The organism is Geodermatophilus sp. SYSU D00703 (assembly GCF_054050155.1).
This window is the reverse complement of the sequence record NZ_JBJGYU010000016.1, coordinates 57,672-108,370: the sequence shown is the minus strand read 5'-3', so window position 1 is coordinate 108,370 and position 50,699 is coordinate 57,672. Positions and strand designations below refer to the sequence as shown.

The following is a 50,699-nucleotide window of genomic DNA, read 5'->3' as shown; positions in this document are numbered from 1 at the left end:
CGGGTGGCGCCCCAGGGACGGCCACTGGGGCGCCACCGCGCGTCACCGCTGGTCGGCCGCCCGGTACAGCTCCTCCGGGACCGGCTCCAGCCAGGTGGTGGGGGCCCCGCCGCCGGGCAGGTCCTCCAGCATGGCCAGGTGGCTCATGAAGGTGTCGGCGGCCGCACCGTGCCAGTGCTCCCCATCCGGCGGGCAGGCGACGGTGTTGCCGGCCCGGATGCGCAGCACCGAGCCGTCGCGGGTGCCGACCAGGCCGACGCCCCCGGTGACGTGCAGGGTCTGGCCGACGGCGTGCCGGTGCCAGTGGGTGCGGGTCCCGGGGGCGAACCGGACGAGCGCGACGGTCATCCGCGACGGCTCGGTGCCGCCGTGGATCGGGGTCGTGTGGACGTCGCCGGTGGAGTTCGTCGCCGGCCTCGTGACCGTCGGGCGGACGGGCTGCAGTGCCATCGCGGGTCCTCCGGCGGGTCGGACGGTGAGCAGCGTCTTGATCGCGCGCCGCTCGTCCATCGCCTGGTACCCCTCGGCCGCCCGGTCCAGCGGCAGGGTGAGGTCGAAGACCTTGCCCGGGTCGATCTCGCGACTGCAGATCAGCTCGATCAGCTCGGGCAGGAAGCGGCGCACCGGGGCGGGGCCGCCGTGCAGGTGGACGCCGGAGAAGAACAGCTCGTCGCCGGGCAGCGCGACGTCGTGGGAGACGCCGACGTAACCGACGTGCCCGCCGGGGCGGGTGGCGCGGATGGCCTGCACCATCGACTCCTGGGTGCCCACGGCCTCGATCACCGAGTGCGCGCCCAGCCCGTTGGTCAGCTCCTTGACGGCGGCGACGCCGGCGTGGCCGCGCTCGGCGACGACGTCGGTCGCGCCGAACTCCCGCGCCAGCCGCTGCCGGGACTCGTGCCGGCTCATCGCGATGATCCGCTCCGCACCCAGCTGTCCGGCGGCCAGCACGCCGAGCAGGCCGACCGCGCCGTCGCCGACGACGGCCACGGTCTTGCCGGGGCCGGCCTCGGCGGCGACGGCGCCGAACCAGCCGGTGCCGAGCACGTCCGAGGCGGCCAGCAGGCTGGGCACCAGGTCGTCGTCCGGCAGACCGGGGGTGGCGACGAGAGTGCCGTCGGCCAGCGGGATCCGGGCGTACTCGGCCTGGGTGCCGAGCGCGCCGACCAGCTCGGCGTGCACGCAGCGGGACTGGTAACCGGCCTGGCAGATCTCGCAGGTGTTGTCGGAGGCGAAGAACGAGCCGACGACGAACTGGCCCGGCTCGACGGTGCGCACGTCGCTGCCGACCTCTTCCACGATGCCGACGTACTCGTGCCCCATCGGCGCCGGGCCGTTCACCGCCTCGATGCCGCGGTAAAGCCACAGGTCCGAGCCGCACACACAGGTGGCGGCCAGCCGGATGAGCGCATCGGTCGGCTGCTCGATCGTCGGGTCCGGCCGGTCCCGAGCGGGTGTTCCGCGGCGACTGACCCCCGAACACCCGACCCCCATGAACTCCCGGTCCAAGCGCCAACGGCCCGCTGGACGTCGTCGCCGCCAACACCCTGGCCCGGGCGCTGTACTCACCGGTGCTCGACGAGCCGCGGTGGCGGGCGAACATCGCCCGCTTCCAGTTCCTCGACCGGCGGGCGCGGGACTACCACGTGGACTGGGACGCCGCGGCCAACGTCACGGTCGCGCTGCTGCGCACCGAGGCCGGCCGCGACCCGTACGACAAGGACCTGCGTGAGCTGGTGGGGGAGCTGTCGACCGTCAGCGAGGAGTTCCGCACCCGCTGGGCGACGCACGACGTGCGGCTGCACCAGGCCGGGGTGAAGCAGTTCCGGCACCCCGCCGTCGGCACCCTCGAGCTGGTGTACCACAGCTTCGACCTGGCGACCGCGGAGCAGGGCGAGCTCGCCCTGACCGTCTACACGGCCGAGCCCGGGACGCCGAGCGAGGACGGGCTCAAGCTGCTGGCCAGCTGGGCGGCGACCCACGTGACCACCGCCGCACCCGCCACCTCAGCAGCAGACAAGACCTGACCGGGCACCGGGACGGCCGGGCGCCTGGACCGTCACCCGACCAGCGATCAGGTCGCGAGGCAGCGGACGCGGCCGGAGGGCCTCCGGGGCCCAGGGCGTGAGTGTGTGCGCTGAGCTAGGGGCGCGACGGTGCGGTGGGCGGCGTCCGGCGGGCGCGGCGAACGGTCTTCACGCCGTACATCGCGAGGTCGGCCTCGGCCATGAGCGCATCCGGGTCGTTGCCGGGCCGCCCGATCGCCGAACCGATGCTGGCGCCGATCCGGACCAGGGTGCCGGCGATCCCGAACGGCTCGTCCATCCGGGCCTCGAGGGCCCGGACGCGCTCGGCGAGGGAGCCGGCATCGGTTCCCCGGAAGAGCACGACGAACTCGTCGCCGCCGAGCCGCGCCACGACGTCCTCGGGACCGGCGACCTCGCGCAGCCGCTCGGCGACGCCGGTCAGCAGGCGGTCGCCGGCCGCGTGGCCGTACCGGTCGTTGACCGCCTTGAAGTCGTCGAGGTCGCAGAAGAGCAGCCCGCACCCACCGCCGGTCGCGGCGTCCAGGTGGCCGCCGAGGACGGCGAACAGCGCGCTGCGGTTGGCGACGCCGGTGAGCGGGTCGGTCATCGCCAGCCGGTGGGTGTGCGCCTCGCGCTCGCGGTGCACGGTGACGTCGATGCCGATGAAGGCGACCGCACAGGGCGCGCCGTCGTCGCGGGCGAGGACGCTGGTCTGCAGCTCGACCCTCCGCCGCTCGCCGTCCCCGGCGAGCCAGTCGACCTCGCCGGGGATGGCCGGTCTGCCCGCCAGCACGTGGGCGACGCCGGCGCGGGCGAGCTCGACCTCCTCGGGCTGGACGACGACGTCGTAGAAGAGCGCCCCGACCAGCTCCTCCCGGGTCCGGCCGGTGAAGCGCTGCAGGGCGGGGTTGGCCAGCATGACGCGGCCGCCGGCGTCGCACACGAGGACGATCGCGGCGGTCGCCTCGAGCGTCGCCCGGGCGAGCCCGTCGAGAACGTTGCCGGGCACGCTGACGGTCGCCACGCGGCCGCCGGTGGGCGGCTCCGGTGAGGGTCGGTGTGCGTGCACGGTGGACGGCTCCTCTGGTGGTGGTCCTGCCCCACCACCATCGGCCGCGCGGCGAGGGAGGTTGAGGCCTTCCCCCCTCGGAGGGAGGCCGCGCTCGTCGTCGATCCGGTCGGCCGGCTCCGGCGCGGCCCCGGCCGGTGTGGACCCGGGCCGGCCGCAGGGCGGCCGCGGTGGCCGGCCGGACAGCTGCATCCACGAGGCGTCGCGCAGGCGAAGACACCGGTGCAGCGGCGGACAGGCCGGCGGGCGCCCGCCGCCAGGAGGACCGCCGGAGAGGAGCGTTGCCGTGACCACGGCTGACCGGCCCGCCGAGCCGAGTGTGGACGGCGTGTTCGACGACCTGCTGGCGCTGTCGACCAGGACGGGAGAGGACGGCACGGTCACCGTGACGGCCGCCGGGGAGGTGGACACCTTCACCGCTCCGCTGTTGCGTTCGGTGCTGGACCCCCAACTGCAGCGGCAGCCGACGGAGCTGGTGATCGACCTCTCCGGGGTCCAGTTCCTGGGCTCGGCCGGCCTGGCGGTGCTGGTGGAGACCCAGAAGTCGGCGCTCGACCGCGACGTGGCGCTCCGGCTGATCACCACCACCGGCGCGGTGACCCGCGCCCTGACGGTCACTGGCCTGATCGACCTGTTCACCGTCACCGACGACGCGCATCGCCGGCAGAGGGAAGCCGGGTGATCCGCCGGTTGGCCGCGGCCCCCAGGGCTCGACCTGCCGCGTCGTGACCCGCCCCAGCGGGGAGGTCGGCCCGGCGGACACCGGGCCGATCCGGTCGGTGAGGGGCAGAGCGAGGACCGCACGCAGGACCCGCAGGATCGTCACCGCACGGTCACAGCGCACGCACAGTCTGTTCGCGGACGGTGAGCGGACGGCCGGAGACACCGGCCCATGACAAGGAGCACACGTGCGCAAGAAGTTCGTCATCGCCGCCACCGCCGGCGCGCTGACCCTCACCGGCCTGGCCGTGGCCGCACCGGCGCTGGCCGCCACAGACACCACCGAGGATGCGACGTCGTCCCCGATCGACCACATCAGGGACGCGCTGGCCGGCCTGGTCGGCGACGGCTCGATCACCCAGGAGCAGGCCGACGAGGTCGCCACCACCCTCGACGAGGCCGGTCTGGGCGGCGGTGGGGGACACCACGGCCGGGGCCCGGACCTGGCCGCCGCCGCCGAGGCGCTCGGCATGAGCGAGGACGACCTGCACACCGCCCTCGAGGCCGACGGCGCCACGCTGGCCCAGGTCGCCGAGGACAACGGGGTCGCGGTCGACACCCTCGTCCAGGCACTCGTCACGGCCGAGCAGGAGCGGATCGCCCAGGCCGTCACTGACGGCCGGATCACGCAGGAACAGGCCGACGAGCGGCTGGCCGACCTGGAGCAGCGCGTCACCGACCGCGTCGACGCCGCCGTCGACGACCGTGGGCCGGCCGACCGGGACGGGACCGACAGCTCGCCGGACCAGTCCGCTGACGACTGACCTGCGCCTGCACCGATGAGCGGCGCCGTCCTCCCGCAGGACGGCGCCGCTCCGCCGTCCTCTCTCGCGGTCGGTGCGGACAGCCCCGACCGAGCGGGTCGCGAGCGCAGGTCCCGAGCGGTCCGTCGGGAGCAGTGCGCACCTCGGGCCGACCGGGCGACCGTTGGCCAGGGGTGAGCAACGCTCGTCGCCCGACGCGATGTCGGACGGGTGAGGCGGAGCGACACAGATCGTCTGGTGACTGTGGGGGAGGTGTCCGCAGACTCAGGTCATGTCGACGACCGGTACGAGCGCGACGGCGCCCTCCGGTGCACGCGTCCTGGTCGCTGATGGGGCGTCGATCCGGAAGGAGAGAGGCCCGCGTTCCGAGGGGACGAACCGGGCGATGGCGCGGGACGCTGCTGCCCGGGCGCTCTCCCCGAACGTCTGACGTCCCTCCGACCCGAAGCCACGAGGAGCCTGGGATGACCACCTCGATCGAGCAGCCTCCGGCCGGCGTGCCGGACGTGACGGCGGCGCGTGCCGCGGACCACCTGTGGATGCACTTCGCCCGCCAGGGCCTCCACCCGGAGCGGCCCATCCCGGTGGTCACGCGCGGGGAGGGTGCCCACATCTGGGACAACCGGGGCCGGAAGATCCTCGACGGCCTGTCCGGGCTGTTCGTCGTCCAGGTCGGGCACGGGCGGCGGGAGCTGGCGGAGGTGGCCGCGAAGCAGGCCGCCGAGCTGGCGTACTTCCCGGTGTGGGGCTACACCACGCCGGTGCAGGCCGAGCTGGCCGAGCGGATCGCCGACCTGGCGCCCGCCGATCTGAACCGCGTCTTCTTCACCACCGGCGGCGGCGAGGCGGTGGAGTCGGCGTGGAAGGCCGCCAAGCAGTACTTCAAGCTGATCGGCAAGCCGGGCAAGCACAAGGTGATCAGCCGCGCGGTGGCCTACCACGGCACCCCGCACGGGGCCCTGGCCATCACCGGGCTGCCCGCCATGAAGAGGGACTTCGAGCCCCTCGCCCCGGGCGGCTTCCGGGTGCCCAACACCAACCTGTACCGGCACCCGGAGTTCGCCGACGACCCGAAGGCCTTCGGCCGCTGGGCCGCCGACCGGATCGAGGAGGCGATCCTGTTCGAGGGCCCCGACACGGTCGCCGCGGTGTTCCTCGAGCCGGTGCAGAACTCCGGCGGCTGCCTCACCCCGCCGCCTGGGTACTTCGACCGGGTCCGCGAGATCTGCGACCGGCACGACGTGCTGCTGGTCTCCGACGAGGTCATCTGCGCCTTCGGCCGGCACGGGGCGACGTTCGCCTGCGCGAAGTTCGGCTACACCCCCGACCTGATCACCTGCGCCAAGGGGATGAGCTCCGGCTACGGCCCGATCGGCGCGATGATCGCCTCGGAGCGGGTGATGGAGCCGTTCCTGCGCCCGAACGTGGCCTTTCCGCACGGCTACACCTTCGGCGGCCACCCCGTGGCGGCGGCGGTCTCGCTGGCCAACCTCGACCTCATGGAGGACGAGGGGCTCAACCAGCGCGTGCTGGACCACGAGGCCGCGCTGGGCGCCACCCTGGGCAAGCTGCTCGACCTGCCGATCGTCGGCGACGTCCGCGGCGACGGCTACTTCTGGGCCGTCGAGCTGGTCAAGGACAAGACGACCCGGCAGACCTTCGACGCCGCCGAACGGGAGCGGCTGGTCCGCGGCTTCCTGCCCGGCGCGCTGTTCGAGGCCGGCCTGTACTGCCGCCCCGACGACCGCGGCGACGTCGTGGTCCAGGTGGCTCCGCCGCTCATCTGCGGTCAGGCGGAGTTCGACGAGATGGAGCAGGTCCTGCGGCACACCCTGACCGAGGCCCAGACGCTGGTCTGACGCGGGAGCCCGCCCGTTCCACCGGGTCCCGACCGCATCCGGCGGCGTGACCCTCGACGACCGCACCGGTGCCACCGCACCGGGCCCCGACCGGAGGAGATCCGCCATGAGCACGCTCGTCGTCGGCGTACCGAAGGAGATCAAGGACAACGAGAACCGGGTGGCGCTCACGCCCGACGGCGTCGTGGAGCTGGTGCACGACGGTTCCCGGGTGGTCGTGCAGGCCGGCGCCGGCGCCGGGTCCCGGTTCTCCGACGAGGAGTACGCCGCCGCCGGCGCCGAGGTCGTGCCGAGCGCCGACGAGGTGTTCGCCGCGGCCGAGCTGATCGTCAAGGTCAAGGAGCCGGTGCCCGCCGAGTACGACCGGTTCCGCGACGGCCAGCAGCTGTTCACCTACCTGCACCTGGCCGCCGACCGTGGCCTGACCGAGTTCCTCCTCGCCCGGCGGATCGACGCCATCGCCTACGAGACCGTGCAGACCGCCGACGGCAGGCTGCCGCTGCTGACCCCCATGAGCGAGGTCGCCGGACGGATGGCCGTGCAGGCCGCCGCGCACCACCTGGAGAACCCGGCCGGGGGAGCGGGGATCCTGCTCGGCGGCGTGCCCGGCACGCCGGCGGCGAAGGTCCTCATCATCGGCGGCGGGGTGGCCGGCACCGAGGCGGCGAAGATCGCACTCGGGATGCGGGCCATCGTCCGGGTGCTGGACACCAACCCCAGCCGGCTGGCCTACCTGTCCGACATCTTCGGCGGGCGGCTGGACCTGGTGACGCCCAACCGGGCCCGCACGGCGGCCTACGTCGCCGAGGCCGACGTCGTGATCGGCGCGGTCCTCGTGCCCGGCGCCAAGGCGCCCAAGCTGGTCAGCCGGGAGATGATCGCCGCGATGCGCCCGGGCAGCGTGGTCGTCGACATCGCCATCGACCAGGGCGGCTGCTTCGAGACCAGCCGGGCGACCACCCACTCGCACCCGACCTACGTCGAGGAGGGCGTCACCCACTACTGCGTGGCCAACATCCCCGGGGCGGTCGCCCGCACCTCGACACAGGCGCTGACCTCGGCCACGCTGCCGTACCTGGTCCGGGTCGCCCGGCACGGCGTGGCCGGCGCCGCCCGGACAGACCCCGCCCTGCGCCTCGGCCTGAGCACCCTCGCCGGGAACCTGGTCAGCCGGCCGGTCGCCGAGGCCCACGACCTGGCCCACACCGACCCCGCCGAGCTCCTCGTGGCACGGTGAGGCGTCGGGCGGGCGAGCGCATCCCGGCCACAGGTGTGGGGACGCCGGCGTCGCCCCCGAGGACGTCGCCGACGGTCGCGCTGGGGGAGGAACGGGCGACGGCGCACCGGGCGACGGCAGCGTGCGGGTCATCACGCCTGCGACGCGCGACCGGAGCCCGGCGCGGTCATACGGTGGGGGAGGAGCTGGGACGCCGAGCCGTGTCTCCGGCGTCCCGTCCGATCGACGAGAAGCAGAAGAAGAACAGTGTCCCCAGAACGCGAAGACCCCCGCACGCCCCGCCACGGATCCCTCGGCGCACAGCCGGGCGGAGGACCGCTACCGAATCGGACGTCCGGATCGGCAGCCGCAGGGAGTTGGACCTGGCGCCTGGTGCGCAGCCTGGTGCTCCTCGACTCCTGGACCCCGGCCACCCATCGCATGAGCTCTCCGCAGGCTGCACGGAGACACCTGCGAGCCGAGTGGACCCGCTCCGGCGACCTCACCGACCCGCAGGCCGCTGCGCTCCTGGCCCTCGACGAGACGACTCCCTGGGAGGTCTGACCGGCGCCTCGGGGGCATGACCTCGGGACGCGCTGCCGACGGTGGGGGAGAGCCCTCAGCGGTCGGTCCGGGAGGCGAGCGGCCGGCCCCGGCGGCCGCCGATGCGGACTCGGACCGGCGTGTCCGACAGCCCGCCCGCGCGCCGGACGGCGCACGCGCACGTGACGTCACAGAGGGGAGTCGTTGCGCTGGCGCGGCCCCGGCGGTCCGGACCATCATTCTCGTGAGCTCGCCTGACCCCACCGACTCGTAGCAGGACGAGGGGAGCGGACATGGCGCACGGTCCAGCTGCCGGCGACGGCAACCTCCACAAGGGGCTCAAGCACCGTCACCTCACGATGATCGCGATCGGCGGTGTGATCGGCGCAGGCCTCTTCGTCGGCTCGGGCGCGATCATCGGCGAGGTCGGCCCCGCAGCGTTCCTCACCTATGCCCTCACCGGCGTCCTGATCGTGATGGTCATGCGGATGCTCGGCGAGATGGCGGTCGCCAACCCCTCCACGGGGTCCTTCGCCGACTACGCCCGGCAGTCGCTCGGGGGGTGGGCGGGCTTCAGCGTGGGCTGGCTGTACTGGTACTTCTGGGTCATCGTGGTCGGCTTCGAGGCCGTGGCGGGGGCGGGCATCCTGCAGCGCTGGTTGCCCGGCGTCCCGCTGTGGGTCATGGCGCTCGGCCTCATGCTGCTCATGACGGCGACGAACCTGTTCTCCGTGGCCTCCTACGGGGAGTTCGAGTACTGGTTCGCCGGGGTCAAGGTCGCCACGATCGCGGTCTTCATCGCTCTGGGCACGTTCTTCGTGCTGGGCCTGTGGCCGGGTCGCGACCTCGACTTCTCCAACCTCACCGAGCACGGCGGCCTGTTCCCCAACGGCGTCGGCGCACTCTTCTCGGGCATCGTCATCGTGATCTTCTCGATGGTGGGCGCGGAGATCGCCACGATCGCCGCCGCCGAGTCCGCAGAGCCGGAGCGCGGCATCGTCAAGGCGACCAACTCCGTGGTCCTCCGGATCTCGATCTTCTTCGTGGGTTCCATCTTCCTGCTGGCCACGATCCTCCCGTGGAACTCCACGGAGCTCGGAGGTTCGCCGTACGTGGCCGCGATGGAGGAGATGGGGATCCCGGCGGCGGCAGAGATCATGAACTTCGTCGTGCTGACCGCGGTGCTGTCCTGCCTGAACTCGGGCCTCTACACCGCGTCGCGCATGCTCTTCGTGCTGGCCGCCCGGCACGAGGCGCCGGCTCGGATGCTGGCGGTCAGCAGGCGCGGGGTGCCCGCCTGGGCGATCCTGTCGTCCTCCGTCATCGGGTTCCTCTGCGTGGTCGCCGCGTACGTCTCGCCGGACCAGGTCTTCCTGTTCCTGCTCAACTCCTCCGGCGCGATCATCCTGTTCGTCTACCTGCTGATCAGCCTCTCCCAGCTGCGGATGCGGCCGACGATCCCGCCGGAGCGGCTCCGGGTGAAGATGTGGTTCTACCCCGTCCTGACCCTGCTCACAGCGGTGGCCATCGTCGCGATCCTCGTGCAGATGTTCATCCGGGAGAGCACGCGGTCGCAGATCCTGCTCAGCCTGCTCGCCTGGGCGCTCGTGCTCGTGGCCTACGCCGTCCGGCGCCGGGCCATCGGTGACGCCCACACGACCGAGCAGGGGGCGGCCGCGGAGTCCCGCGCCGACCGGTGGATGCACGAGCACGGCGCACCCGCGGACGTCGAGGTCGACGCCGCCGTGGGGGAGGGGCGGCTCGACCCCGCCGTCATCCGCCGGATGGACGAGGAGGGCTATCCCACCGAGGCGCCGTGACCCTCCCGCGGGCGCAGGGCGCCTCGAGCAGGGACGGCGTCAGCCCATGTGCGGGTAGCGGTAGTCGGTGGGGGGCACGAACGTCTCCTTGATCGAGCGCGGCGACACCCACCGCAGGAGGTTCAGGATCGACCCGGCCTTGTCGTTGGTGCCGCTGGCCCGGGCACCGCCGAAGGGCTGCTGTCCGACGACCGCCCCGGTCGGCTTGTCGTTGACGTAGAAGTTGCCGGCCGAGAACCGCAGCACCTCCATGGCCTCGACGATCGCGGCACGGTCCTGCGCGATGACCGATCCGGTCAGCCCGTACGGCGCGGCGTCGGCCGCCTCGCGGACCACCCGGTCGTAGTCGGCGTCGTCGTAGACGAACACCCCGAGGATGGGGCCGAAGTACTCGGTGGTGAAGACCTCGTGCTCGGGGTTGTCGGCCTGCACCAGCGTGGGGCGGACGAAGAAGCCCTCGCTGTCGTCGGCGGTGCCGCCGGCCAGGACCTCCACCCCCTCCTCGCCGCGGACCCGGTCCAGGACGCCGGTGAGGCGGTCGAAGGAGCGCTGGTCGATGACCGCGCCGAGGAACACCGTGAAGTCGGTGACGTCCCCCATCGGCAGGTTCTCGACCTCGTCCAGGAACGGGTCGCGCAACCGGTTCCACACCGAGCGGGGGATGTAGGCGCGGGACGCCGCGGAGCACTTCTGCCCCTGGAACTCGAACGCGCCCCGCACGAGTGCGGTGCGCAGGACGTCGACGTCGGCGGAGGGGTGCGCGATGACGAAGTCCTTGCCGCCGGTCTCCCCGACCAGGCGCGGATAGGCCCGGTAGGTCCGCAGGTTCTCGGTCACCGTCCGCCAGAGGTGCCCGAAGGTCGCCGTCGAGCCGGTGAAGTGGATGCCGGCCAGGTCGGGGTGGACCAGCGCGACCTCACTGACCGCGCGTCCGTCGCCGGTCACCATGTTGATGACCCCGGGCGGGAGGCCGGCCTCCTCCAGCACCCGCATCGTGTGGTGCGCGGCGAGCTGCTGGGTGGGGGAGGGCTTCCAGACCACCGTGTTGCCCATCAGCGCGGGCGCGGTGGGGAGGTTGCCGGCGATGGCGGTGAAGTTGAAGGGGGTGATCGCGAGCACGAAGCCCTCGAGGGGTCGGTGGTCGAAGCGGTTCCAGACACCGGGTGAGCTCATCGGCTGCTCGTCGAGGATCTGCCGGCCGTAGTGGACGTTGAACCGCCAGAAGTCGACCAGTTCGCAGGGTGTGTCGATCTCGGCCTGGTAGCAGGTCTTGCTCTGCCCGAGCATGGTCGCCGCGGCGAGCGTGTGCCGCCACGGCCCGGCGAGCAGCTCGGCCGCCTTGAGGAAGACCGCCGCCCGGTCGTCGTACGACATGCGCTGCCACGCCGGAGCGGCGGCGCGGGCCGCCGCCACGGCATCGGCGACGTCGTCCGGCGTCGCGTTGTGGAGCGTGCCGAGCACGGCGTCCTTCCGATGCGGCTGGACCACGTCGATGGGCTCACCGCCGCCGCGGCGCTGTTCGCCCCCGATCGTCATGGGGAGTTCCGCCCGCTCGGCGGCGACCTGCTTCAACCGCTCCTCGAGCGCGGCCCGCTCGGGGCTCCCGGGCGCGAAGTCGTGCACCGGCTCGTTGACGGGCGGGGGGACCTGGGTGACGGCGTCGAACACGACGATCACGCTCCGGGTGTCGAGGACTTCACCTACCCGCGAGGGCGCGTAGGAAGAACAGCAGGTTGGCCGGGCGCTCCGCCATCCGGCGGGTCAGGTACGGGTACCAGGCGGAACCGAACGGGATGTACACGCGGACCCGGTGACCTGCCTCCACGAGTTCCCGCTGGAGATCGCGGCGGATGCCGTACAGGAACTGGAACTCGTACTCCTGCGGGTCCTTGCCGGCCCTGACGGCGGCCTTCCGGGCGTAGCTGACGAGCTCGTCGTCGTGCGTCCCGAACGCGGGATCGGAGCCGTGCCGGAACAGCCAGTCGGTGAGGAACACGAACTGCGCCCGGATCTCGGCCTTGCCCCGGTGCGCGACCTCGACCGGCTCCGCGTACGCGCCCTTCACCAGTCGGACGCGTGGCTTCAACGGCGCCAGGCCCTCCAGGTCCACGGGGGTGCGGCGGAGCGCGGCCTGGATGGCGAGTCTCGTCTGCGGGTGCGCGGTCGCGGCCTCCCGGAACAGCGCCAGCGTGTCCGACACCAGGCTGCTGTCCTCCATGTCGATCTCGACCGGGACGCCCACCGCCTTGGCCTGGCCGAGGATCTCGTTCAGGTTCGCCGCGCAGGCACCCCGGTCCACGGTCTGGCCCAGCTGGGAGAGCTTGATGGAGATGCCGGCGTCCAGGCCGCGCGCAGCGATCGCCTTCGCAGCTGCCTCGTACTCCGCGACGGCGGCGCTCGCGCCGGGCAGGTCGGTGACCCCCTCCCCGAGGAGGTCGAGGATCCCGCCGATCCGCTGCGAGTTCAGCGTCGCGGCCACCTCGAGCGCCTCGTCGAGCCGCTCCCCGGCGACGAAACGGTGTGCGGCCCGCCGGGCGATCGGGTTCCCCGTGACCTGCCGCTGGAGCTTGGGGCTGGCGGCCGCCCACATCAGCACTCGGTTGACCATCACGCCTCCCGTTCCGGGTCTGACGGGCGTTCCGGGGCTGCGACGGAGCGCCTCCAGTGAAGCGCGACCGGGCGCAGACCGGAAGCGGCCACGGGCCTCCGGTGCGGGCATCGGCAGACCGGGGCCTGGCCCTCAGTCCACGGTCCTGGCCCGGCGGCGGACCCGCCGGTCGTAGCGGTCACGTCCGCCTCGCAACGGCCGGCCGAGGTACTCGCCCAGCGTGACGCCGGCGGCGAGGGCGAGCCCGACGGCCGCGGCTCCGACCAGGTCGGCGAGTCCACCCGGGATGTCGGCCTCCACGACGATCGCGAAGAGGCCCCGGTAGATCGCCAGCCCGGGCAGCAGCGGGACGATGCCGCAGACCGCGACGAGCAGCGGCGGCATCCGGAGCCGCTCGGTCAGCAGCTCTCCGCAGAACCCGACGGCGGCGGCCGCGACCCCGCTGGCGACCGCGGGGCCGCTGCCCAGCGCGCTGGCCGCCCAGAACGCCGTCCAGGCCAGTCCTCCGGCCAGTGCGGCGAGGGCGATGGCGCGCGGCCGGGCATGGGAGGCCAGTGCCCAGGACCCGGCGATCCCGGCCGACGCCGCCAGCCCGACGGCGAACGGCGCTGCCGAGGACGAGGTGGGGGCGACGTCCAGCAGGAGCCGGGCCCGCTGGGCGAGGTCGAGCACGCCGGCGATGCCCACGACGATGCCGGCGGTCAGCGTCATCACCTCGAAGGCCCGCGCGGCCGCGGTGACCGGGAAACCGCTGATCGCATCCTCGGCGGCACTGACCAGCGACAGCCCGGCGAGGAGGACGACGATGCCGGCGGCGACGACCAGCGAACTGCGCACGTCGACGTCCCACGCGACCAGGAGGACGGCGACGCCGGTGGCGAGCGCGGCACCGGCCACCTGCTGGAAGAACAGCGGCAGCCCCCTCCGGTCGAGCACCCGCATCGTCTGCGCGACCACGGCAGTGGTGAGCGCCGCGATGAGGGCCACCAGCCATCCGCCCCCGAGGAGGAACCCCAGGGACCCCGCGACGCCGGCCCAGCCCAGTGCGTGGACGGTGCGGCGATAGGTGGCGGGTGCCGACACCACCCGGTCCAGCCGGCGGTGTGCCGCCTCGATGTCGAGTCCACCCGCGCCGACCGCGCGGGCCAGGTCCGTGACGCCCTGCAGGCGCGTGTAGTCCATCCCGCGCATGCGGACGGTGCGCATCGCGGTGAGGGGCACCGCGTTCTCGCGGTCGTAGCTGACCACCAGTGACGTGAACGTGACGTCGACCTGGCAGCTGGTCAGCCCGTAGGCGGCGGCCACCCGGAGCACCGTGGCCGTCACGTCGGCCGCAGAGGCCCCGATGGCCAGCATCGACTCCCCGATGCGCAGGGCGAGGCCCAGCGCGGCGTGCGCGGTGAGGTCGTCCATCGAGCTGGGTTGAGCCCGCAGGCCGATGGGCGCGGTCGGCGGCCCGTTCCCCCCGATGGCCCGCCATGCCCGGTCGGGTATGCGCGCGAAGGTCCTGCGGCGATACCGGGACCGAGACACGCCGCCAGGCTAGATCTGCGCGACGCGGGACGGAGCGGCCGGCGATCGCTGGGGCTGCACGCGCCTCGGCTCCCCAGGCATCGCCGGGGAGCGGGGAGCTCAGGCCGCCTGGAAGGAACGCCGGGACAGCCCGACGCCGTAGCCCTCCAGCGTGGTGACCACCGGAGCGGTGGGGGCGGTGGCCGCGCCGAGGGTGACGAACAGAGGGGTGAAGTGCTCCACCGTGGGGTGGGCGTAGGGCATCCCGGGTGCGGCGGTGCGGAACCGCGCGAGCTCGGCGACGTCACCGCGGGCCAGGGCGTCAGCGGCCCAGGCGTCGAAGTCGGCCGACCAGCCGGGCACCTGGGTGCCCCGCCAGTTCTCCCGGGTGAGGAACGGCAGGCCGTGGGTCATGTGGCCCGAGCCGACCACGAGCACGCCGGACTCGCGCAGCGGGCGCAGCCGCTCGCCGAGGGCCAGGAGCTGGTCGGGGTCCTCGGTGGGCAGGGACAGCTGCAGCACCGGGACGTCGGCGGCTGGGTACATGATCTTCAAGGGCACCCAGGCCCCGTGGTCGAGGCCGCGCCGCGCGTGCTGGTGCACCTGCTCGGTGTCCGGCACCAGGCCCACCACCTGCCGGGCGAGCTCGTCGGCGGCAGGGGTGTCGTAGCGGAACGTGTGGTACAGCGGGTCGAAGCCGCCGAAGTCGTAGACCAGCTCGGCCGGCCGGGGAGCGCTGACCGACAGCGGTGCCGACTCCCAGTGCGCCGAGACGACGAGGATCGCCTTCGGCTTGGGCAGGGTGCGGGCCCAGTCGTGCAGCGGGTCCAGCCACTCGGGGTCGGCGAACGGCATCGGCCCGCCGCCGTGGGACAGGTAGAGGCTGGGCAGCGGCCCGTCTGCCGGCGTCCAGACGCGGTGCGGCTGCTCGGCCTCGAGGGCGGCGACGCGGCGCAGGTGGGCGGCGAACGGGTGCGCACCGGGGATGCGGGCGTCGGCGACGGCGGTCGGGCTGGACGCGGGCGTGGTCATGCGGACTCCTCGAGGGTGGCGGCGGGCGCGGTGGGGATCGGGACCGGGGTGCCGGCGGTGCGGACCCAGGTCACGGTGAGGGATTCGCGCTGGGCGAAGCGCTCCAGGTGGCTGCCCAGCACCTGCTCGGCCCGCGTGACGGACGCCTCGTCGTCGCCGACGACCCACAGGGTGAGCACGTCCTCGCCGACGACGATCCCCGCCGTGGCCGCGCCGATCACCGTGGTCGCCGGCGCGGTCGTCGCGTCGCCGGTGCAGGCGAGCTCGCGGCCCCGGTGCGAGATGAGCTGCTCGGCGCAGCGGGCGGGGGCGCCGGTGACCACGTCGGCCCGGGAGCCGATGGTGCGGTCGGGTTCGGCGGCAGGCATCGGCAGGGAGGTGGGGGCCGGAGGTGGCGACGCGGACGGGGTGCCGGACACGGGTCCTCCAGGGACGGCGAGCGTGGGCGGGAACGGTGTCGGCGGTCCACCTCCGCCACCGGCTGGGCCGTGCTGCGGGCAGGGTGGGCCCTGGCGAGGCCGGCCGGCCCGCAGCACGGCGCTGGGTCAGGCGCTGACGGGGTGGGCGGCGCGCCGCCGCCCGGCGAGCAGGTGGTCGACGCTGAAGCGCCCGGCGCCGACGGCGGCCAGCACCAGGGCGGCCGCACCGAGGACGAGGACGAGCTCGTAGCCGCCCTGGTCGACGAAGAGGCCGGCGCCGGCGTGGACGAGGACGAAGGCGCCGATCATGTCGACCAGCAGCAGCAGTCCGGCGACGGGGACGGCCAGGCCGAGGACCAGGGCGGCGCCGCCGGCGAGCTCGACGACGGCGGCGAACCACGCGGCGGCCGAGGCGGCGGGTACGCCGACCGAGTCGAAGAAGGCGGCGGTGCCGTCGATGCCGTTGGTGAACAGCTTCTGCCAGCCGTGGGCGAAGAAGACGAGGCCGACGGCGATGCGGGTCAGCAGGACGGCGAGGTCACGGGCGGGGGCGGGGAAGGTCACGGCGGATCCTGTCGGTGCTGGGGTACGGGGGGCCGGGCCGGTCTGCGGCGGCGCCGGTGGGGGAAGGGCGTGGGCGTGGGGGCGGCAGAGGAGCGCCGCCCCTACGCCGGCCGGCGTGGTGCGGGGTCGTCAGGCGATGACGGCGAAACCGGAGGTCCAGGCGATCTTCTCGCCGGCGGCCAGGCCGATCTGGAGGAAGCCGAGCGCCTCCAGCTCGCGGGCGCGGCGCAGCGGGCCGGTGTCGACGGCGCGCAGGCCGGCGCCGGTGACGATGCCGGCCAGCAACGACTTGGCGTCGGCGTCGTCGCCGGCGATCAGGACCGTGGTGGGCTGGTCGCCGACGGTGCCGGAGGCCAGGGTGGCGGCGAAGTTCGTGTTGAACGCCTTGACGACGCAGGACCGAGGCAGCGCCGCGGCGATCTCGGCGGCGGCGGAGCCGTCGGCCGGAACGACGAGGGAGTCGAACGTCTCGACGTCCAGCGGGTTGGTGATGTCGACGACGACCTTCCCGGCCAGCTGCTCGCCGCGCTGGGCGACGAGGTCGGCGACGGCGCTGTAGTAGACGGCGAGGACGACGACGTCGCCGGTGACCGGCTTGTCGGTGTCGCGGGGGCCGATCAGCTCGACGGTGTTGCCGCTCCTGCTGACGACGCCGGCGATGGCCTGACCCATGTTCCCGGTGCCGATGACGCTCACGTGTGCCATGTCGCTACTCCTGTCGAGGGATTAGTTGTTGCGACAACCACCATCATGCACCAGCGAACTTGTCGCGACAACCATTCAGGGTGAGGATGTGACCGTGGACACCCCCTGGCTCGACCGCCGCCAGCTGCGCGCGTGGGTCCGCCTGCGCGGCGTCCTCGAGCTGCTGCCGGGCGTCCTGGACGCGCAGCTGCGCCGGGACGCCGACGTGACCGAGTTCGAGTACTACGTGCTGGCGATGCTGTCCGAGGCACCCGGCCGCACGCTGCGCATGACCGAGCTCGCCCGGCAGACCAACGCCACGCTGCCCCGCCTGTCGCACGTCGTCAGCCGCCTCGAGGTCCGTGGCGTGGTGGAGCGCTTCCCGTGTCCGGAGGACCGCCGGGCGACCAACGCCCGGCTCACCGAGGCCGGGTGGGCGAAGGTGCAGGACGCCGCCCCGGGCCACGTGGCCAACGTCCGCCGGCACGTCATGGACGCGCTCACCGACGAACAGATCGACCAGCTCGCCGCCATCGGCGACGCGCTCCTCGCCCGACTCGACCCGACCGGGTCGATGGCCGCGACCTACACCCGCTACGACGAGCCCCGACCCGAGGGGCGAGCCGCCGCTGGCTGACCGCAGGAGGGTGAGCCCGGCGCTGATCGCCGGTGACCACGGGCTCGTCCGCGACGTCGCCGCAGCGGTGGAACGAAGCCGGCCTGACGTGGTCCTGACGGACCTCGACATGCCGCACGTGGACGGCCTGGCCGCGGCACGCGCTCGCGGGATGCAGGCCGATGGCTCGGGCGGGCCACGGGTTGGCCTGGCCGGGCCACACTGGGCGGGCACCGGCGCAGCAGCAACCCGTTCCCACCCGCTCCGGGAGGACCTCGCCATGCGCGCACCGTCGACCGCTCAGATCGCCCGCACCGCCTTCACCCTGACCTACCTGGTCGCCCTGGCCGCCTCGGGCGCGCCGGTGCCGGCCGCTGTGGTCCTGGGACTGGTGCTGGTGGTGGCGTGGGGCGCTCCGCTGCTGCTGTGGGAGCGCGCCGCCGGGCACCGCCGGCAGATCGCTGGCGGGTCGCCGGCGGCCGAGGGCGGGGTGCGGGCGGTCTGAGCGGTCCGCACCCCGCCCGGCCGGTCAGGCCAGCTCGGCGACGGCCTCGACGCCCAGCCAGATGCCGAAGACGAAGAACAGCACGGCGGCGCCGATGCGGATGACGTTCTCCGGTAGCCGCTTGCCCAGGGCCATGCCGACGACGATGGCCAGCGCGTCGGCGGCGACCATGCCCAGGGTGGAGCCGATCCAGGTGCCCAGCCAGCCGTGGTCGGTGGCCAGGGTGATGGTGGCGAGCATGGTCTTGTCGCCGAGCTCGGCGAGGAAGAACGCGGTGCCCACGGCGATGATCGCGCGCTTGCCGGCGCGGTTGACCTTGTCCTGCTCGTCCTCGGTGAGGGTGTCCCCGCGCAGGGTCCACAGGCCGAAGACGATGAACGCGATGGCGGCGGCCAGGTTGATCCAGCCGGTGGGCAGGGTGGCGCCCAGGCCGTAGCCGATGGCGACCGACACCAGGTGGACGATCGCGGTGGCGATCGTGATGCCGACGAGGACCGGCCAGATCGTGAAGCGGGTGGCGAAGGTCAGCGCCATGAGCTGGGACTTGTCGCCCAGTTCGGCGACGAAGATGACGCCGAAGGAGACGAGGGTGCTGAGGAGGACGGCGTCCACGGGGGAGGGGCCTTTCGGGTCCGGCCGGGCCGGGGCGCGAGACCTCGACCCGGCAGTGCTCTGCCTGGGTCGAAGGTCTCGCCCGCCTCGCCGGAGCCAGGCCGCGCGGCCGGACGGGCGCTGAGGCCCGTCAGTGTGTCGACCGCGTCGTTGGGGGCTACTCCCCTTCGCTGTCCCGACCGTAGCAGCGGGCGGCGGCAGGCTGACCGGGAGTGACCGGTGATCGTGGTCACCGGCCGGTCGGACCGGTGCGTGCCGGTCGTCACGTTCCGGGTCGGAATGGTTGAAGCATCAAGTTGCTTGTGCGCAGCGGTCCTCGCACAGCGGCGACCCACCGCTCGCCCCGATCCGCCGCTCGTCGGCTGCTCCCCGAAACGGACGCCATGACCGCCACGACTGCCTCCGCGACGACCTCCGCCTCCTCGAAGGCCGCGACCACCGACGCGCCGCTGCACCCGCTGCTCGCCCAGCGGTGGAGCCCCCGCGCCCTCGACCCCCGGCACGACCTCTCGGCCAGTCAGCTCACCGCGCTGCTCGAGGCCGCCCGCTGGGCGCCCAGCGCGTCGAACACCCAGCCGTGGCGGTTCGCCGTCGCACTGCGGGGAGACGCCGAGTACGCCGCCCTGCTCGACGCGCTGGCCTCCGGTAACCGAGCCTGGGCGCACGCGGCCTCCGCGCTCGTCGTCGCCGCGGCCGAGACGACCGGCCCGGACGGCGCGGCCCGGCCGTGGGCGATCTACGACACCGGGCAGGCGGTGGCGCACCTGTCGGTGCAGGCCCAGCACGAGGGCTTGGCCGTGCACCAGCTCGGCGGCTTCGACCGCGACAGGGTCGCCGCACTCCTGGCAGCACCCGGAGAGGTCACGCCACTGGTGGTGCTGGCCATCGGCCGCCGCGACGACGCGCTGCAGTTGCCCGAGCCGTTCGCCAGCCGAGAGACCGCTGTCCGCGACCGGATGCCGTTGGACCAGCTGCTGCTGCCCCTGCAGCCCGCCTCCGCCGGCTGACCCACGGCCGCCCGCCGCGGTCGAGGCGAGGCTCAGGAGACAGGCTCGTGGCTGCCCGAGGACGAGTGCTGGGCGAGGCCAGCGTTGGACCACTCGTGGCCGCCGGTCAGGCACTCGGCGCGGCTGGGTCGGACCCGCATCAGTTCTCGCTCGCGCGGGACCTGCGGTACGCCCTCTCCGACATGCGCAGGCACGGGGTGGACCCGGCTGACCGCTGCGCCGAAGCGCTCGACGCTCGCCGCGCCGACGCCGCCTCTCCCCACCGAGGTCGTGGGGGGATGCGCAGGTCGTCGTCGCGACGGCTCTTGACGGCCGAGCCGCGTTCGTCGACGCTTACCGTTCGTGAGCGCTTACCGAGCCGCCGAGGCGTGGAACGCGCTGGGTGACCCCACTCGACGGGCGATCGTCGAGTGCCTCGCCGAGCGGCCACGAGCAGTCGGCGAGCTCGCCGGGGATCTACCGATCAGCCGGCCCGCCGTGAGCCAGCACCTGCGCGTGCTGAAGGAGGCGGGCCTCGTCACCGACCGGGTGGCGGGGACCCGCCGCATCTACCGGCTCGACCCGGCCGGGGTGGCCGCGCTGCGGGACCAGCTGGACACCTACTGGAACCGGGCGCTGGCCGGCTACCAGGACGTCGTCGCTTCCCCCGACGTCGCCGACCCCGCCGACGCACCGGACGTCTGCGGGGAGCAGGACGTCACCGGAGGACCAGGACAGGAGAGGCCATGACCCAGGCAGCCACCGCCGCCGTGCGCAAGCAGATCGTCGTCCCCGTGCCGCAGCGGCGGGCGTTCGAGGTGTTCACCGCCGGCTTCGGGGACTTCAAGCCGCGCGAGCACAACATCATGGCCTCGCCGATCGCGAGGACGGTGTTCGAGCCGCGGGTCGGCGGCCACATCGTCGACGTCGCCGAGGACGGCAGCGAGTGCCGCTGGGCGCGGATCCTGGCCTACGAGCCGCACGACCGGGTGGTGTTCAGCTGGGACATCGGGCCGGACTGGCAGCTGGTCGCCGACCCGGACAACGCCAGCGAGGTCGAGGTGCGGTTCGTCGCCGAGTCCCCGGAGCGCACCCGGGTGGAGCTCGAGCACCGCCACCTCGACCGGCACGGTCCCGGCTGGGAGGCCGTCCGCGACGGCGTCGCCGACGACGCCGGCTGGCCGCTGTACCTGGACCGCTACGCCACCCTGCTCGCCGAGGGCGGCTGAGGTGCCGCCGATCGTGGCCACCTACGGTCACGCCGAGGCCCGGACGACGGGCAGGCCGGCGGCGGCCCACTCGGGCAGCCCGTCGACCAGCCGCAGCGCGGGCCGCCCGGTGGCGGTGAGCGCGCGGACGGCGGTGTCGGCGTAGGCGCACAGCGGGCCGCGGCAGTAGGCGACGACCGGCTGGCCGGCGGGCAGGTCGGCCAGCCGGTTCTCCAGCTCGTCGGGTGGGACGTTGACCGCGTCGGGCAGGTGGCCGGCGGCGTACTCGGCCGGCGGGCGGACGTCGAGCACGACGACCTCCCCGTCGCGCATGCGCGCCAGCAGCTCCTCGCGGCTGATCTCGGCCAGCTGGGAGCGGTCGCCGAGGTAGGCGGTGGCGAGCTCGTCGATCCGGGCGACGTGCGCGCCGGCGACCTCGCGCGTGGCTCGCCACAGGACGCCGACGGCCTCACCGGCCAACGAGTAGTACACCCTGGGCCCGTCGCGGCGGGTGCGGACCAGCCCGGAGCGCAGCAGGACCTGTAGGTGCTGGCTGGTGTTGGCGACCGTCTGCCCGATCTCGCCGGCGAGCTCCTCGACGCTGCGCTCGCCCTGGGCGAGCACGTCCACCAGCTCGGCCCGGCGACCGCTGCCCAGCGCCTTCGCCACCGACGCCAGCGCGTCGTACAGCGCGTCCTTCGCCGGCCGACTGCCCATGCTGCCTCTCGTCCACGGGTCGCTTGACACTGTACGGACGTCGGGACATCGTTCAAGAGATCCCTTGAACAGGGAGGGGGCATGGCGCCGGAACCGGTTCCGCTCGTGGACGAAGGCCTGGGCAACACCACCTGGCTCGTCGACCTCGGCGACGGCCGCGCGTTGGTCGTCGACGCGCCCCGCGACCTCCGCGCGGTACACACCGCCGCACGGCAGCGCGGCCTCACCGTCGCCTACGCCGGCGACAGCCACCTGCACGCCGACTTCCTCACCGGCGCGGTCCAGCTGGCCCACGACGAGGGCGCGCAGGTCCTCGCCTCGGCCGCCGGCCACCGCGAGTTCCCGCACCGGGGGCTGGCCGACGGCGACGTGATCGACCTCGGCGGGCTGACACTGCGGGCGCTGGGCACTCCGGGGCACACCGACGAGCACCTGGCCTACCTGCTGGCCGACGGCGACCGCCCGGTCGGGGTGTTCACCGGTGGGTCGCTGATCGTCGGCGCGGCCGCCCGCACCGACCTGGTCGACCCCGAGCGCACCGAGGAGCTGGCCCGTGCCCAGTACGCCTCGCTGCGCCGGCTGGCCACGCTGCCCCACGACGTGGCGGTGTGGCCCACGCACGGCGCGGGCTCGTTCTGCTCCGCCCCACCCGGCGCGGCGCGCAGCAGCACCATCGGCCGGGAGCTGGCGACGAACCCGCTGCTGGCCACGGCCGACGAGGACTCCTTCGTCGCCCGGCTGACCGGCAGCCTCGGCTCCTACCCGGCGTACTTCCGGCGGCTCGGCGAGGTCAACCGCCGAGGGCCGGCGATCCTGGACACCGCATCGGTCGGATGGCTGCCCTCGTTGCCGGTCGCCGACGTCGAGCGGTTGTGCGCCGACGGGGCGCTCGTCGTCGACGTCCGGCCGGTGCCCGACTACGCCCGGGCGCACGTGCCCGGCGCGCTGTCGATCCCGCTGCGTGCCCAGTTCGCCACCTGGCTGGGCTGGCTGGTCGACCCGGACCGGCCGGTGGTGCTCGTCGCCAACCCCGACCAGGACCTGGCCGACGCCGTGTGGCAGGCGGTGAAGATCGGCTACGAGCAGCTGGTCGGCGTGCTCGAGGGCGGGATGGTCGCCTGGCTCGCCACCGGGCGGCCTGTCGCCAGCACCGAGCTGGCAGCACCGGGTCAGCTGGGCGGGTGCCGGATCCTCGACGTCCGGCAGGACGCGGAGTTCGCCGCCGGTCACGTCCCCGGCGCCGAGCACGTCGAGCTCGGCCGGCTGGCCACCGTCGCCGGACACCTGCCGACCGAGCCCACCGTCGTGATGTGTGGCCACGGTGAGCGCGCGGCGGGCGCCGCCAGCCTGCTGGAGCGCGCCGGGCACCGCGACCTGGCCGTGCTCGTCGGGGGCCCCGACGACTGGGCCCGCGGCAGCGGCCGGACGCTGGCGTCCGGGTCGTGACCGCCGGTACGTCGGCGCCGATCCGGCTGGGGCTGCGCGCCAACGCTGCCCAGTTCACGCTGCTGGTCGCGGTCAACGCCCTGGTCGGCGGCATGGTCGGCCAGCAGCAGACGGTGCTGCCGCTGCTCGCGGAGGACGAGTTCGGGCTGACCGGCTACACGTTCGTCTTCACCTACGTGGCCGCGTTCGGGATCACGAAGGCGGCCGCCAACTGGTTCGCCGGCACGTTCTCCGACCGCTACGGCCGCAAGCCCGTGCTGCTGGCGGGGTGGCTGTTCGCCGTCCCCGTGCCCCTGATGCTGATCGCCGCCCCGAACTGGGGCTGGGTCGTGGCCGCGAACGTGCTGCTGGGTGTCAACCAGGGGCTGACCTGGTCGACCACCGTGGTGATGAAGATCGACCTGGTGGGCCCGCGGCAGCGCGGCCTGGCGATGGGGCTCAACGAGGCGGCCGGCTACGGCGCGGTCGCCGTCACCTCCCTGGTCGCCGGCTACCTGGCCGAGCACTTCGGGCTGCGGCCGGCGCCGTTCCTGCTGGGCATCGCCTACACCGCTCTGGCCCTGCTGCTGTCCGGCGTGTTCGTCCAGGAGACCAGCGGTCACGCCCACCTGGAGGCCGGGCAGCACACGCCCCGCGCCGACGGCATCCACGACCACCTGCACGCCGACCTCACCGACCGGCAGATCCTCGCCCAGACCAGCCTCAAGGAGCCCGCGCTGTCCTCGGCCAGCCAGGCCGGGCTGGTCAACAACCTCAACTTCGGCCTGTCGTGGGGGCTGTTCCCGCTGCTGTTCGCCACCGCCGATCTGCCCGTGGGCCAGATCGGCCTGCTGTTCGCCCTCTACCCGGGAGTGTGGGGCGCCGGTCAGCTGATCACCGGCGCCCTGTCCGACCGCTTCGGGCGCAAGCGCCTGATCACCGCGGGCATGACCACCCAGGCCGCCGCCCTGGCGGTCATCGCCGCCTCGCACGGGTTCTCCGGCTGGGCCACCGGCACCGTGCTGCTCGGGGCCGGCACCGCGATGGTCTATCCCACCCTGCTCGCCGTCGTCGGTGACGTGGCCCACCCGGCCTGGCGGGGCCGCGCCGTGGGCGTCTACCGGGTCTGGCGCGACCTCGGCTACGCCGTCGGCGCGGTCCTCGGGGGCGTCGTGGCCGACTTCACGGGTCTGCACGCTGCCGTCTGGGTCGCCGCGGCCGTCAGCGCCGGCTCGGCTCTCGTCGTCGCGGTGCGGATGTACGAGACACACCGGCGGTGAGCGGGCACCTGCGATTCGACGGGCGGTGGCCGTCGAAGCCCCGGGCGACGGGCCGACACGCTGGGCGCGTCGGTCAGGTCGCTCACCAGCGGATGCCGGGGAACCGCAAGCGCGGTGGGCCCACGAGGGTCGGCACGTCCACCGGCGGTGGCGCCGGCCCGTCGTCGCCCAGCATCCGCTGCGGCTGGAGCGGCACGAGCGCACGCAGGCGCCGGGTGCGCTCGGCCGTCGGCGGATGAGTGCGCAGCAACAGCGGATCCGGCACCCGGCCGCGCCGCACCATGAGTCGTTCCCAGATCCGGCCGGCGCGGCGCTCCAGGCTCTCCAGGGCGGAGGCGAGGGCCTCCGGATCCCCGATCAGCGTCGCCCCTTCGAGGTCGGCGTCGTACTCCCGGGTCCGGGACAGCGCCAGCTGCAGCAGGGTCACGACGCTCGGCAGGGCGATCAGGACCAGGGAGAGCAGGAGCAGCCCCGGGTCGCCGCCGAGCGTCATCGGCAGCGTGACGAAGATCGACAGGACGCCGACATACGCGAGTCCCTGGACGAAGCGGCCCACTGTGTCCGACAGGCTCATGACCGTGGTGTCCCCGGACCGCACGTGGCTCACCTCGTGCGCCAGGACGGCGGCCACCTCGCGCGCGGTCAGGATGCGCAGCAGCCCGTCGCTGACCGCGATCGCCGCGTCGTCCCTGCGCCCGGCCGCGAAGGCGTTGGGGATCGTGCTCGGCACGTAGTAGAGAGTCGGCGTCCTCGCCAGCCCGCCCCGCCTCGACAGTTCCTGCACCACCCGAACCAGCCCTGGGGCCGTGCCGAGGTCCAGCGGCTGCGCGCCGTACATCGACAGCAGGGTCCGCGTCGGCACCCTGGGCCGCAGTGCGCCGAGCACGGCGCCGATGACGAGCGCCCACAGCAGGCCGGTCGGTCCGAAGAGCAGCCAGGCGAGCACACCGGCGGTCAGGACCAGCCCGCCGAGCAGGAGGATGGCCTGGGCGACGTTGCGCAGTCGTTGCCGGCGGAGCGTCCCGGGATCGAGCACCGACCGACGCTATTCCTGGCGGGGGCCGCCGCGGCAGGTCTGGCAGGAGCACGAAGGCCTGGGAGCGCTTCGGCGGCCCCCGGACATGGGGCCTGGCACCTCGACCGCGGGCGAACGCGAGAGAGGCGCCGGGGCGCCATCGCTGGCGCCATGCGCGACCGACCGGCTGACGCTCGCCCCGGACCGCCGCTCGGGAGGTCCGGGGCGAGCGGCGCATCGCCGTCTGGACGGAGCTCGTCGGTCAGCGGGCCGCCCATTCCCGGTGCGGTCCGCGATGGACGGCGGCGTAGACCTCGTCGCGGAGTTCGTTGGTCCGCTGGTCGGTCAGGGTGCCCGACAGCGGGCGCAGCACCAGGCGCAGCAGCACGTTGACCTGGTCCGGGCGCAGGCCGAGTCGGTCACGGGCGGCGGCCGGCAGGTCGGCGTGGCCGGTGCTGGTCACGACGGTCACCGATTCCAGATCGTCGGCGGCGGACCCCAGTGTCGCGCGGACCGTGTCGCCGAGCAGTTCGGCGTCGACCGGGGCGTCGACGACGATCGACAGGTCCCGGCGCACCGGCGGTAGGGACGACACCGGCCGCCAGGGGTCCAGGTCGAGCAGTTGCGCGGCGATGCGCGGCTCGGTCGAGCGGAGCAGGCGGATGTCGTCGATGCCCTTGCGCAGCATCACTGCCCGGTCCAGGCCCATGCCCAGGGCCAGCCCGCTCCAGTGATCGGGGTCCAGGCCGGCGCCGGCGAGGACGTGCGAGGCGGCCAGGCCGCACTCGGCGAGTTCCACCCAGCCGGTGGGCGTGTGGACGTCGAGCTGCCGGCCGCTGCTGGTGTAGGGGTGCCGGGCGGGTTGGGTGCGCCAGCGTGCCCCGGGGAGGACGGCGTCGACGAGCAGCTCGATCATCTGCTGCAGGTCGTCCTCGTCCAGCCGCCCTCCGTCGGTGCCGGTGGCGATGCGCCACAGGTCGACCTGGTGCGGGGTGCCCACGTGCAGGCGGTCGATGCTGTCGCGTCGGTAGCACAGGCCGGGCAGCGCCAGCAGCACGTCGACCTCGGTGTCGGTGGCATGGCTGGCGGCGAGCGCGCGGAGGGCGGGCGGGACGCCGGCGCTGGTGTGGCTGCGCAGCATGACCGTCTCGGCGGCGTAGCGGCTGTAGCGGGCATCCCGGGTGATGTCCTCGGTGGCGTAGCCGAGGCGGTCGTAGTTGTCCTCCACGCTCACCAGCGGCCGGGGGCGCTGCACGTCGAGGGTGCAGGGCCACGCGTCGGTCAGGGCGGTGAGCACGTCCTCGAGCAGCAGCTGCACGGCGTGCGGGCCGTCGGTGGGGTCGGACAGGTCGCGCAGCTCGAGCGCGGCGTGCAGGTCACGGGCGGAGAGCAGGATGGTCACGGAGTCCCCTCGGGGTGTCGGTGGGTGGTGGGTTCACCCCCGGCCGACGGCTCCGTGTTCGGGCTACCGGCAGACCTCGGCGCCCGCACGGCTGCTCGGCAGCCGGGGGCAGACGAACGAGGTCGCGGATCCGGGCACGGACCGACCGTAGCGCGCCACGAGCTCCGCTCTCCACGGTCGAAGGGCCCGGTCCAGCGGCACGCGAGCAGCCGGGCGCGGCGGGTGCCCCACGCCCGTGTCCTCCGGGGGGACACCGGCGTGCCGCGGGCCTCGATGCCGCGCCGGTGGCGGTCCTCGACCGCGGCGCCGTCATCGAGCACGAGGTACGGCTCGCCGCCGGCGGAGCGGTCCACCAGCGGCGGGCGGGCGTGGTCGGCGTCGTGGCTGGAGACCATGAGGACGACGTCGTGACAGCGCGGCTCGGAGGGCGCGACAGTGCCGTCCCCCTGCCATGCCGGGCCCGATCCAACCGACGGCGGGCGCGTTTGCGACGGGACAGCGCGGGCACCGATCGGTCACCGCTCGGGGCCTTGGGATGCAGCCTCGCTCAACCCGGACGTCGCAGGAGGCGGCCGTGGACGTCGCAACCCGCTTCCTCGAGGCGCTGGACGCTGCCGCCGGCGGTTCCGGCGATGATCCGGACCTCCTGCCGGTCCGGCTGGCGCAGGCCGCCGCCGCCGTGCTCCCCGTCGACGGGGTCGGGCTGAGCATGCACGGGGACTCGGGCCTGCGGACCCCCCTGGCAGCAAGCAGCGAGGTCGCCGCCACCGCCGAGCGGCTGCAGTTCACCACGGGCAACGGGCCGTGCATGTTCGCCGCCGACTCCAGGCTGCCGGTGTTCGCCACCGAGGAGATCCTGGCCCGCCGGTGGCCGGCGTTCCACGACCTGCTGATCACCGGGACCCCGCTGCGCAGCGTCCTCGCCCTGTCCCTGCCCGGACGGCTGAAGGGCGTGGGCGCGATCGACCTCTACAGCGCCGACCCGGGCGGTGCCACGGCCGTCGACGTCTTCGAGGCGCGGTGCGTCGCCGAACTGGTTGCCGGCGAGCTGGAGGCGGCCGCCGACTGGTCGGTGTGGACACCGACGGAGATGCCGACCTGGTCGGACACCCCGGACGCGCGGCGAAGAGGGCGGGTGTGGACGGCGGTCGGCATGCTCATCCTGGCGCTGAAGGCGCCGGCACCGGACGCGCTGGCGGTGCTGCGCGGGTACGCCTACGCGGCCGGACGGACGGCCGACGACGTCGCCATCGACCTGGTCGAGCAGCGCCTGCGGCCAGAGCAGCTGCGCGGCGCCGCGGGCAGCGACAACTGAACGAACTGGGCGACCTGCGACAGGGCTCCGGGCCGGGCCTGCTACCGGGTACGGCCGCGCAGCCGCTGCCCCAACCGGTGCAGCCCGTAGCGGACGAGGAGGACCAGCGCGGCAACGAACAACACGACGAGGATGCCGATGACGACCACCCGAACCGCCAGGGGCGGGCGCGGAAGGGGCACGAGGCGACACCTACCCGTTGGGTCGCGGCTGATCACGGCCTGTCCGCGCTCGCGGCGTCGACCGCAGGTGCCCCAGGAGCGTCGGGCGGTGAGTCATCGGGCGAGCTTCGCGAGGGTGGCCGGCACGGGCTGGGGAGGCGCCGGCCGATCGGACCAGGACGGCTGGGCGGCAGCGCCACGCCGCAACCGCGTCTTCGGAGACGCGTTCGCATATCCCTCCGGCAGGCGGCTCTCCACGACGTCGCTCGGTCCACCCAGCACGGATGGAGTGCGCCCCTTGTCCATGGAGACGTAGACGATGTAGTCCGCCGGGTCGTACGTGTTCATGATCCACTCCTGGCGCCTCGTTGCTCCTCGGCAGCAGCGCACCGGTGAGCCCCTGGACGCGGCTGTCGGACACCCTCGGGACTCGTGCCGCGGATGGATGCGACCGGTTGTGCGGTCTGCTGCGCGTGCGTGGCCGCGACTCGGGCGGGCGGCTGCCGTGGCCGCTCGGTTCACCTCGCGCTGCGCGCCGGCGTCGATCCGATCGACCGACGCCTACGGACGGTCCCCGGGCGCGTCGGGATGCAGGGCCGTGAACACCTCGAGCAGCTTCTCGCGGGCGGGCTGGGGCAGCGAGGGGTGAGGAAGCGTCCGTAGCGCGGTGGTGGTGGTGCGGACCTGGTCGAGGTAGATCCGGCAGGGCTCGCACAACTCGAGGTGCGCGGCGATCGCGCGCTCGACCTCCTCGGGGAGGGTTCCCTCGAGGTGGTCGGTCACGAGCTCCACGAACTCCCGGCAGGCGATCTCCACGTCGTCCCGTCCGGCGGTCGGTCGTGGCACAGACGGCTCACCCACGCTGGCCTCCTCTCCGTGCGGCGCCCGGGTACGCGTCCTCGGCATCGGGCGCCGCGAGGGTCGGCGCGGGGAGGTCCGCGTGCAGCAGCACGGGGAGGACCTCCGCGTCGACCATCTTCATCATCGACCCCGCTGGGCCTGGTCGATCGCCCATGCCGCGTTGACCAGGCCGATGTGGCTGAATGCCTGCGGCACGTTGCCGAGCTGCTCGCCGGTGACCGCGTCGACCTCCTCCGCCAGCAGGCCGAGGTCGTTGACGTACGAGACGGCCCGCTCGAAGACCTCGCTGGCTCGTTCCGCCTGGCCGGACAGCGCGAGCGCCTGGGCGAGCCAGAAGGTGCACAGCAGGAACGTGCCCTCCTCTCCGGCGAGGCCGTCGACCCCGTCGTCCGTGCGGTAGCGGTAGACGAGGCCACGCTCGTCGGTCAGCCGCTCGGCGATCGCGTCGATGGTGGCCAGCATCCTGGGGTCGTCGGCTGGGAGGAACCCGACGATCGGCAGCATCAAGTTGGAGGCGTCCAGCGCGGTGGACCCGAAGTACTGGGTGAACGCGCCCGCCTCCTCGTTCCAGCCCCGCTCCAGCACGGTGTCGGCGATCTCCTCACGGACCTTCGCCCACTCGTCGACGCGGTGCTCGCAGCGCAGCTGTGGGGCCAGGGCGATCGCCCGGTCGAGGGCCACCCAGCACATGACCTTGGAGTACAGGAAGTGCTGCGGCTCGCCGCGCACCTCCCAGATGCCCTGGTCCGCGTCCCGCCAGCGGACGGCGGCGGTGTCGGCGCACGCGGCGAGGAACCACCGCGTCTCGTCGTCCAGCGCCGGCAGTTGGTCGGCCAGGCGGGCGGCCGCCCCGAGCAGCTCCCCGTAGACGTCGACCTGGCGCTGGTTCCACGCGCCGTTGCCCACCCGCACCGGCCGGCTGTCGCGCCAGCCGCGCAGGTGCCCGAGGTCCCGCTCACTGAGGTCGTGCTCACCGCCGACGCCGAACATGATCTGCAGGGACATGTCCGGGCCGATGCCGCCGGCGCCCGCGGTCGTCATGAACCCGAAGAAGTCCTCCGCCTCGTCCGGGCAGGCGGCCACCCACAGCGCCTCCATCGTGAAGCTGGCGTCGCGCACCCAGGCGTAGCGGTAGTCCCAGTTCCGCTCGCCGCCCACACCCTCGGGCAGCGATGTCGTGCCGGCGGCGACCACGGCGCCGCTGGGCTGGTACGACAGCCCCTGCAACACGCGTCCGCTCAGGTGCACCAGATCGGCCCAGGGCCCGTCGTACGCCTGGTGCAGGTCGCACCAGGACTCCCACGACGTCAGGGTCCGGTCCAGGAGATCGGTCAGCTCCTGCTGCGACCACACGTGTGCGGACACCGGGTCGCCGAGTGTGCTGCGCTGCAGCGCCACGTGGACGACGTCGCCGGCCCGCAGGTGCAGCCGTGCCCGCGCCCGCCCGTCCTCCAGCGTCGCCCCACCGGGCAGCGTGAGCACCAGCCAGTCCGCCCCGCCCCGGGCGGCGACCCCGCCGTCCACGTGCGACAGCAGTGGCGCGATCAATCCGTACTCCGGCCGCGGCCGGTAGTCGACCAGGACGTCGAGCTCACCGGAGGTGCAGGCCAGCCGGCGGACCAGGACGTGGGGGACGTCGCTCCCGAGCCGGTGCCCCTCGTTGTCCGGCCCCAGACCCAGCGCGTCGGTCACCTGCAGCTCGCCCTCCGCCGTCCGGAAGGTGGTCTCGAGAGCCAGCGAGCGCCCGGCGTAGCGGCGGGTCGCCGTCCACTCCGCCTCCGGCTGCACCGACCAGTGGCCGGCGTCGTCGTCGAGCAGCGCGGCGAAGACCGACGGACCGTCGAAGCGCGGGAAGCACAGCCAGACGACCGTGCCCGCCCGGTCGACCAGAGCGCAGGAGTGGCGGTCGGAGAGGAAGGCGTGGTCGGCGATGGGGGTGGAGCTCATGAGGGTCTCCCGGAGGTCAGTGGGTCTCGTTCCCTACGTCCCGCCGACCGGTCCACCGTTACGCGTAACGCCGGGCGGGTGCGGGTGGACGACGGCAACGAGTCCGAGGAGGCCCGATGTCCGAGTTCCGCACCGCAGCACTCGAGGTCGACGTCGTCGTGATCGGAGGAGGTCCGGCGGGAGAGGTGGTGGCCGGCCGGTGCGCCGGCCGAGGTCTGGACACCGTGCTCGTGGAGGCCGAGCTGATCGGCGGAGAGTGCTCCTACTGGGGGTGCATCCCGAGCAAGACCCTGCTCCGACCGGGCGACGTGCTGGCGGCGGCCGCCCGGGTGCCGGGCGCCGGGGCGGCCGTGACCGGTCGGGTCGACGTGTCGGCCGCCCTCGCCCGCCGGGACGAGATGACCTCCGGCTGGATGGACGACGGGCAGGTGCGCTGGCTGGCCGACCACGGCGTGCGGCTGCTCCGGGGAACCGGGCGGCTCGCCGGCATCCGCCGGGTGCGGGTCGAGGGTGGTCCGCAGGTCGTCGCCCGGCGCGCGGTGGTCCTCGCGACCGGCAGCGGCGCGGTGCTCCCGCCGGTGCCCGGGCTGGCCGAGGTGCGGCCCTGGGACAACCGGGCGGCCACGGCGGCGAAGGAGGTGCCGGAAGGGCTGCTCGTGCTGGGCGGGGGCGCCGTCGGGTTGGAGCTGGCCCAGGCGTTCTCCCGGCTGGGCGCGGCGGAGGTGACGGTGGTCGAGGCCGGCCCGGGACTGCTGCCCCGCGAGGAGCCGTTCGCCGGCGAGGAGGTCCGGGCGGCCTTCCAGCGGGAGGGCATCGTCGTGCACGTGGACACGCGGGTGGCGGCCATCCGGCGCGACGGCACTGACGGGCCGGTGCGGGCAACGCTGAGCACCGGCGAGGAGGTCACCGCGGACGAGGTGCTGGTGGCCACCGGTCGCCGCCCGCGCACCGACGACCTCGGGCTGGGCAGCGTGGGCTTGAAACCCGGACGGCCGGTCAGGGTCGACGACCGGCTCCGTGCCAGCGGGGTTCCCGGCGGCTGGCTGTACGCGGTCGGGGACTGCACCGGACTCGCGCCGCTCACCCACATGGGCAAGTACCAGGCCCGGATCGCCGCCGACGTGATCGCCGGGCGGGACGTCCGGGACCGCGCCAGCCGGGACGCCGTGACCCGCGTGACGTTCACCGATCCGCAGGTGTGCGCGGTGGGCCTGACCGCGGCCGAGGCCCAGCAGCGGGGGATCGTCGTCAAGGTCTTCGACGTCGGCACCGGCGACGTGCCGGGCTCGTACGTGCTCGGCGACGGGCTGGAGGGCACGACGCGGCTGGTGGTCGACGAGGCCTCCGACGTGCTGGTGGGCGCCACCATCACCGGCAGCGGCGTCCAGGAGCTGCTGCACTCGGCCGCGGTGGCGGTCGCGGGGCGGCTGTCGCTGAGCGAGCTGCGGCACGCCGTCCCGGCCTTCCCGACCGTCGCCGAGGTGTGGTTGCACGCCCTCGAAGCGGCCGGTCTCTGACCTGGTCTGGAGGCCCTCGGTGCCCGATCTCGGCTTCACGAACCTGCTGATCGTCGCCGCCGTCGCAGCGACGGTCCCGCTGGCGGTGGGATGGGCGCCACGGCTGCGCGTCCCCTCGGTGGTCCTGGAGATCGTCGCCGGGGTGCTGCTCGGCCCGTCGGTCCTCGGCTGGGTCGAGGCCGATCTCCCGGTACAGGTGCTGGCCCTGTTCGGGCTGGCCTTCCTGCTGATGCTCGCGGGGCTGGAGATCGACCTGCGCCGGCTGCGCGGGCGGCTGCTGGCCGTCACCGGCCTCGGTTACGCGGTCGGCGTCGTGCTCGCCGTGCTGGTGGGGCTCGGAGCGCAGGCCGTCGGGTGGACGTCGGCGCCGCTGTTCCTGGCCATCGCGCTGACGGCGACGTCGCTCGGGCTGGTCGTCCCGGTGCTCAAGGACGCCGGCCGGGCCGGGGACGCCGTGGGGCAGACCGTCATCGCGGCGGCGTCGGTGGCCGACTTCGCGGCGATCGTGCTGCTCTCGCTGCTGTTCTCCGCGTCCGGCGGTGGCGCCGGGACGACGGCGGTCGTCCTCGCCGGGTTCGGGATCCTCGTCGTCGTGCTGGCGGTCGGCGCCGGCCGGGTGCGGATGTCGATGCGGGTGGGCGACGTGCTCGTCCGGCTGCAGGACACCACGGCCGAGATCCGGATCCGCCTGGTGGTGCTGCTGCTGGTCGCCCTGGTCACGCTCGCCGAGCGGCTGGGGCTGGAGACCATCCTGGGCGCCTTCCTCGCCGGTGCGCTCGTGGGCCTGCTCGACCGCGACTCCTCCAGCCACCCCCGCTTCCGCGCGAAGCTCGATGCCATCGGCTACGGGTTCCTGATCCCGGTGTTCTTCGTGAGCAGCGGGGTGCGGCTGGACCTGCGCGGCCTCCTGGAGGAACCGACGGCGCTGCTGCAGGTGCCGGTGTTCCTGCTGGCCCTGCTCGTCGTCCGGGGTCTGCCCGCGGTGCTGTACCGCCGCTCCCTCGGACGGGCGGGGTCTCTCGCCGCCGGGTTGCTGCAGGCCACGTCCCTGCCGTTCCTGGTCACCGCCGCGCAGATCGGCACGGGGACCGGCCGGCTGCCGGCCACCACGGCCGCGGCCCTGGTGTTCGCCGGGCTGCTGTCGGTGCTGGTCTTCCCGGCTGCCGCGCTCGGCCTCTTGGGCCGTCCGGCGAGCACCGCGGTGCCCGAGCCGCGCCGCCCCGGGCCCGGCCGGAGGCGCGCCGTCGAGCCGATCGACACCGCCGACCCCACACGCCGATGACTCGCTCCGGCCGCCTGGCCGCCGTGTCCGTCGGCCGCCCGCGGACGGTTCCCTGGCGGGGAGGGCAGGTCGAGACCTCGATCTGGAAGACCCCGGTGACCGGCCGCCGGTGGGTGCGCACGCTGAACGTGGACGGGGACGCGCAGGCCGATCTCGTCGGCCACGGGGGCGAGCACCGGGCCGTCTTCGTCTACCAGCGGGAGTCGTACGTCCACTGGGAGCGCCACCTCGGCCGCCGGCTGCCCGACCACGGGACCTTCGGGGAGAACTTCACCGTCGAGGGGCTGGCCGACGACGAGGTCTGCGTCGGTGACCGGCTGGCCATCGGCGACGCCCTCTTCGAGGTCACCCAGCCGCGGGTCACCTGCCACAAGGTGGGCATCCGCCTCGCCGAGCCACGGATGCCGGCGCTGCTGACCGGGCACGGCCGCCCGGGGTTCTACCTCCGGGTGCTGCGGGAGGGCGAGGTCGGCGCGGGGAACTCCATCACGGTGGTGCACTCCGATCCCGCCCGGCTGACCGTGCGCCGCGTGTCGCAGATGCTCTACACGGCGGCGCGCGACGAAGCGTCGCTGCTCGCGGCCCTGGCGGTCCCGGCCCTGGCCGAGGGGTGGAAGGAGTCGTTCCGGCTGCTGCTCAGCGAGCGGGACCGTCCGGGCAACGCCGGTCTGGTGCCGCAGGCGGCGAGCGAGCCCGCGTACCCGGGGTTCCGCCCCTTCACGGTGACGCGGGTGGTCCGCGAGTCGGCGCGAGTGGTGTCGGTCCACCTGGCCCCTCGGGACGGCGGGACGACGCCTTCCTGGCTGCCCGGTCAGTACGTGTCCGTACGGCTGAGGGACGCCGACGGTCCGGTCGTGCGCAGCTACACGCTCTCCGCGCCGCCCGGCCCGGCGCTGCGGATCTCGGTCAAGCGGGAAGGCCGGGGGAGCGCTCTCGTCCACGCCCTGCCCCTGGGGGCTGCCGTCGAGGTGACGGCCCCCCGGGGCGGTTTCGGCTTCGATCCGGCTGACGTGGGACCGGCGGTGCTGATCAGCGCCGGCATCGGGGTCACGCCGCTGCTGTGCTGCCTGCTGGCCCAGGCCGCGACGCGTCCCGAGCGGCGCATCGTCTGGGTGCACGTCGCCCGCTCACCGGCCGAGCACTCCTTCGCCGCGGAGGCCGACGCCGCGCTCGCCGCGATGCCCGCCGCGGTCAGGCACCTGCGCTACACGGCCCCAGAGGCCGCGGCACTGGGGGACGCCGCCGGTCGGCTGTCCCGGGAGGCCCTCGCCGGCCTGGGCGTCGACGCCTCGTTCTCCGCGTACCTGTGTGGCCCGGCCGGGTTCACCCTGGACGTACGGCGGGTGCTCGCCGTCCTCGGGCTGCCTGCGGAGACCGTCCACGTGGAGTCGTTCGGGTCGTCGCAGCCGACGGGCGGAACGACCGGTCGTCCGGCGCACCCGCCGTTGCCGCCGGCGTCAGCCGGTCCGCCGGTGACCTTCGCCCGGGCGGGGATCACCACGGGCTTCGATCCGTTGCGGTGGAACAGCCTGCTGGAGCTGGCCGAGGCCTGCGAGGTGCCGGTGCGCTGGTCGTGCCGCAGCGGCGTCTGCCACAGCTGCGAGACCTCCGTCGTGGAGGGGGCGGTCCGTTACGACCCCGAGCCGCTCGAGGCGCCCGGAGCGGAGCTGACCCTCATCTGCTGCGCCCGGCCCACCGGCGCGGTGACGCTCGACCTCTGAGCGGACGGGTGCTGCCGGGGCCGTTCAGTCAGGCCCCGGCAGCACGCGGTTCCCCACCAGGGGCTCAGTGGACCGGCGTGGGAGCGGGATCCGGCTGCCGCTGCGTCGGCAGGCCGGCGGAGGTGCCGGTCCGCACCCCGAGCCGGCCGGCGATCTCGTCGGCCACCCTCAGCGCGTTGGCGATGATCGTCAGTGTCGGGTTCACCGCCGTGCTGGAGACGAAGAAGCTCGAGTCGGCGACGTAGAGGTTGTCGACCTCGTGCATGCGGCACGTCAGGTCCAGCGGCGCAGTCGCCGGGTCGGGCCCGAACCGGATGGTGCCGTTCTGGTGGGCGACGCCGCCGATGCCGAGTTGGCCACCCGCGTACTGCCGGTTGTCGTACACGTCCTGCTCGCACCGGATCGAGTCGAGCAGACCCTGCAGCCGCATCCGCAGGCGGCTCACCTCGGCGGCGTTGGTGCGCGTGTAGCGCAACGTGATCGCACCGTCCCGGTCGACGGTCACGCGGTTCCCGTCGAGCGGCAGGTCCTCGGTGGTCAGCCAGAAGTCGATGGAGTGACGGGCCAGGTCGGCCGGATCCCGCGCGTCGGGGACGTCGAAGCCGATGAGGACGGCGTCGCTCTTGCCGTTCATCTGGATGGAGCCGACCGGGTACTCCCAGTCCGGGTCGAAGGGATCGGACCAGTAGAAGTCGTTGACCCCGAGCGTCTTCTGGAACCGCGTCGGGTTGGGCGTCTTCGAGAAGGCGACCAGTCCCGAGTTGTTGTGCAGCATCAGGTGCCGGCCGACGTGCCCGGAGCCGTTGCCGAGGCCGGCCGGGTGCCGGTCGCTCGCCGACGCCAGCAGCAGGGCGGCGGAGTTGATCGCGCCGGCAGCGAGGACGACGACGTCGGCCGTGTACTCCTCCCGCTGCCCGTCGCGGTCGACGACCACCCGGCTCACGCTGTGCCCGGAGGGATCGGTTTCCAGCCGCACCACGCGTGCCCGGGTCCGCAGCGTCACGTTGGGGTGCCGCAGCGCGGGCTCCACCGTCATGACCTGTGCGTCGGCCTTGCCGTTGACCAGGCACGGGAAGCCGTCGCAGGTCGCGCACCGGATGCACGCCGACAGGTGGGGCTGCGCCTCGTCGATCAGGATGCCGTTCGGCAGCGAGAACGGGTGCAGGCCCGCAGCAGTCAGGTCGGCGCGCAGCTGCGCGATCCGGGGCTCGTCGCTGATGGCGGGCCACGGGTAGGGACCGCCCGCCGGTGGCTCGTCCGGGTCCTCGCCCCGCGTGCCGTGCACCTGGTAGAGCTGCTCCGCGCGGTCGTAGTACGGCGCGAGATCGGCGTAGGAGATCGGCCAGGCCGGGGAGACGCCGTCCACGTGCTGCACCGCGGCGAAGTCGCGCTCCCGGAAGCGGTAGAGGATCGCGCCGTAGAACTTGGTGTTGCCGCCGACGTAGTAGTGCTGCTTGGGGGAGAACCGGCGGCCGTCGGCGCCGTCGGTCCACTGCCCGCTGTTGTGGTAGCGCTTGTCGGCCCAGAGCGCCTGCGGATCCCAGTTCTGGATCTCCCGGCGCAGATGGTCGCCGCGCTCCAGGAGCAGGATCTTCTTGCCGGTGGGGGCCAGGGCCCAGGTGACGGCGCCCCCGCCCGCTCCGGACCCGATGACGATGACGTCGGCGTGCTCGGTCATGGTGCCTCTCCTCGCGGTGTCAGGTGATCGCGAGCGGCGTCACCCACGCACCCGTGGCGCCGCGCAGCTTGGCGTGGCTGACCACGAGCAGGAACTCGCGCAGCCCGGCGGCGGCGGCCTCGGCCAGCCGCAGGTTCTCCAGCACGACGACGCCGTGCCGGACGTTGAGGGTCTGCGGGACGACGAACGGCTCGGCCGGGTCCTCCGCCGGCACCGGCCCGTAGCTCCAGGTGTCGCAGCCGGTCAGCGCGACGCGGGACGCGGCCAGCATCTCGGCCAGGTCCCGGCCAGGCCCCGGCTCGCCCGCGGAGTACCGGTCGTCGTCCACGCCCCACCAGCCGCCCCAGCCGGTGTGGAACAGCACCCCGTCCCCGGGGTGCAGCGGTCGCCCGTGCAGCGCGGCCTCGGCATCGGCGACCGTGATGACCTCGCCCGGCTCCAGCCGGTCGACGCCGCGGACGGCGGCGATGTCCAGCAGCAGGCCGCGGGTGACGATCTGCGGCAGCGTCTCGACGCCCAGCCGGCTGGTGCCCCAGTCCTCGGCGATGTCGGCCAGCCGGTGGCCGTTGTAGGTCCGGTCGCCGACCTGCAGGTGGTTGAGCGCGTCGAGGTGGGTGCCCATCTGCTGGGTGGCGGTGATCTGCTCGACGATCCAGTTCACCGAGTTCCGGCCCCAGCCCTCCGGGCCGCCGTCCGCCCGCCGACGGTTGACGTAGTGGTAGTTCGTCGTCAGGTACGACCGGAACGTGCGGCCCGGGAACGCGGGGACGTCGGCGTGCAGCACCTGAGCGAGGTCGAACACCCGGCCGCTGCGCACCAGTGAGACCGCGGCCAGGACGCCGGCCGGGGTGATCTCGTTGAGCGCTCCGGCCTCGTCGTCGGGACCCCACCGGGACGGGAACCACCCCGCCGTCCGCTCGTCGACGGACGGCGGATGCGACAGCGCCGTCATTCCGAGGACCAGGTGGTCTCGAACGACGGGTAGAGGGTCAGCCCGCCGTCGACGAACAGCGTCTGACCGGTGATGTAGGCGGCCTCGTCCGAGCACAGGAAGGCGGTGGCCGCCGCCATCTCCTCCGCCCCGCCGGCGCGGCGCATGGGGATGTGGCTCTCCACCATCTGCTTCTTGACCGGGTCGTCGATCCACGAGCGGTTGATCGGCGTGACCGTGGCGCCGGGACCGATGCCGTTGACCCGGATGCCGCGGCCGGCGTACTCCAGCGCGAGGGTGCGGGTGAGGTTCTGCATGCCGCCCTTGGAGACCGAGTAGCCGACGAACCGTGGCTTCGGGATCACCTGGTGGACGCTGGAGACGTTCACGATGCTGCCGCCACCCCCCGCGGACAGCCAGGAGCGGACCGCCTGCTGGGCGCACAGGAACGCGCCGCGCAGGTTGACCGCGAGCACCTTGTCGAACGCGGCCACCGGGAGCTCGTCGCTGTCTGCCGCGATCTGGATCCCGGCGTTGTTGACCAGGAGGTCGATCCCGCCGTACTCGGCGTGGACCTGCTCGAACATCGCGGCTACCTGCTCCTCCTGGGAGACGTCGGCGGCGACGAGGATCGGGCGGGTGCCCGCAGCCGACATCTCCTTCATGCAGATCTCGACGCCGTGCTCGATGGCCTCCCTGGTCTCCTCGGCGCCCTCCCGTGGACCGACGTAGTTGATGGCGACGTCGACGCCCTCCTCACCCAGCCGGATGGCGATCGCCTGGCCGATTCCCGAGCTGCCGCCGGTGACCAGCGCCTTCTTGCCCCGCAGACCCTTCACATCCCGCTCCTGTCCTCGAGTACCTGTCGGCGTCCCTCCGAGAAGAAGGCGACGGCGTCGTCGGTCGTGACGATGTGGGGCGCGCCGGACGAGGCCCCGAAGGGGGCGTTCCAGAACGCGTCCGCGGACGGCAGTCCCTCGTGCGGCCCGACGTAGAGATACGGCTCCGGCATCGCCTCGTCCCCCAGGGAGGCGCCGTAGTTGACGGCGCCGGCGGCGATGCCGAGGTCGAAGTGCTCGGGCCAGAGCACCGGCATCATCGGCTCGCCGAGCTGCTCGGCGAAGCGGCGCAGCGCAGCGTCGCCGAGCGCGAACCAGTCGGCGAGCCGGCGGGCGGCCGTCCGATCGATCGGCAGTGGCGCATCCGGGTCGGCCGACGTGGAGGGTGCGTAGCTGCCGGACAGCCCCAGCTCCACGTCGGCGAAGCGTGCGGCCCGGCCCAGCGTGGTGACGTGCTCCGAGCGGACGGCGTTGCCACGGATCACCAGCAGCTCGTCGCCCACGACGGCGACCTGCCGGTCACCGAGGCCCACCGTGGTGGCGAAGCCCCCGGGACACGGCCGGAGCCGGATGGTGCCCGTGGCGGCGAACTGACCCGCGGCGAGGACGTGCTCGGCCACCCGATGCCAGCTCGCCCGCGTGGCCACCAGGACCTGCGGTGCGGTCATCGTCATGCCCCGCAGTCCCGCTCGTGACGGGTGGCGTTACACCCGGACCCCGACCACGACCGCCGCGCTACGCCCGGTGGCTGCTTCCCGGCAGCCCATGACCGCCCTCAGCGCGTGGAGGCGCCCGCTCTTCCGCAGCCGGCGGCGCGCCTGCCAGGCTGGTGCCCGACCCGACGGAGGCGCCCGGGACGGCGTGCACCGGGAGGGAGCGGAAGGGCCATGAGGCTCTCGTCGGTCGAGCAGCTGCCTGCGTCGGTGCAGGACGGCCGGATGGTGCGCCGGCTGCCGCGCGAGAGCGTCCCCTCCGAACCGATCATCACCACCAAGCTGTTCGTCCCCGCGCTGGGCACGCACCCGATCGAGCGGCCACGGCTGTACGACGGGCTCGCGCGAGCCCCGGATGCCCGGGTGACCCTCGTGGTCGCCCCGGCCGGGTGGGGGAAGAGCACGCTGGTCGCACAGTGGCTCCGGAGGGCCGACCTCCCGAGCGGCTGGCTCTCGCTGGACGCCGCCGACGGCGACGTGACCCGCTTCTGGCGGTACCTGCTCCTGGCGGTGCAGCAGGCCGACGCCTCCGTCGGTGCCGCCGCGCTGCGCCGGCTGGACGCCCCCGGCGCCGACGTCGAGCGCGACGTCCTGCCGGTGCTCGTCAACGAGCTGGCCGACACCGGGGGCGACCGGGTGCTCGTCCTCGACGACTACCACGTCCTCGGCAGCCCGCCGGTGCACCGGTCGGTCGCCGCCCTGCTCGACCACGCTCCGGGGACGCTGCACCTCGTCGTCATCTCCCGGACCGATCCGCCGCTGTCGCTGAGCCGGCTGCGCGTGGCCGGGAACCTGGTCGAGATCCGCGCCGAGCAGCTGCGCTTCACCGCCGAGGAGGCGGCACGGATGCTCGATCGCGCCGCGGTGCCCGAGCTCTCCGCCGACGAGGTGGAGCGGCTGGTCGCCCGGACGGAGGGGTGGGCGGCCGGGCTGCAGCTGGCGGCGTTGCGTCTCGCCGACCGGGCCGACGGGCCGGCCCGCGTGGACTTCATCGACCGGTTCACCGGCGCGGACCGGCACATCGTCGACTACCTCGGCGAGGAGGTGCTGGGCTCGCTGCCACCGGGGCTGCGGGAGTTCCTGCTCCAGACGTCGGTGCTGCCGCGGTTGTGCGCGCCGCTGGCCGATGCCGTGACCGGTCGGGACGACGCCGCCCGGCTGCTGGACGAGATCCAGCGGGCCAACCTGTTCCTCAGCCCGCTCGACGACGAGGGCCGGTGGTTCCGCTACCACCAGCTGTTCCGCGACCTGTTGCGGTACGAGCTCGACCTCTCCCGGCTCGCGGATCCGGCCGTGCTGCACCGGCGGGCGGCCGAGTGGTTCCGGGACCAGGGGAGGTCCGGTGAGGCGATCGGGCACGCCATCGCGTCGTCGGACCTCGGACTCGCGGGCGCGCTGATCGCCGAGGCGTGGCGGTCGGAGTTCAACCTCGGCCATCTGCAGACCGTCCAGGGCTGGCTGGACGCGCTGCCCCCCGCGCAGCTGGCCGCCGACCCCCGACTCACGGTCGCCCGGGTCTGGCTGCACATGGACCGCGGACGGCTCGACGACGCCGGTGCGGCGCTGGCGGCCGCCGACTCCCTCGCCGCTGACGACGTGCACATCGGGGTGCTCCGGGCGCTGCACGCGTTCAAGGCCGGAGACCTGCCCCGGGCCGTGGAGCGGCTCGCCGCCCTGCGGGGCCGGCCCGCCGACCCCTTCCTCGTCACCGTGCAGCACCTGGTGAGCGGGAACTGCGCGCTCTGGCTGGGCGAGCTGAAGGAGGCCGACGAGCGGCTGCGTCGCGCGGCGGCCCTGGCCGAGGACACGGACAACCGGCTGGCCCTGATCTACGCCCTCGGGGCACAGGCGTTGGTCGCGGTGCTCACCCGAGATCTGCGCTCGGCGGAGGCGGTGCTGGGCCGGGCGGACGCCGCAGCCGCGGACGCCGCCGTCCGCTCCCACTTCGTCGCCATGTTCCCCGCCCTGGCCACGGCGCGGCTGGCCGTGCTGCGTGGCCGGTGGGACGACGCCACCGTCGCCGCCGGTGCGGCCGCGGAGCTGGCCGGCCGCGGCGCCGGGCGGGTGGAGCGCGCCGCTGCCTTCGTCACCGCGGCGGAGGCGGCGCGTCACACCGGTCCGGACGGCGGGGCAGATGCCGTGCGCTGGCTGGACGCGGCCGCCGCGGCGCTCCGCGACTGTGCCGACCCGGGGCCGACCGTCCGGGACTGGTTCGGCCGCGAGCAGCGCGCCCGGCGGGTCCGTCCGTCCGCCGCGGCGCTGACCGAGCCGCTCACCGAGCGGGAGCTGGCCGTCCTAGCGCTGCTCCCGACGACGATGTCGCAACGGGAGATGGCCGGGTCGTTGTTCGTCAGCCCGAACACCATGAAGACGCACCTGCGGTCGATCTACCGCAAGCTGGGCGCCGAGTCGCGGGACGACGCGGTCCTGCGCGCCCGGTCACTGGACCTGCTCTGACGACCGCCGGGAGGCCGGGCGCCGTCCGGGGGCCGCACCCCTGACGGCGCATCTGCGCGATCTCGGCGGTGACCGGCCGTCAGCCGTCGTAGTAGTCCTCGAGCGCGGCCCGCAGTGCGGCCCGGCCGCGGTGCAGCAGCACGCGCTGATTGCCGGCGGACAGGCGCAGCGCCGCGCAGGTCTCCTCGGCGGACATGCCCTGCACGTCGCGAAGCTCGACCACGAGGCGCTGCCGCTCGGGTAGTCCGGCCAGTGCCCGTTCCAGCTGCGCGCCGATCTCCTGGTTGAGCAGCCCGTCCTCGGGCTGGTCCCAGGGCCGCGGCGCACCGGTCGAGGTCCAGTGCCCGGGGTAGGCGTCGTCCGGCCCGCGGAACCGGGCCGGGTCGACCGTGGGTCCGGACGGCGTCGAGCCGGTCAGATCCGCGGAGGACACGACGCGCGCATCCCGCGCCCACCGGCTCTTGGCCCGGTTGATCAGGATGGAGAACGTCCAGCTCCGGACCGAGGACCGGCCCTCGAACCGCGCGATCCCGCTGATGACCCCGAGCCACGCCTCCTGGACGACGTCCTCGGCGGCGTGCCGGTCGTGGACGTAGCGCCGGGCCACGGAGAGCATCACGGGAGACCACGCGTCCACGATGTCGGCGAACGCGGCGGCATCGCCGGCGCGCAGCCGGGCGCGTAGCTCCGCATCCGGAGGCGGAGCACCCGGGTGCACGGCATCCGGAGGTGTGGCATCCACGCCGGGCACGATCTCCCACTCGGCGGTGTCCCGGTCGGTGGTGTCCCCGCCGACCGGCACCTGGCGGCGCAGCGTTGGCATGGTCCCTCCCCGGGCCGGCTGGGGACGAGCCTGGTCCGGCGGGGGCGGAGCACGCCTCCCCCCGCGGGCGATCTCACCCGGGTGAGACGGGGGCGGGGTGGATGTCTCCGGAGTGCCCGAGGGGCACCCTGGCGGCATGCCCGAGCGGTTCTACCGGATCACGGTCAGTGGGATTCTCACGGAGCGCCTCGCCGCCGCGTTCGAGCCGTTGGGCCTCGCCGGGGTCGAAGAGGGGTGCACCGCGCTCTCCGGGGTGTGCGTCGACTCCGCCGCGCTCTACGGCGTCCTCGACCGCATCCGGGATCTGGGGCTGGACCTGCTCTGGGTGGAGTCGTCCGACCTCGGCCGGGAGAGCGGCGCCCGCCGAGTTCCTCGCGTTCCTCGGAGCTGAGGCGCCGGCCGGCGCCTCAGACGACGCCCACGATCGCCTCGCACGCCGGCACGAGCGGCGGGTCCGGCGGCGCGAACGTGTAACCCCCGGCGCACCTGCTGCGACACAAGGGATGGGAAGGCCCGCCCCGGCGGGCCGCCGATCCCCCCAGGTGTCGGGGGACCGGACCGGACGTCGGAGAGGTCAGGAGTGGTCGGTCATGTCGCACAGCACGAAGAACGGGTCCCGGCTCCTCGAGCTCGCCCGCCGCGAGCAGGGCGCCGTCGACGTGACGCTGTTCTGGGACAGGGGGACCGGCGAGGCGGTGGTCGTCGTCTGGAACTGGAGCTCCGGAGTCTGCCTCCAACTGGAGGCCGGAGCCGACCAGGCCGGCTACGCGTTCGCGCATCCCTATGCGTTCGCCGCCGCGTGCGGCATCCCCGCCGGCGACATCGTGCAGGCCGCCTGACCGGTCGCGGTCCAGCGCGGCGGCGGGGTGGCGACGCGATGCCCGTCGTCCGCGTAACGGGAGAGAGCGGAGTGGAGACCAGGCGTCATGACGCGTGCGAGAGAGGTCCCCGGCCGTACGGACGAACCGGCCACCGGGTCCGGCCTGCCCGGCCAGCGCCCGAGGCGATGGCGGAGGAGGTGGGTGTGGCTGACGGCGGGCGCACTCACCGTCCTCGCTGCCGCCACGGTGGTGTGGTTCCAGCCGCAGAAGGTCTTGTACGACCAGCGGGTCGACGAGGTGCTGCCGAGCGCGGCCGCCGAGTCCTCGCCGACTCCGGGATCGGCCGCCCCGACGGTGGCAGCGGGACCCGTGGAACTGGCCTCGGGCAGCTTCGCCTCCCGCGAGCACGAGACCGTCGGCACGGCTCGGGTTCTCCGCCTGCCCGACGACCGGGTGATCGTCCGGTTCGAGGGGTTCGCCACGTCCAACGGCCCGGTGCTGGTCGTCTGGTTGACGAAGACCCCGGCGCTCGGTGCGGAGGACGCGTTCGACGACGACCACGTCAGCCTGGGGCCGCTCAAGGGCAACATCGGCGACCAGAACCACGTCATCCCCGCCGACGTCGAGAGCGCCGACTACACCAGCGTCGTCGTCTGGTGCGATCGCTTCGACGTCCCCTTCGGTGCAGCCGACCTCCACCCGTCCACCTGACATCTCAGACGCAGCGCCGCCAGCACGAGCAGGCGAGCGGAGGAGTGATGACAGACCAGTCCGGAACAGCAGGCCGCGACCATCCGGTGATGGCCGCCGAGGCCGGTCGCATCGAGCCCGCACCGCGGCGGGTGAGGGCCACCCTGGGTGGCCGGACCGTCTTCGACTCCGTCCGAGCGCGCTACGTCTGGGAGTTCCCCTTCTATCCCCAGTACTACATCCCGCTCGATGACGTCGACGACGCGTTCCTGGTCGACGAGGGGCGGGAGCTGCACCTCCGGTTCGGAACCGCCCGGCGGTACGGACTGCGGGCCGGTGGCGAGGAGCGTCCGGCCAGCGTGCGGGTCTTCGATGCCGGTGCCGTTGACGGTGTCGCCCGCACCGCCCGCTTCGAGTGGGCGGCCCTCGACGCCTGGTACGAGGAGGACGAGCAGGTGTTCGTCCATCCCCGCAATCCCTACGTCCGGGTCGACGCCCTGCCGTCACACCGCCACGTCCGCGTGCGGTTGGACGGTCACCTGCTTGCCGACACCACGAGCCCGGTGCTGGTCTTCGAGACCGGGTTGCTCACCCGCTACTACGTCCACCGCACCGACGTGGCCCTCGAGCAGCTCGTCCGGACCGGCACCCAGACGGCATGCCCGTACAAGGGAGTCACCTCCGACTACTGGTCCCTGCGGGTCGAGGGCACGACACCGAAGGGGTACGAGGACGTCGCATGGTCCTACTCCTTCCCCACTCGCCAGCTCCTGCCGATCGCGGGCCTCGTCGCCTTCTACAACGAGAAGGTCGACATCGAGGTGGACGGCGTAGCCCTGCCGCGAGCGCGCACCCGATTCGTCTGATCGAGCGTGTGTCGTTGGCGCGGATCCGCGCCGGACGGCACGACCCGGGGGTGGGAGCCATTGCCGGCCAGCTCGCGGTCGAGGTCGACGTCGGTCGGGCGTCGGCCGCACGGCTCGTCCAACCAGGCGGCGACCGCGTGGCGGGTCAGCCGGCGGGAGGAGTGGCGGACGCTCAGGCTGTAGAGCCCGATGGTCCGCGGTGCTCCGGGAGCGGCCCGAGCCGCCCGGAGGGGCGACCGGAGGAGTACGCCAGATCCCCTGGAGGACGTGGTCGTCCGTCGAGCGAGCGCTGTGCTCGTGCCGGCACACCCCAGGTCATCCGGCGGTCGCCGATGCGGCGGCGTCCTCCTGCATGAAGGCTCCGATGTCCGCGACGTCCCGGAGGACATCGACGAGCTCCTCGATCGTCGTCGCCGTCGCGCCGGTCACCCCGACGTAGAACACCTCGTAGCGGCCGTCGCCCGCCTCGAGGTACCCGCCGAGGGTCATGGCGCCGATCTGGAGACGCTGGTTCAGGTCGTCGGGGCCGGCGACCGTGCCGGTCTTGGCGAACACCCTGCCCTGGGCCGGGCAAGAGGTGCAGAACTCGCCCAGCGAGCCGTCCACACCCAGGACGGGCAGCGACGTGCGGAACCGGTCCGCATCCGGCGTGCCCAGCCAGTACTCGAGGATCTGGGTGACCGCTCGAGGGGTCACGCGGTCTTCCGGGGTGCCGCCCCGGCCGTCGGAGAAGCTGACCGCGTTGGTGTCCACGCCGGCTCTCTGCAGGAAGGCCTTCTCGACCGGGAACCCGGCCATGCAGTCGGTCGACCCGGCGTGCACGGCCATGAGGCAGAGGGTCAGGTTGGCACCGAGGTTGTGGCTGACCTTCAGGATCAGCTTCGCGTACTCGGCGAACACCGGGGAGACGTAGGAGGCCACCGTCCGAGCGGACGCGTACGACTCGGGTGCCTGGTCCACCGGGTTGGGGCCGCCGGCCGGAGCGTCGACGGTGACGCCGGCGCGGCCGAGGGCCTCGATGAGCGCGGTCCGGCCGAACGCGGAGGGGTCCTCGACCTGTGCCACCCGGAGCTGCGGCTGTGAGCCGGCGGCGATGGTGCCGCTGACCGAGACCTGGTGACCGTCGGGGGAGGTCGTGACCTGGATGTCGGTCGGTCCGTCCGCCGCGACCGTGCGGACGTCGGAGGTGACCTGGAACGTGCTGACCTGCGGCCGCCACGAGAAGTCGGCCGGCTGCCCGGGACTGGTCGGTGTCGTCAGCAGGTCGATGAGGTTGTCGTTGATGATCAGCGGGGTGGGCGTCGGATCGAGCTCGCCGACCGCGGAGAAGGCCCGGTCGTCGATCACCACGTCGCCGGCGACCCGGGTGATGCCCGCGGCGCGCACCTGGTCGGCCATGGAGTCCAGCCCGGCGAGGGGATCCTCCGGCGTGAGCGTCGCCCCCGGGAGGTCGTTCGCGTACGTGTGGTCGATGTCGGTGAAGGCGACAGCGCCGTCCGGCTCCGTGCGGCCACCCATCGTCAGGTCACCCTGGGCGACCAGCACCAGGTCGCCCGTCAACGTCGATCCGTCCTGCCCGCCCACGGCGTAGACCGGCGTCTCGAACCGATGGTCGGCGCCCAGCGTCCCCCACGCCGCCGAGACGCTGAACAGCTTGGTCACCGATCCGGGCAGGAACGACTGGTCGGGGAACTGTGACCGGGCGACCCGACCACTGGACGGATCGACCTGGAGCAGGCCCCACTGCGCGGTCGCATAGGCGGGCTTGTCCATCACGGCCGTGATCCGCGGATCGGGGTCATCAGTGGTGGAGGCGGTGGCGGCGGGCACGCTCAGGGCAGCGGTCAGCGTGACGACCGCGACCACGAGCCCCGACCGTCGGGAGGAACTCGCCAGGCGCACAGTGCACCCCCTGTCGACCGGCCCGCGGAGGTCGAGCGGAGAACTCGGCAGTCGAATCGACGCGCGGGGGGCTCAGCCTGGTGTGACCCTCCGGGACCGCACAGGGCCGATGGTCCCCAGGAGCGACCTCGGTCGTCGACGCGGCGGGTGTAGCGACCGGCCCGTCAGTGGCGGCCCGCCAGGCCGCCGTCCATCGCCGAGACGTGCTCGAGAGCTGATCGAAGGGGCGAGGTGTCACGAGAGCTCACAGGCCCCTGCGGTGACACATCCCGGGCTGCCGCCCTGCGGGAACACCTGGGTGCGGCTGACCGATGGGCCGACCCCAGCCGCACTACGCGGCGGGGCGCTTGGCGCGACTGGGCTGCACGCGCATCGGCTCGCCCGGCATCTTCGGGGAGCGGGACTCGGGAGCGCTGTTCGAAGCCGCGAAACCGCAGGTCACTCACGAACGTAGACCGGTGAGTTGTCGGGCGAGTTCTCTGTCCGCAGTCCGCGCAGTTGCGGACACCCCGACGGTGGGCGAGGGCAGCTGTGCGATGCATCACACTGAGCGGTGGCTGGGGGCGGGTTCTGCGTCCCTCGCTCACAATCGCCTCCGGCCATTGAGCGCTTGTGCCGCCGCGCACCCGGACCCGGCGAAGGAGTCAGCATGCGGAGCGACGCGCAGGAGAACCGTCTGCGGCTGGTTCGCGCCACCCGCGACGTGGTCGGTTGGGCCGGCTCGCCCGACATCAGCGTCCGTGAGATCGCCGCCGCGGCCGGGGTCAGCCTGGCAACGCTCTACCGGCACTTCGACGGCAGACAGGCCCTCATCGACGAGGTCTCCATCAGGCGGTGGTCCCGGATGGCCGACCTGGCCTGCTCCGCTCCGGATCAGGAGCCGGTCGACCACGTGCTCAGGGTCATCGAGACGTTCACTCGGATGACGACCGAGGACCACCGGTTCATCCTGGGAGCGGGGATCGAGGTCGGGAAGAAGCCGGTCGAGCACATCCGCGCCGAGTTCGAACCCCACTTCGCGCGCTCGTGGGTGGCGGCGCAGTCGTCCGGGCACATCCGGCGGACGGCCGACCCGAGGGACGCGATCGACATGGCCGGGGCAATCCGGGACCCCCGGCGTCGCATCTCCATGCTGGGGATGCTCGCCGGCGGCATCTGCACCGACCGGGTGGACGTCGTGGGGTTTGTCTCGAAGGCGGTCTCGCGGCACTGGAAGTGAGAACGTCCCGGGCCCGCCGTCTCACTTGGAGGCGGCCGCCGGGGGAGCGTTGACACCCTCGCGGCCATGTCTGCCGCTGTGCTGTGTGTCACCCCGACCCGCTCTCTGCGGGGTGCGTGATGGAGACGCTGGTCTCGCTCGCGCTGTCCGTGGTGTCGCTGTTCGGGTTCTACGCCCTTCTGGCCCTGAGCCTCGGCGTGATCTTCGGTCAGCTCGGTGTGGTCAACGTGGCCCACGGCGAGTTCGTGATGGTCGGCGCCTTCACGATGTACGCGCTGGACGGCGTCCCCTTCCTGCTCCGGGTCGTCATCGCGGTCGCCCTCGGCCTGGTCCTGGGGGCCGTGACGGAGCGGCTGGTCCTGTCCAGGCTCTACGTCCGCGGCTTCCTCGCCACGCTCCTGGCGATGTGGGGCGTGGCCATCGTCCTGCGGCAGGGTGCTGACGCCCTGTTCGGGTCCACCCCCGCGTCGGTGGCGGCACCGGTGGACGGCACGGTCCACGTGCTCGGGGTCGCCTATCCCACCTACCGGCTGGTCGCCACCGGCGTCTGCCTCGCCGTCGTGGTCGTCGTCCTGCTGGTGGTCTACCGCACGAGCCTGGGCCTGAGGGTCCGAGCCACGGTCGACAACCGGGAGATGGCCGGGCTCCTGGGCATCCCGCCCGCGGCCATGATGACCGGCGGGTTCGCCATCGCCACCGCGATCGCCGTCCTCGCCGGCTCCGTCCAGAGCCCGATGCTCGGCGTCACGCCCGCCGTCGGAGCCTCCTTCCTGGCCCCCGCCTTCTTCGCCGTGCTGCTCGGCCGGCCGGGATCCCTCCCCGGCTCCGTCTTCGGCGCCTTCGTCGTCGCCGTGCTCAGCACCTTCCTGCGCAACTACCTGACCGAGACGGTCGCCCAGTTCGTCCTCTTCGCCCTGCTCATCGCCCTGATCGCCATCCGCCCCAACGGCCTGACCTGGAGGAAACCACCATGGCTCACGAGATCGCCCGCGCCCGCGCCGGCCGGTGCGGCATGACCCGCGCCCGCGCCATCGGCGCCGCCGCGGCAAGCAGCGTCTTGCTCCTCACCGCATGCGGCGGAGCGGTCGCCGAGTCCTCGGGTGGCTCTGCCGGGGACCCGCTCAAGATCGGGCTCATCGCGCCCGTCACCGGTCCGGTGGTGGCCGAGGGCACCGCCCTCCAGCGCGGCTTCGAGCTGGGCGTGGAGAAGATCAACGCCGAGGGCGGGGTGCTCGGTCAGGACGTGGAGTTCGTCATGGTCGACGACGAGGCGAACGTCTCCCGGTCCACTCAGCTCGCTCAGCGCCTCATCAACCAGGACCAGGTGGACGTCCTGTTCGGCACGATCCCCGGCGACACCGCCGGCGCCGTCGCGGAGGTCTCCGACGAGGCCCGGGTGCCCTTCGCCACCGCGATCATGGGCGACGCGCCCTTCTGCGGTGACTACTTCTTCTCCTTCGGCGAGCCCGACCAGACGATGCTCGAGGGCATCGTGCCGCACATGCTGGAGAAGTACGGCAGCAACGTCGCACTCGTCGGCAGCGACTACGTCTTCCCCCGCAGCTACAACGCGAAGGCCCGGGCGATGATCGAGGAGGCCGGCGGGACCGTCGTCCTGGAGGAGTACTCCCCGCTCGGCACCACGGACTGGCAGCCGGTGGTCGGCAAGCTGGCCGGCGCCCAGCCGGACTGGATCCTCTCGGCGGTCGTCGGCGGCGACGCCGTCGGCCTGGTCACGCAGGCCGACCAGTCCGGCCTCCTGGACGACACCGGTCTCACCGGCATCAGCCTGATCGCGGACTTCTACCCGAGCTTGACCACGCGGATCGAGGGCACGCAGCTCAGCGGCCGGTACTCCGACCAGCTCGAGGGCGAGGCCAACGCCGAGTTCGTCTCGAGCTTCCGCGAGGCCTACGACGTCGAGGACCCGATCCCCTCGGTCGCGGCGAACGCCTACGAGGGCGTCCAGGCCATCGCCCGGGCTGTGGAACAGGCCGGCAGCACGGACGGCGACGCCGTCGCCGAGGCCCTCGCCCAGCAGACCGTGGAGAACGGCGTCTTCGGCAACGGCAGCTTCACCGAGGACCACTACTTCGTCACCGACATGTACCTCTTCGACATCCAGCCAGGCGGCGCCTACACCCCGGTCGAGGAGTTCGCGGCCGTCGAGGACCTCGAGCGGAACCCCGCATGCTGAGGGCCACCCCGGCAGGACCCGCACGGGTCGAGCGCCGGCACGTCGGCGCCCTCGCGGTGGCCGTCGTCGGCCTCGCCGCCGCGCCGTTCGTCCTGACGTCGTACCCACTGCTGCTCCTGACGCTGTCCCTGGCCTACGGGCTGTTCGCGTTCGGGC

The 50,699-nt window shown here is 73.5% G+C and carries 50 protein-coding genes (1 of these 50 only partly in view); 27 read left to right on the top strand and 23 right to left on the bottom strand.

The genetic code is table 11. The annotated features are described in order from the left end of the window. Positions 1-42 precede the first annotated feature (42 nt). Positions 43-1,494 (bottom strand): zinc-binding dehydrogenase, encoded by a 1,452-nt coding sequence (locus ACI782_RS16205; protein WP_456910994.1) that lies wholly within the window; start codon positions 1,492-1,494, stop codon positions 43-45. 29 nt (positions 1,495-1,523) lie between these two features. Between ACI782_RS16205 and ACI782_RS16200 the strand changes: the two genes are divergently transcribed. After that, positions 1,524-2,027 (top strand): MmyB family transcriptional regulator, encoded by a 504-nt coding sequence (locus ACI782_RS16200; protein WP_456910992.1) that lies wholly within the window; start codon positions 1,524-1,526, stop codon positions 2,025-2,027. A 115-nt stretch (positions 2,028-2,142) separates the two neighbouring features. On the opposite strand, the gene ACI782_RS16195 is transcribed toward ACI782_RS16200, so the two are convergent. Then, a complete protein-coding gene (locus ACI782_RS16195) occupies positions 2,143-3,096 on the bottom strand; it encodes a diguanylate cyclase domain-containing protein (RefSeq protein WP_456910988.1) in 954 nt (317 codons plus the stop codon). 286 nt (positions 3,097-3,382) lie between these two features. Between ACI782_RS16195 and ACI782_RS16190 the strand changes: the two genes are divergently transcribed. The 6 genes from ACI782_RS16190 (at position 3,383) to ACI782_RS16165 (ending at position 10,018) form a co-directional block, all read left to right on the top strand. Then, the gene (locus tag ACI782_RS16190) at positions 3,383-3,778 is read left to right on the top strand and encodes an STAS domain-containing protein (RefSeq protein ID WP_456910986.1); all 396 of its coding nucleotides are present in this window, start codon (positions 3,383-3,385) and stop codon (positions 3,776-3,778) included. 226 nt (positions 3,779-4,004) lie between these two features. Continuing rightward, positions 4,005-4,580, top strand: coding sequence for a hypothetical protein (locus tag ACI782_RS16185; protein ID WP_456910984.1), 576 nt, complete (start codon positions 4,005-4,007; stop codon positions 4,578-4,580). Between the two features lie 464 nt (positions 4,581-5,044). Further along, positions 5,045-6,439, top strand: coding sequence for an aspartate aminotransferase family protein (locus ACI782_RS16180; RefSeq protein WP_456910982.1), 1,395 nt, complete (start codon positions 5,045-5,047; stop codon positions 6,437-6,439). A gap of 106 nt (positions 6,440-6,545) precedes the next feature. Then, positions 6,546-7,676 (top strand): alanine dehydrogenase, encoded by a 1,131-nt coding sequence (gene ald, locus ACI782_RS16175; protein WP_456910980.1) that lies wholly within the window; start codon positions 6,546-6,548, stop codon positions 7,674-7,676. A 420-nt stretch (positions 7,677-8,096) separates the two neighbouring features. Then, positions 8,097-8,219 carry a hypothetical protein gene (locus tag ACI782_RS16170; protein ID WP_456910978.1) on the top strand — a complete coding sequence of 41 codons (123 nt, stop codon included), beginning with the start codon at positions 8,097-8,099 and terminating at the stop codon, positions 8,217-8,219. 272 nt (positions 8,220-8,491) lie between these two features. Then, positions 8,492-10,018, top strand: coding sequence for an amino acid permease (locus ACI782_RS16165; RefSeq protein ID WP_456910976.1), 1,527 nt, complete (start codon positions 8,492-8,494; stop codon positions 10,016-10,018). A gap of 39 nt (positions 10,019-10,057) precedes the next feature. Here ACI782_RS16165 and pruA read toward each other — a convergent pair whose 3' ends face one another. The 7 genes from pruA to ACI782_RS16130 form a co-directional block, all read right to left on the bottom strand. After that, entirely contained in the window at positions 10,058-11,695 is a 1,638-nt protein-coding gene (gene pruA / locus ACI782_RS16160; RefSeq protein ID WP_456910974.1) for an L-glutamate gamma-semialdehyde dehydrogenase, read from the bottom strand. Between the two features lie 19 nt (positions 11,696-11,714). Beyond that, a complete protein-coding gene (locus ACI782_RS16155; RefSeq protein ID WP_456910972.1) occupies positions 11,715-12,626 on the bottom strand; it encodes a proline dehydrogenase family protein in 912 nt (303 codons plus the stop codon). A 132-nt stretch (positions 12,627-12,758) separates the two neighbouring features. After that, the gene (locus tag ACI782_RS16150; protein ID WP_456910970.1) at positions 12,759-14,039 is read right to left on the bottom strand and encodes a threonine/serine ThrE exporter family protein; all 1,281 of its coding nucleotides are present in this window, start codon (positions 14,037-14,039) and stop codon (positions 12,759-12,761) included. Positions 14,040-14,258: 219 nt separating this feature from the next. Further along, positions 14,259-15,170, bottom strand: a complete 912-nt coding sequence (locus ACI782_RS16145) for a dioxygenase family protein (RefSeq protein ID WP_456910968.1) — start codon at positions 15,168-15,170, stop codon at positions 14,259-14,261. Next, positions 15,167-15,538 (bottom strand): DUF2218 domain-containing protein, encoded by a 372-nt coding sequence (locus ACI782_RS16140; RefSeq protein WP_456910966.1) that lies wholly within the window; start codon positions 15,536-15,538, stop codon positions 15,167-15,169. The genes ACI782_RS16145 and ACI782_RS16140 overlap by 4 nt, the downstream gene beginning before the upstream one ends. Before the next feature lie 177 nt (positions 15,539-15,715). Continuing rightward, complete coding sequence (locus ACI782_RS16135) at positions 15,716-16,153, bottom strand: DoxX family protein (protein ID WP_456910964.1); 438 nt, start codon at positions 16,151-16,153, stop codon at positions 15,716-15,718. A gap of 129 nt (positions 16,154-16,282) precedes the next feature. Further along, positions 16,283-16,858 (bottom strand): NADPH-dependent F420 reductase, encoded by a 576-nt coding sequence (locus ACI782_RS16130; RefSeq protein WP_456910962.1) that lies wholly within the window; start codon positions 16,856-16,858, stop codon positions 16,283-16,285. 94 nt (positions 16,859-16,952) lie between these two features. Between ACI782_RS16130 and ACI782_RS16125 the strand changes: the two genes are divergently transcribed. Continuing rightward, positions 16,953-17,474, top strand: coding sequence for a MarR family winged helix-turn-helix transcriptional regulator (locus tag ACI782_RS16125; protein WP_456910960.1), 522 nt, complete (start codon positions 16,953-16,955; stop codon positions 17,472-17,474). A 259-nt stretch (positions 17,475-17,733) separates the two neighbouring features. After that, complete coding sequence (locus tag ACI782_RS16120; protein WP_456910958.1) at positions 17,734-17,958, top strand: hypothetical protein; 225 nt, start codon at positions 17,734-17,736, stop codon at positions 17,956-17,958. Between the two features lie 24 nt (positions 17,959-17,982). On the opposite strand, the gene ACI782_RS16115 is transcribed toward ACI782_RS16120, so the two are convergent. Beyond that, a complete protein-coding gene (locus ACI782_RS16115; protein ID WP_456910956.1) occupies positions 17,983-18,570 on the bottom strand; it encodes a TMEM165/GDT1 family protein in 588 nt (195 codons plus the stop codon). Positions 18,571-18,953: 383 nt separating this feature from the next. Here ACI782_RS16115 and ACI782_RS16110 point away from each other — a divergent pair, with 383 nt between their 5' ends. The 3 genes from ACI782_RS16110 (at position 18,954) to ACI782_RS16100 (ending at position 20,785) form a co-directional block, all read left to right on the top strand. Further along, positions 18,954-19,577, top strand: a complete 624-nt coding sequence (locus ACI782_RS16110; protein ID WP_456910954.1) for a nitroreductase family protein — start codon at positions 18,954-18,956, stop codon at positions 19,575-19,577. Positions 19,578-19,919: 342 nt separating this feature from the next. Further along, positions 19,920-20,306 carry an ArsR/SmtB family transcription factor gene (locus tag ACI782_RS16105; protein WP_456910952.1) on the top strand — a complete coding sequence of 129 codons (387 nt, stop codon included), beginning with the start codon at positions 19,920-19,922 and terminating at the stop codon, positions 20,304-20,306. Further along, entirely contained in the window at positions 20,303-20,785 is a 483-nt protein-coding gene (locus ACI782_RS16100) for an SRPBCC family protein (protein ID WP_456910950.1), read from the top strand. Before ACI782_RS16105 ends, ACI782_RS16100 begins: the two co-directional genes overlap by 4 nt. A gap of 27 nt (positions 20,786-20,812) precedes the next feature. Here the strand turns inward: ACI782_RS16100 and ACI782_RS16095 are convergent, their stop codons facing one another. Continuing rightward, positions 20,813-21,481 carry an ArsR/SmtB family transcription factor gene (locus ACI782_RS16095; RefSeq protein ID WP_456910948.1) on the bottom strand — a complete coding sequence of 223 codons (669 nt, stop codon included), beginning with the start codon at positions 21,479-21,481 and terminating at the stop codon, positions 20,813-20,815. A gap of 81 nt (positions 21,482-21,562) precedes the next feature. On the opposite strand from ACI782_RS16095, the gene ACI782_RS16090 reads away from it, so the two are divergent. Both ACI782_RS16090 and ACI782_RS16085 read left to right on the top strand, forming a co-directional pair. Then, positions 21,563-22,927, top strand: a complete 1,365-nt coding sequence (locus tag ACI782_RS16090) for an MBL fold metallo-hydrolase (RefSeq protein WP_456910946.1) — start codon at positions 21,563-21,565, stop codon at positions 22,925-22,927. Then, positions 22,924-24,186, top strand: coding sequence for an MFS transporter (locus ACI782_RS16085; protein WP_456910944.1), 1,263 nt, complete (start codon positions 22,924-22,926; stop codon positions 24,184-24,186). The genes ACI782_RS16090 and ACI782_RS16085 overlap by 4 nt, the downstream gene beginning before the upstream one ends. 82 nt (positions 24,187-24,268) lie before the next feature. Here ACI782_RS16085 and ACI782_RS16080 read toward each other — a convergent pair whose 3' ends face one another. Both ACI782_RS16080 and srmL read right to left on the bottom strand, forming a co-directional pair. After that, complete coding sequence (locus ACI782_RS16080; RefSeq protein WP_456910942.1) at positions 24,269-25,222, bottom strand: zinc metalloprotease HtpX; 954 nt, start codon at positions 25,220-25,222, stop codon at positions 24,269-24,271. 241 nt (positions 25,223-25,463) lie between these two features. After that, on the bottom strand, positions 25,464-26,603 hold the full coding sequence (gene srmL, locus ACI782_RS16075) for a PheS-related mystery ligase SrmL (RefSeq protein WP_456910940.1): 1,140 nt from the start codon (positions 26,601-26,603) through the stop codon (positions 25,464-25,466). 574 nt (positions 26,604-27,177) lie between these two features. On the opposite strand from srmL, the gene ACI782_RS16070 reads away from it, so the two are divergent. Next, on the top strand, positions 27,178-27,918 hold the full coding sequence (locus ACI782_RS16070) for an ANTAR domain-containing protein (RefSeq protein WP_456910938.1): 741 nt from the start codon (positions 27,178-27,180) through the stop codon (positions 27,916-27,918). Between the two features lie 41 nt (positions 27,919-27,959). Here the strand turns inward: ACI782_RS16070 and ACI782_RS16065 are convergent, their stop codons facing one another. From ACI782_RS16065 to ACI782_RS16050, 4 genes are all read right to left on the bottom strand, one after another. Next, the gene (locus ACI782_RS16065) at positions 27,960-28,100 is read right to left on the bottom strand and encodes a hypothetical protein (RefSeq protein ID WP_456910936.1); all 141 of its coding nucleotides are present in this window, start codon (positions 28,098-28,100) and stop codon (positions 27,960-27,962) included. A gap of 93 nt (positions 28,101-28,193) precedes the next feature. Next, on the bottom strand, positions 28,194-28,427 hold the full coding sequence (locus tag ACI782_RS16060) for a hypothetical protein (protein ID WP_456910934.1): 234 nt from the start codon (positions 28,425-28,427) through the stop codon (positions 28,194-28,196). Between the two features lie 213 nt (positions 28,428-28,640). Beyond that, positions 28,641-28,940 (bottom strand): zf-HC2 domain-containing protein, encoded by a 300-nt coding sequence (locus ACI782_RS16055; RefSeq protein ID WP_456910932.1) that lies wholly within the window; start codon positions 28,938-28,940, stop codon positions 28,641-28,643. A gap of 120 nt (positions 28,941-29,060) precedes the next feature. Further along, entirely contained in the window at positions 29,061-30,887 is a 1,827-nt protein-coding gene (locus ACI782_RS16050) for a glycoside hydrolase family 15 protein (RefSeq protein ID WP_456910930.1), read from the bottom strand. A 116-nt stretch (positions 30,888-31,003) separates the two neighbouring features. On the opposite strand from ACI782_RS16050, the gene ACI782_RS16045 reads away from it, so the two are divergent. From ACI782_RS16045 to ACI782_RS16035, 3 genes are read left to right on the top strand one after another with little or no spacing between them, the layout of a single operon-like run. Beyond that, the gene (locus tag ACI782_RS16045; RefSeq protein ID WP_456910928.1) at positions 31,004-32,404 is read left to right on the top strand and encodes a dihydrolipoyl dehydrogenase family protein; all 1,401 of its coding nucleotides are present in this window, start codon (positions 31,004-31,006) and stop codon (positions 32,402-32,404) included. A 19-nt stretch (positions 32,405-32,423) separates the two neighbouring features. Further along, positions 32,424-33,686, top strand: coding sequence for a cation:proton antiporter (locus ACI782_RS16040; RefSeq protein WP_456910926.1), 1,263 nt, complete (start codon positions 32,424-32,426; stop codon positions 33,684-33,686). Further along, positions 33,683-35,407, top strand: a complete 1,725-nt coding sequence (locus ACI782_RS16035; RefSeq protein WP_456910924.1) for an MOSC domain-containing protein — start codon at positions 33,683-33,685, stop codon at positions 35,405-35,407. Before ACI782_RS16040 ends, ACI782_RS16035 begins: the two co-directional genes overlap by 4 nt. Positions 35,408-35,471: 64 nt before the next feature. On the opposite strand, the gene ACI782_RS16030 is transcribed toward ACI782_RS16035, so the two are convergent. Genes ACI782_RS16030 through ACI782_RS16015 form a run of 4 tightly spaced genes read right to left on the bottom strand, consistent with a single transcriptional unit; the run spans position 35,472 to position 39,529 of the window. Continuing rightward, positions 35,472-37,085, bottom strand: a complete 1,614-nt coding sequence (locus ACI782_RS16030; RefSeq protein ID WP_456910922.1) for a GMC oxidoreductase — start codon at positions 37,083-37,085, stop codon at positions 35,472-35,474. Positions 37,086-37,104: 19 nt separating this feature from the next. Next, positions 37,105-38,037, bottom strand: a complete 933-nt coding sequence (locus ACI782_RS16025) for a cyclase family protein (RefSeq protein ID WP_456910920.1) — start codon at positions 38,035-38,037, stop codon at positions 37,105-37,107. Beyond that, positions 38,034-38,855: a glucose 1-dehydrogenase gene (locus tag ACI782_RS16020; protein ID WP_456910918.1), complete on the bottom strand. Its 822-nt coding sequence runs from the start codon at positions 38,853-38,855 to the stop codon at positions 38,034-38,036. The genes ACI782_RS16025 and ACI782_RS16020 overlap by 4 nt, the downstream gene beginning before the upstream one ends. Beyond that, complete coding sequence (locus ACI782_RS16015) at positions 38,852-39,529, bottom strand: hypothetical protein (protein ID WP_456910916.1); 678 nt, start codon at positions 39,527-39,529, stop codon at positions 38,852-38,854. Before ACI782_RS16015 ends, ACI782_RS16020 begins: the two co-directional genes overlap by 4 nt. Before the next feature lie 213 nt (positions 39,530-39,742). Between ACI782_RS16015 and ACI782_RS16010 the strand changes: the two genes are divergently transcribed. Next, a complete protein-coding gene (locus ACI782_RS16010; protein WP_456910914.1) occupies positions 39,743-42,025 on the top strand; it encodes a LuxR C-terminal-related transcriptional regulator in 2,283 nt (760 codons plus the stop codon). Between the two features lie 79 nt (positions 42,026-42,104). On the opposite strand, the gene ACI782_RS16005 is transcribed toward ACI782_RS16010, so the two are convergent. After that, complete coding sequence (locus ACI782_RS16005) at positions 42,105-42,848, bottom strand: RNA polymerase sigma factor (protein ID WP_456910912.1); 744 nt, start codon at positions 42,846-42,848, stop codon at positions 42,105-42,107. Between the two features lie 136 nt (positions 42,849-42,984). Here ACI782_RS16005 and ACI782_RS16000 point away from each other — a divergent pair, with 136 nt between their 5' ends. The 4 genes from ACI782_RS16000 (at position 42,985) to ACI782_RS15985 (ending at position 45,225) form a co-directional block, all read left to right on the top strand. After that, complete coding sequence (locus ACI782_RS16000) at positions 42,985-43,239, top strand: hypothetical protein (protein ID WP_456910910.1); 255 nt, start codon at positions 42,985-42,987, stop codon at positions 43,237-43,239. Positions 43,240-43,438: 199 nt separating this feature from the next. Then, a complete protein-coding gene (locus ACI782_RS15995) occupies positions 43,439-43,687 on the top strand; it encodes a hypothetical protein (protein ID WP_456910908.1) in 249 nt (82 codons plus the stop codon). Between the two features lie 183 nt (positions 43,688-43,870). Further along, entirely contained in the window at positions 43,871-44,380 is a 510-nt protein-coding gene (locus ACI782_RS15990) for a DM13 domain-containing protein (protein WP_456910906.1), read from the top strand. A 47-nt stretch (positions 44,381-44,427) separates the two neighbouring features. Next, a complete protein-coding gene (locus ACI782_RS15985; RefSeq protein WP_456910904.1) occupies positions 44,428-45,225 on the top strand; it encodes a DUF427 domain-containing protein in 798 nt (265 codons plus the stop codon). Between the two features lie 315 nt (positions 45,226-45,540). On the opposite strand, the gene dacB is transcribed toward ACI782_RS15985, so the two are convergent. After that, positions 45,541-47,091 carry a D-alanyl-D-alanine carboxypeptidase/D-alanyl-D-alanine endopeptidase gene (dacB, locus tag ACI782_RS15980; protein WP_456910902.1) on the bottom strand — a complete coding sequence of 517 codons (1,551 nt, stop codon included), beginning with the start codon at positions 47,089-47,091 and terminating at the stop codon, positions 45,541-45,543. Between the two features lie 685 nt (positions 47,092-47,776). Between dacB and ACI782_RS15975 the strand changes: the two genes are divergently transcribed. From ACI782_RS15975 to ACI782_RS15960, 4 genes are all read left to right on the top strand, one after another. Then, positions 47,777-48,346, top strand: coding sequence for a TetR/AcrR family transcriptional regulator (locus ACI782_RS15975; RefSeq protein WP_456910900.1), 570 nt, complete (start codon positions 47,777-47,779; stop codon positions 48,344-48,346). Between the two features lie 119 nt (positions 48,347-48,465). Continuing rightward, positions 48,466-49,362 (top strand): branched-chain amino acid ABC transporter permease, encoded by an 897-nt coding sequence (locus tag ACI782_RS15970; protein WP_456910898.1) that lies wholly within the window; start codon positions 48,466-48,468, stop codon positions 49,360-49,362. Next, positions 49,317-50,543: an ABC transporter substrate-binding protein gene (locus tag ACI782_RS15965; protein WP_456910896.1), complete on the top strand. Its 1,227-nt coding sequence runs from the start codon at positions 49,317-49,319 to the stop codon at positions 50,541-50,543. Before ACI782_RS15970 ends, ACI782_RS15965 begins: the two co-directional genes overlap by 46 nt. Further along, on the top strand, positions 50,537-50,699 hold the beginning of the coding sequence (locus ACI782_RS15960; protein ID WP_456910894.1) for a branched-chain amino acid ABC transporter ATP-binding protein/permease. The gene runs 1,577 nt beyond the window's last position; 163 of the gene's 1,740 nt are visible here — the first part of the coding sequence; it begins with the start codon at positions 50,537-50,539; its stop codon lies beyond the right edge, outside the window. Before ACI782_RS15965 ends, ACI782_RS15960 begins: the two co-directional genes overlap by 7 nt.

Excerpts from the sequence above, each read along its gene's own strand:
- ACI782_RS16180 (WP_456910982.1), top strand. The coding sequence starts at position 5,045 with ATGACCACCTCGATCGAGCAGCCTCCGGCCGGCGTGCCGGACGTGACG.
- ACI782_RS16010 (WP_456910914.1), top strand. The coding sequence starts at position 39,743 with ATGAGGCTCTCGTCGGTCGAGCAGCTGCCTGCGTCGGTGCAGGACGGC.
- ACI782_RS16100 (WP_456910950.1), top strand. The coding sequence starts at position 20,303 with ATGACCCAGGCAGCCACCGCCGCCGTGCGCAAGCAGATCGTCGTCCCC.
- ACI782_RS16005 (WP_456910912.1), bottom strand. The coding sequence starts at position 42,848 with ATGCCAACGCTGCGCCGCCAGGTGCCGGTCGGCGGGGACACCACCGAC.
- ACI782_RS16035 (WP_456910924.1), top strand. The coding sequence starts at position 33,683 with ATGACTCGCTCCGGCCGCCTGGCCGCCGTGTCCGTCGGCCGCCCGCGG.
- ACI782_RS16120 (WP_456910958.1), top strand. The coding sequence starts at position 17,734 with ATGCGCGCACCGTCGACCGCTCAGATCGCCCGCACCGCCTTCACCCTG.
- ACI782_RS16165 (WP_456910976.1), top strand. The coding sequence starts at position 8,492 with ATGGCGCACGGTCCAGCTGCCGGCGACGGCAACCTCCACAAGGGGCTC.
- ACI782_RS15975 (WP_456910900.1), top strand. The coding sequence starts at position 47,777 with ATGCGGAGCGACGCGCAGGAGAACCGTCTGCGGCTGGTTCGCGCCACC.
- ACI782_RS16205 (WP_456910994.1), bottom strand. The coding sequence starts at position 1,494 with ATGGGGGTCGGGTGTTCGGGGGTCAGTCGCCGCGGAACACCCGCTCGG.
- ald (WP_456910980.1), top strand. The coding sequence starts at position 6,546 with ATGAGCACGCTCGTCGTCGGCGTACCGAAGGAGATCAAGGACAACGAG.
- ACI782_RS16090 (WP_456910946.1), top strand. The coding sequence starts at position 21,563 with ATGGCGCCGGAACCGGTTCCGCTCGTGGACGAAGGCCTGGGCAACACC.
- ACI782_RS16050 (WP_456910930.1), bottom strand. The coding sequence starts at position 30,887 with ATGAGCTCCACCCCCATCGCCGACCACGCCTTCCTCTCCGACCGCCAC.
- ACI782_RS16060 (WP_456910934.1), bottom strand. The coding sequence starts at position 28,427 with ATGAACACGTACGACCCGGCGGACTACATCGTCTACGTCTCCATGGAC.
- ACI782_RS16150 (WP_456910970.1), bottom strand. The coding sequence starts at position 14,039 with ATGGACGACCTCACCGCGCACGCCGCGCTGGGCCTCGCCCTGCGCATC.
- ACI782_RS16155 (WP_456910972.1), bottom strand. The coding sequence starts at position 12,626 with ATGGTCAACCGAGTGCTGATGTGGGCGGCCGCCAGCCCCAAGCTCCAG.
- ACI782_RS16110 (WP_456910954.1), top strand. The coding sequence starts at position 18,954 with ATGACCGCCACGACTGCCTCCGCGACGACCTCCGCCTCCTCGAAGGCC.
- ACI782_RS16045 (WP_456910928.1), top strand. The coding sequence starts at position 31,004 with ATGTCCGAGTTCCGCACCGCAGCACTCGAGGTCGACGTCGTCGTGATC.
- ACI782_RS16000 (WP_456910910.1), top strand. The coding sequence starts at position 42,985 with ATGCCCGAGCGGTTCTACCGGATCACGGTCAGTGGGATTCTCACGGAG.
- ACI782_RS16145 (WP_456910968.1), bottom strand. The coding sequence starts at position 15,170 with ATGACCACGCCCGCGTCCAGCCCGACCGCCGTCGCCGACGCCCGCATC.
- ACI782_RS16095 (WP_456910948.1), bottom strand. The coding sequence starts at position 21,481 with ATGGGCAGTCGGCCGGCGAAGGACGCGCTGTACGACGCGCTGGCGTCG.
- ACI782_RS15995 (WP_456910908.1), top strand. The coding sequence starts at position 43,439 with ATGTCGCACAGCACGAAGAACGGGTCCCGGCTCCTCGAGCTCGCCCGC.
- ACI782_RS16025 (WP_456910920.1), bottom strand. The coding sequence starts at position 38,037 with ATGACGGCGCTGTCGCATCCGCCGTCCGTCGACGAGCGGACGGCGGGG.
- ACI782_RS15965 (WP_456910896.1), top strand. The coding sequence starts at position 49,317 with ATGGCTCACGAGATCGCCCGCGCCCGCGCCGGCCGGTGCGGCATGACC.
- ACI782_RS16170 (WP_456910978.1), top strand. The coding sequence starts at position 8,097 with ATGAGCTCTCCGCAGGCTGCACGGAGACACCTGCGAGCCGAGTGGACC.
- ACI782_RS16030 (WP_456910922.1), bottom strand. The coding sequence starts at position 37,085 with ATGACCGAGCACGCCGACGTCATCGTCATCGGGTCCGGAGCGGGCGGG.
- ACI782_RS16130 (WP_456910962.1), bottom strand. The coding sequence starts at position 16,858 with ATGGCACACGTGAGCGTCATCGGCACCGGGAACATGGGTCAGGCCATC.
- ACI782_RS15985 (WP_456910904.1), top strand. The coding sequence starts at position 44,428 with ATGACAGACCAGTCCGGAACAGCAGGCCGCGACCATCCGGTGATGGCC.
- ACI782_RS15970 (WP_456910898.1), top strand. The coding sequence starts at position 48,466 with ATGGAGACGCTGGTCTCGCTCGCGCTGTCCGTGGTGTCGCTGTTCGGG.
- ACI782_RS16140 (WP_456910966.1), bottom strand. The coding sequence starts at position 15,538 with ATGCCTGCCGCCGAACCCGACCGCACCATCGGCTCCCGGGCCGACGTG.
- ACI782_RS16015 (WP_456910916.1), bottom strand. The coding sequence starts at position 39,529 with ATGACGATGACCGCACCGCAGGTCCTGGTGGCCACGCGGGCGAGCTGG.